This window comes from Burkholderia sp. Bp9099, assembly GCF_003857805.1.
Classification (GTDB): Bacteria; Pseudomonadota; Gammaproteobacteria; order Burkholderiales; family Burkholderiaceae; genus Burkholderia.
In genome coordinates, this window is record NZ_QTPU01000028.1 from 56,884 (window position 1) to 102,669 (window position 45,786).

The window sequence follows — 45,786 nt, forward strand, 5'->3', positions numbered from 1 at the left end:
CGTGTGGCCGGTGCAGGTCAGCGACAGGCCGGCCTGCCGGGCCGGGTCGACGAGCCCCTGGACCAGGTCGCGCCCCCAGATCAGCCGCTCGCGCACGTCGGGCGAATAGCTGCCCGCGTCGAGTTCGGCGTCCGGACCGAGGAATTCCGCATGCAGCACGTTGAAGCGCGCGGGGCCGTCGCCGATCACGCGTACGAGCGGCAGCGCGTCGACGCGCGCCGCGTGCGCGTGCAGCCGTTCCGGCGGGAGGTCGGCGCCCCAGTCGCCGCCGATCCCGCGCCACGCATCGTGCGACAGCTTGCCGCGCGCGACGAGGCTCAGCACTTCTTCGTGATTGCCGCGCACCACGTGGCACCACGGGCGGTCGAGCAGCTCGAGCGCGGTTTCGGACGCGGGGCCGCGGTCGACGAGATCGCCGACCGAGAACAGCCGGTCGCGAGCCGGATCGAAGCTGATGTCGTGCAGCAGCGCGCGCAGCACATCCACGCAGCCGTGCAGATCGCCGACGACGAAGTCGCGGCCGGCCGCGTTCGCGGGATGGTGGCAGAGGACGGGAGTCATCCCGATATCTTAGGCGCTCACGCCAGTCGCAACGTCATGCAGGAATGGCGATAATCGGGGCGGTACCCGCCGGCGCTGCCCGGCGGGCAGTTCGCACGCGGGCCGAACCCTTTCCATCCGCTTTCGGAATCACACGATGACGCTTTATCCGCAGGTATTACGCAACCGGCCGCGCATGGTCGCCGCCTTCGCCGCGGGCGTGCTGTGCGCGTTGCTGCTGCCGTTGCAGTTGAGACCGACCGCGCGTGCGCTGATCGGCTGGGATTGCACGGTCTGGCTGTATCTCGTGCTGATGTGGGGGCGCATGGTCACCGCACATCACCACCAGGTGCGCGAGATCGCGATCCGCGAGGACGAGAACGCGACGACCGTGCTGACGGTCATCTGCATCGCGACGGTCGCGAGCGTCGCCGCGATCGCGATCGAGCTCGCCACCGCGAAGAACGTCGGCTTTCGTGCCGGGCTCGGCCACTATGCGGTCACGGGCGCGACGCTGTTCGGCGCATGGTTCCTGATCCCGACGATCTTCACGCTGCACTATGCGCGGCTCTATTACGGCTCGCCGAGCAGCGATCGCGCGCTGCGGTTTCCCGACCGCAACCCCGAGCCCGACTACTGGGATTTCCTGTATTTCGCCTTTACGCTCGCGGTCGCGTCGCAGACGGCCGACGTGTCGCTCGCGAATCGCTCCGCGCGCCGCGCGGTGCTCGCGCAGTCGATCCTGTCGTTCTACTTCAACATGGCCGTGCTCGGGCTGTCGATCAACGTCGCGGCAGGGTTGCTGAGCTGACGCGGATGACTTGAGCCGTTCTTACCGATCGCCGCGCTCGAGCTCGGTGGTCGGCGGCCCGCGCGTGGCTCGCTATCGAGACAGCGAGCGATCTGCGGATGCGTGCCGCCGTCGCCACGCGCCATCGCGGCTTCGAGCGGAAAGCTCGTCCGGATGGTGGCCGCGCTGACGCTGCGGCTCGCCGCCTCGCCCCGACTCACGCCGACTCACGCCGACTTACGCCGTCACGCGCCGCGCCGCGCCGCACCGCGATCCACGCGCCCCAGAACAGGCTCGAGAAAAAGCGCAGCGGCGCATCGAAGCCCGCATCGTGCAGCAACGCGAAGACGGCTTCCTCGGCAGCGGGCGGATCGGCGCCCTGCAGGATTTTCGCCAGCTGCGCACGCACGGCGTCGGGCGTCGCGCCCTTCATCCGCCAGCGCTGCTGCCAAGCGTCGAGCAGGCGAGGGTGCTCCGCATAGCGGCGATAGTTGGCCGCGATCACGAGCGGTGCGCCGGGCTTCAGGCGGCGCGCGATCGCATCCAGCAGCGCGGCCTTCGCCGCATCGCCGGGGACGTGATGCAGCACGCCGATCAGCGTCGCGCCGTCGAACGCCGGCGCATCGGGCAGTGCGTCGACGCCGGCCTCGACGAATTGCGTGCGGGCGGCGAACCCCGCCGCTTCGACGTTGGCACGCGCGAGCGCGAGCATCGGCGCGGACGGATCGACGGCCGTGAACTGCCAGCCCGGTTCGAGCGCCGCGGGCACGCAGATTTCCTGCCCCGTGCCGCCTGCGCCCACGACGAGGAGCCGCGCATCGCGTACACCGATCGCCGACGCGAGCATGCACGCGGCGAGTTCGTGGCACGCGTCGTAGCCGGCGAGCGCGATGCGGGATTGTTCGGCGTATTCGTGCGCGCGTGCCGGATCGAACTTCGCGGCGCTGGCGGGGAGCGACATGGAGATTCCTCGAATTCGGGCGCGGGCGGGGTGCTCACGCGCATCGCACCGAGCGTAAGCGCGGGGCTGCGGCGCAACAAGGCGAGCAGCCATTCCGGTATGCGAACTACCCGATTCTGCGCGCATCGCGACGCAATCGATGCCGGGGTCGATTCGCATTTAAAAATGTGAGGATTCGATGCGTCGCGATCGTGAAAGCGGCGCATACTTTTCTTCCCCCCTGCCTGGCCGTCGCATGCCGGGCCCGATGCGCCGCGCGAATCGCGCGGCCATGCCGCTCGGCACGCACGAGGAGCGCATCATGTCAGATTGTCCGCACGATCCGTATGCGCAGCACTTCATACACTGCCTGCCGTCCGGCGCGCAGCCCTGCGGTGCGCTCGGCACGTCGCCGCGCACGCATTTCCGCGTGTGGGCGCCGGGCAGCACGCATGTTCAGCTCGAACTCGATACCGGCTCCGGCCCGACGCTCGTCCCGATGATGGCGGCCGGTCCGCACTGGTTCGAAGTGTTCGTCGAATGCGGTGCGGGCGCGCGTTACCGTTACCGGCTCGACGATGTCGTGTCGATTCCCGATCCCGCGTCGCGTTCGCAACCGGACGGGCTCAACGGCCCGAGCGAGGTCGTCGATCCGCGCGCGTTCACATGGCGCAACACGTTCTGGCGCGGCCGCCCGTGGGAAGACATCGCGCTGTACGCGATTCGTCCGCACGCGGTGGGCGGCTTCGACGGCGTGCGCCGCCGGTTGCCGCAGCTCGCGCGCCTCGGCGTGACCGCGCTGGAGTTGCTCGCGTCGCCGCACGACAGCCTGCCGTTCGCGCCGCTCGCGTCCGAGGGCGGCCCCGACGCGCTGAAGGCATTGATCGACGCCGCGCACGGCTACGGTCTCGCGGTGCTGCTGGAACTCGATTACGCGCGCTTCGGCAGCGGCACCGACGCGCTGCGCCATTACGCGGTGCCGTTCTTCCATACGCGCGACGATCCGCTGCAGGCGGCGCCGCTTGCGCTCGACCATCCGGAAGTCTGCGACTTCTTCTGCGACAACGCGCTGTACTGGATCGACGAATACCGTTGCGACGGCCTGCGGCTGCGCGAGGCCGACCGGATCGGCACGTCGTGGCTGCGCGAGATCGCCGACCGCGTGCGCGCGGCCGTGCCGGCCGACCGGATGATCCACCTCGTGCTCGGCAGCGAGCGTCATCCGGTGCACCTGGCCGATACGCATTTCGATGCGCAGTGGAACGGTTGCGGAGAACGCGCATTGCACCGGCTGACGGGGCGCGACACGTCGGCGCACGAAGGGATTTCGCCCCACCAGTCGATCCACACGCTCGCGCGCGCACTGACCGCGGCAGGCGCGGCGTTCCAGCCGGCCACGGCGGGCGACGGCCCGTGCGCCGAAGGGCTGTCGCTCACGTCGCTGGTGCTGTCCGACGGCGCGTGGCGCGAGAGCGAACAACGCGACAGCGAACAGCGCGACAGCGAGCAGGCGGCGGGCCTCGCGGCGCTTGCGTTGTCGCTGCTCACGCCGCAGATCCCGCTGATCTTCGACGAAACCGCGCGCGACGTCGATCGTGCGCATTTCGTGCAGTCGGCGCTCGCGGTGCGCGCGAAGCTGATCGCGCCGCGGCTGTCCGATTGCCGGCCGCAGGACGCGCATGCGCTGAAGGCGAGCGGTGACGGCGATGCCGACGCGCTGCTCGCGTCATGGCGGCTCGCCGACGACGAGACGCTGACCATCGCGTTGAACCTGTCGCCCGACGCGGTGCCGTTCGATGCGCCGCGCGGGCAGGTCGTGTTCGAGACGCCGGCGCGCGCACGCGACCGGGTCGACGAAGGGGAGTTGCCGCCGTATTCGCTCGTTGCGTGGCTGACGGGCGACGTCAACCAGTACGCGCTGACGCACGACGTGCGTCGGATCGACGACCGCGCATGGCGCGCGATGCGTCCCGCTCCGCACGCGTGATGCCTGGCATGCCGGGCGCTGGCGCGCCCGGCCGCGCTTACCAGAAGCTGCGAATGCCCGCGACGCCGTACGCGCCGTGGCGGCGCGCGTCGTCGAGATGCGCGCGCGTCATGCCGCCGAGCGCATAGACCGGCATCGCGGCCTGCGCGGCCAACGCAGCGAACTGCGTCCAGCCGAGCGTCGGCGCGCCGGGATGGCTGAGCGTCGGCAGCACGGGCGACAACGTAACGAAATCCACGCCCGCGCGCGCGGCCAGCACGAGATCGTCGGCCGCATGGCAGGCGGCCGACATGCGGCGAGCGGCCGGCAGCGGCCGTTGCGCGACGGCGCGCAGCGCGGCGCCGTCGAGATGCCAGCCCGCGCCGTCGAGCCGCATCACGCCGGCCGCGTCGATCGGCCCGTTGAGCATCAGTTGCGCGCCGGCCGCGTCGCAGCGCGCGAGCGCATCGGCGGCCAGCCGCGCGAACGCGGCCGCGTCGAACGACTTCACGCGCAGCTGCACGAGCGTCTCGCCGCGCGCGAGCACGGCCGACAGCGTGTCGAGGAATGCGTGGCAATCGGCGGCCGACGCGGACGCCGGCTCCGGCGTGATCACGCAGCAGCGCGGCAGCGTCGGCGTCATCGCGCGCGGCCCGCGGCGGCCGTCATTCGTCGGCCTCCTTCGCGATCTTCGGATAGACGCGCACCAGCACGATGCGCGGACCGTTCATCTTCTTCACGACGACGTCGAAGCGATCGAACGACACGCGCTGCCCTTCGGTCGGCAGATCGCTGAGCGCCTGGATCACCAGGCCGCCGACCGATTCCGCACGCCCTTCGTCGATGTCGATGCCGAGCGCCTGCTCGAGCGACACGACGGGCAGGCTGCCTTTGCCCATCAGCGTGCCGTCGTCGAGGCGGCTCCAGTCCGCGTCGCCCTGGCGGAACTCGTCGTGGATCTGGCCGACCAGCGCACCGAGCAGGTTGTCGAGCGTCAGGAAGCCGATCGGCTTCTCGCCCTTGTTGCCGACCAGCGCGAAGTGCGGCGCGCCCTTGCGGAAGCGGCGGAACAGTTCCAGCGCCGGCGTGTCGGGCTTCACGTACTGCACCGGGCGCACGTAGTCGGACAGGTCTTCGAGCGCCGCCCCGGCGTGACGCGCGAGCAGCAGGTCCTTCAGGTGGATCAGCCCGCTCACCTGCTCGCGCGACGCATCCTCGAACAGCGGATAGCGGCTGAAGCGGTGCCGCGCGACGATTTCCATGTTGTCGGGCAGCGGCAGGTCGCGGCGCAGGCCGATCATTTCATGCGCCGGCCGCATCAGGTCCGACACCGTCATCGACGAGAAATCGAGCGAGTGCGCAAGCGTGTTCCACTCGTCGTTGGTGTACGTGCCGCGCGCCGGCTGGGCCGCGTTGCCCGCGCTGCGGCGGCTGCGCAGGATCAGCTTCAGCTCGTCGGTCGAGTAGTGCGCATCGCCGCCATGGTCGGCCGACAGGCCCGCGAGCTTCAGCACCGCGTTCGCGCTGGTATTGAGCACCCAGATCGCCGGATACATCGCCCAGTAGAACGCGTAGAGCGGCAGCGCGACCCACAGGCCGACCTTCTCCGACTGGCGGATCGCCATCGATTTCGGTGCGAGCTCGCCGACCACGATGTGCAGGAACGAGATCAGCGAGAACGCGAACACGAGCGAAATCAGGTGCACGATGCGTTCGGACTGCACGCCGATCAGGTCGAGCAGCGGCCCGATCAGTTCCGCGAACGCCGGTTCGCCGACCCAGCCGAGGCCGAGCGACGCGAGCGTGATGCCGAGCTGGCAGGCGGACAGATACGCGTCGAGCCGGCCGTGCACGATCGCGAGGATGCGCCCGCGCAGGCCGTGCTTGCGGGCAAGTGTCTTGACGCGCGTCGCGCGCAGTTTGACGAGGCCGAATTCGGCTGCGACGAAAAACCCGTTGAGGGCCACCAGGAACAACGCGCCGATGAGCGCGAAGATCTGTAACAAAGAATCGCTCCAGTCATGACAGGCCCAACAGTATAGGGCCGGAAAGGGAAATGTAATGTGTCGGGCGGCCGATGGCTTACACCGGCGCCTCGCTGGGGACGGTGAGCGACAGGGTGACGGCGGCGCCGTCGGCGAACGGGGCGTGGGTGAAGGAGCCGCCGTGCGCGAGCGCGACACGCTGGCACAGCGCGAGCGCCGCTGCGACGCGCTTCGCGTCGCGCGGGTGCAGCATCTCGCGGCGCGCGAACGGTTCGAATGCATGCGGCAGCGCCGGATCGGCGAGGGCGGCGGCGTTCACGTCGCAGGCGACGTGCGCGACGTACTGCGCGCCGTCACGCGCGCACGTGAACGTCACGCGGCTGCCGGCGGCGCTGGCTTCGACGGCCGTCGTCAGCATCGTCCAGAGCGCCTGCGCGATGCGCTCGCGGTCGGCGGTCAGCGACGGCTCGCCGTCGGGCAGCGTCGCGTCGACGCTCACCTGTCGTGCGTCGGCGAGTGCGCAGCGCACCAGTGCGAGCGTGTCGTCGAGCAGCGGGCGCAGCGCGAACGGCTGTGCGGCGATCGCCAGGGTGCGCGTTGCCGCGCGCGGTGCGTCGAGCACGTCGTCGATCAGCGCGACCTGCTGGTCGATCCCCGCGCGGATGCCCGCGAGCGCGCGTTGCAGGTTCGGGTCGGCGCTGGCGAGCTGGCGCTCGAGCACGTACGCCCAGCTGTGCATCGCGTTCAGCGGGCTGCGCAGGTCGTGCGAAGCGATGGACAGCGCCTGGTCGCGCTGGAACAGCGCGGCCTCGGCGGCATAGTGCGCTGCGCGTTCGCGCAGCAGGTCGGCGGCGGGATCGACGGGAGTGGACGTCACGGGGCTGGCCTGTCGGAAGCGGTTGGCATGAAAAGCACGCGAACCGCCATTATAGGGATCGTGCGTGTCACGCCGGCAGCGCGTCCTCGTCCTTTTTCCGTGCGTCGCCGTTCGGCAGCAACTGGCAGGCGAGCAGGCCGGCGAGCATCAGCGCGCAGCCGACCAGCGCGCGCAGCGTCAGCGTCTCGCCGAGCGCGGCCCAGCCGGCGATGGCTGCGAACACCCCCTCCATGCTGAAGATCACGGCCGCGTGCGCGGGCGCCGCATCGCGCTGCGCGACGACCTGCAGCGTATAGCCGACGCCGACCGACAGCAGCCCGCCGTACAGCAGCGTCGGCAGCGCGCGCTTCAGCATCGCGAGGTTGACCGGCTCGATCGCGAGGCCGGCCGCGAGGCACAGCACGCCGCACGCGACGAATTGCAGGAACGCGAGCACGAGCGGATCGTGCCGCTTCGCGAAATGGCCGACGGTCATCACGTGCGCGGCGATGACCACGGCGCCCGCGAGCTGGAACCAGTCGCCGTAGAGCACCGAGAAATGCTCGTCGATGCTGAGGAAGTACAGGCCGAGCGCCGCGAGCAGCGCGCCGAACCACGTGCCGGCGCCGATCCGGTGGCGGACGAACACGCCCATCAGCGGCACGATCACGACGTACAGCGAGCTGATGAAGCCCGCGTTCGCGACCCGCGTGTACTGCAGGCCGACCTGCTGCAGCGAGATCGATACGGCGAGCAGCACGCCGAGCGCGAGGCCCGGCGCGAGCAGGGCCGGCTCGCGGCGAATCGCCGCGAACTGCGCGCGCGAGCCCGCGTTGACCATCAGCAGCGGGAGCAGCACCAGCGCGCCGAGCAGGAAGCGCAGCCCCGTGAACAGGAACGGCCCGATCACGTCGAGGCTCAGTCGTTGCGCGACGAACGCCGAGCCCCAGATCGCGGCGGCGGCGAGCATCAGCAGGTTGGCACGGAGGTGCTTTCGGGCGTCGGGTTTCATCGGAATTCGTCAGGGGATTGCGGGCAGCGGAATCGCGTAGTTTACGCCGAGATTGCAAGGCTGTCGGAAAACCTGCGAAGTGCGGCCGCCGCGCGGGCGTCGCGCACGCGTGAATACAGCACGACCTGCGAATGCGGCAGCGGCGGCAGCCCGAATTTCGTGCCGACGTCGACCAGCGTGCGCGGCGCGACCCGCCGGGCCAGCGGGCAGACCGCGAGCCCGGCCGCGGCGGCGGCCGTGACCGCCGCGACGCCGCCGCCCGTAAAGCGCTCGCGCCACGGCCGCCCCGCATGCTCGAGCGCACGCAGCGCGGCGGCCCGCACGCCGCACGGCCCGGCCAGCACCGCGAGCGGCAGCGGCTCGCCCGCGCGCGGCGCCCAGTCGGGCGCAGCGAGCCATGCGAGCGGTTCGGTGAACAGCAGCGTGCCGTCGTCGCGCGGCGGATCCTCGCCCGGTTCGTGCCGCACGATCGCCGCGTCGAGCCGCCGTTCGTCGTATTGCGCGAGCAGGCTCGCCGACATGCCCAGGTGCATCTCCAGCGACAGCCCGGGATCCTGCCGGTGCAGGCTCGTCAGTACGGCCGGCAGGTCGGGCACCGCGACGTGCTCGCTGACACCGAGCGACAGGCGGTGCGTGCCGGCCGAAATCGCGCCGAGCGCCTGGTCGTGCGCGTCGAGCAGCGCGCGGGCGGCCGGCAGGAAGTTCTCGCCGTCCGCCGCCAGCTTGACGACGCGCGGCGTGCGTGCGAGCAGCGGCTTGCCGAGGTGCGCTTCGAGCCGCTTCAGCTTCAGGCTGACGGCCGATTGCGTGGTGCCGAGCGCGTCGGCGGCGCGCGTGAAACTCGCGAGATCGGCGACCAGCACGAATGCGCGCACAGCATCGAGGTCGAGGACTTTCATTGCAAATGTAAATGAATGAAATATCGGATGATGACTGTTCATTATAGTTCTGCGCGCCTAACCTGACCTTGCGTTTCCGATTCTCAACGTCACCGAAAGGAGCAGCACCATGCCATTCACCCGTATCGCAGTGCGCGAAGGCAAACCGGCCGCCTACCGTGCGGCGCTCGTCGACGGCGTGCACCGCGCGCTGATGCACACGTTCAACGTGCCCGAAGACGACATCTTCATGGTCGTGACCGAGCATTCGGCCGAGAACTTCTTCTTCGGCCGCCACTACCTCGACATCGAACGCAGCGACGATCTGGTGATGGTCCAGATCACGGCGAACAATACGCGCACGCTCGAGCAGAAGCAGGCGCTGTACCGGACCATCGCCGAGAATCTCGCGCGGCAGCCGGGCGTGCGGCCGCAGGACGTCTTCATCAGTCTCGTCGAAGTGCTGAAGGAGGACTGGTCGTTCGGCAACGGCATCGCGCAATACGCCGTCTGATACGTCGTTTGATGCGTGACAGGGGCGACAGGGCCAGATCGTCGCCAGCGCATGTTGGCCGCGTGTACTATGGAAGCTGCTTCACGGACGACGCCGGCACGGAGGACGTGCCGGCGATTCTTCATGTGCAGGAGCCTCCATGTCGCGTGTGCTGGAAATCGTGTTGTGCCTGTCGCTGGAAGGTTGGCCGGTCAGGGCGGGAAGCCGGGCCCGTGGTGAGCAGCGCGACTTCGGCGCCGAACTCGTCCGTGCGTGGCGGATCTGTCCGCAGGTGCGGATGCGGCGCGGCCAGGAACGCGTGACGATCGAGCCATGCCAGGTCGAGGAAGCCGAGCCGAGCCCCGGCGAGTGCTGGTGGACGTGGATCGAGTCGAACGCGCACGGGCGGCGGGTCGTCGCGTCGCGCACGAAGGCATTCGCGCCCGGCGTCGTGGAGCGCGAACTGTTCGATGCCGAACACGCGGGCATCGCGGTGGCCACGCCCGCATCGGCGCCGATCGCCGATGCGGATGCGCCGCAGGCGACCGGCGAGGGCGACCGCGTGACGCCCGACGCCGTTGCCGAAGCGGCGAGCGCCGCATCGTCCGGGCCGGCGCCGTTGCGGCTCGTCAGCGAGCGGCGGCGCGGGCGCTGGGCGGACGACAGCGGCGTGGTGGTCGAGATGACGCTCGACGACATCATTCTGCACCGTGGCACCGAACCACCGCGCCGCCAGGTCGAGTTGCGCCTCGCGGCGCCCGACTGGGAAACCGTCGCCGCGCGCACGGCCGCGCTGCGCGCCCTGTTCGCCGCCGCGCGCGAGCTAAGCGGCGCATGGCCCGCGTTCGTGCAGCTCACCAGCGTGATCGATCGCGCGTGCGCGGGCGAGCCCGCCGTCGCCCGGCCGGTCAAGGCGCAACTCGTCGACCTGACCGGCATCCGCACGCAGCGGGCCGCGCTGTTCGCGCTGTCCGGCGACATTGCCGCGCAATGGCTCGGCAACGAGGGCGGTGTGCTCGATCGCGACGATCCCGAGTTCGTGCACCAGATGCGCGTCGCGCTGCGCCGGCTGCGCACGCTGATGCGCTTCTTTCCACGCTTCGCGGACGAGCAATGGAAGGACACGTTCGGCGCCGACTTGCGCTGGGTCGCGTCGCTGCTCGGCACGGTGCGCGACTGGGACGTGTTCTCGACCGAAAGCCTGCCCGCGCTGATCGCGGCCGACGGCGGCAGCGCCGACTGGGACGGCACGCTCGACGCCGCACGCGTCCAGGCGACGGCGGCGCGCGTCGAATTGCGCCAGGCGTTGCATTCGGCGCGCTATGCGCGCCTGACGCTCGGCTGGCTCGAATGGCTGAGCGCGCTCGCGCTGCCGCCGGCCGCCGGCGACGACGACACGCCGTCGCTGCGGCGCCACGCGACCAAGCGCGTGCGGCGGCTGTTCGGTCACCTGTATGCATCGCCGTCGCTCACGTCGCTCGACACGGCCGCGCGGCACCAGGTGCGGATCGACGCGAAGCGGCTGCGCTACGCGCTCGAGTTCTTCGCGTCGCTGGCCTCGCGCCGCACGCGCAACGAAACGGTCAAGACGCTCGCGCGCGTGCAGAGCGTGCTCGGCGAGGCGAACGACACGATCGTCGCGCTGCATCATCTCGAGCAACTGGCGGCGCCCGCGTACCAGCTCGGTTTCGTGCGCGGCTACGGTGCGGCGCTCGAGCAACGCGCCGCGCGCGACGCCGAGGCGCTGCTCGCGAGCCTGCGCCCGCCGAAGCTCGACGGCAAGCCGCGTTGAGCGGCGCGCGCTCACTATAATGGCCACCCGTTTTCCTCCGACAGACCGATGAGCGACGCATCGCCTCCTTCCTCTTCCGCCGGGCCGCTCGAACTGGGCGGCGAACTGTGGCTGCGCGCGGGCGAGCAGACGCTCGGCGGCGCCACCCGCATCGCGCTGCTCGCGGCGATCGGCGACACCGGGTCGATCACGCGCGCGGCAAAGGCCGTCGGGCTCAGCTACAAGGCCGCGTGGGAGGCGATCGATACGATGAACAACCTGGCCGGCGAGCCGCTCGTGACGCGCTCGACGGGCGGCAAGGGCGGCGGCGGCACGACGCTGACGCCGCGCGCGACGTCGCTGATCGCCGCGTTCCGCACGATCGAGCGCGAGCATCGCCGCTTCATCGACGCCGCGAGCGCGGCGGTGTCCGGCTTCGACGTCGACTGGGCGCTGATTGGCCGGATCGGGATGAAGACGAGCGCGCGCAACCAGTGGTTCGGCAAGGTCGAGTCGATCGTGCGCGGCACGGTGAACGACGAGGTGACGCTCGTGCTGCCGGGCGGGCAGGCGATCGTCGCGGTGCTGACGCACGAAAGCGCCGACGCGCTCGGCCTGCAGCCGGGCGCGGATGCGTGCGCGCTCGTGAAGGCGTCGTGGGTCGTGCTGGCGGTCGACGACGACGGCGGAGCCGACGCGACCTTGAAGGTGTCCGCACGCAACCAGTTGCACGGGACGGTCGAAACGGTCACGGCGGGCGCGGTGAACAGCGAGGTGACGCTGGCGCTCGACGGTGGCGGGACGCTCACGGCCGTGGTCACGAACGACAGTGTCGGCGCGTTGCAACTCGACGCCGGCCGGCGGGCGATCGCGCTGTTCAAGGCATCGAGCGTGATTCTCGCGGTGACGGGCTGATCGCACGACGGCGGCGCGCGCCGTCCCTGTCGACGACCGTGGGCGGACGCGGCGAAACCGGCGCCGCCCGACATGCACGAGGCGCCGGCTTCGATCCCGTTTTCAGCTCGTTCCAGCTTCTGCCGCCCGTGCGGCTTCTCTCAGGCTCAAACGTGGCCGCGTGGGCCACCGCCTTCGCGCGATCACGTGACGCGCGTCGGCCACTCGGCGTGCGGCGTTGCGGCCTGCACGCGTCCTTCGCTCAATTGCACGACCTGGTCGCCGAACGCGGCGACGTCGTCGGGATCGTGCGAGATGAGCACCATCGGGATATCGAGCCGCGCCTGCAGTTCGGCGAGCTCGTGGCGCATGCGCTGGCGCAGCGCGCCGTCGAGCGCCGCGAACGGCTCGTCGAGCAGCAGGATGTGCGGCTGCGCGACCAGCGCGCGGGCAAGCGCGACGCGCTGTTTCTGCCCGCCCGACAACTGCGACGGGAATTGCCCGGCGAGCGTGTCGAGCTCGAACGCCTGCAGCCAGTACGCGACTTCGGGCGGCACCGCCTTCGCACGCGGGTTGCGCAGGCCCGGCGTGAGCCCGAACGCGATGTTCTGGCGCACGTTCAGGTGCGGAAACAGCGCATAGTCCTGGAACAGATACGCGACGCGGCGTGCACGGGTCGGCACGTCGATGCCGCGCGCGGAATCGAACAGCGTTTCGCCGTTCAGCGTGATCGTGCCTTCGTCGGGTGACAGCAAGCCGGCGATCGCCTGCAGCGTCATGCTCTTGCCGGCGCCGGACGGCCCGAACAGCACGACGCGCTGCGTGCCGGCCGTGAACGACACGTCGAGCGTGAAGCGGCGCTCGGCGTTCGCGTAGGTCTTGCGGATATCGACGGCGACGCTCATGCGGGCCTCCGTCGTGCCGCGCCGTGCGTGCGCGAAACCGCCCGCCCGACGGGACGGCGTGTTGCCGCGACCGGTGCGGCGCAGCGGTGCGGATGCGGCCGGCGCGTCATGTCGGCTGGCTCCGTCCGGCACGCGACGGCACGAGCCAGCCGGTCGCGAGCAGCACGAGCACGCAGGTGATCGACGTCACCAGCACGAGGAAGTTGGCCGTGCTGTCGTCGCCGGCCTGCACCGCCGCATAGATCGCGACCGACAGCGTCTGCGTGCGGCCGGGCAGGTTGCCCGCGATCATCAGCGTCGCGCCGAATTCGCCGAGCGCGCGCGCGAAGGCAAGCAGCGCGCCGGCCAGGATGCCGCGCGTGGCGAGCGGCAGCGTCACGCGGAAGAACACCGCGGCTTCGCCGAGCCCGAGCGTGCGCGCCGCGCGCTCGAGATGCGGATCGACGCTTTCGAACGCGGCGCGCGCCGACTTCAGGATCAGCGGAAACGCGACGACCATCGACGCGATCACCGCGCCCTGCCACGTGAAGACGAGTTCGATGCCGAGCGTGTCGAGCCACGCGCCGAACACGCCGTGCCGGCCGAGCAGCACGAGCAGGTAATAGCCGAGCACCGTCGGCGGCAACACGAGCGGCAGCGTCAGCAGCGAATCGACCACGTCGCGCAGCGGCGAGCGCCAGCGCGCGAGCACGAAGGCGGCGGCGACGCCGAGCACGATGTCGAGCGCGGTCGCCCAGCCGGCGACCTTCAGCGACAACAGCAGCGGTACCCAGGCGTCCTGCATCATGCTGCGCTCACTTGCCCGCGGGCTTGAAACCGAAGGTCGCCAGCACGGCCTGGCCCTGCGGCGACGCGACGAAGTCGATGAACGACTGCGCCTGCGCGGCATGGCGGCTGTCCTTGACCACCGCGATCGGATAGGTGATGGCCGTCTGCGTCGGCACGGTCAGCGCGACCTTCACGCGGCCCGGCATGATCGCCGCGTCGGTGCCGAACACGAAGCCCGCGTCGACTTCGCCGCGCGCGACGTAATCGAGGCTCTGGCGCACGTTGGCGGCCAGTACGCCCTTCGCGCTGACGGCGTCCCACACGCCTGCCGCGCGCAGCGCGCCTTCGGTGTAGCGGCCGACCGGCACCGACGCCGGGTCGCCGTACGCGATGCGCTTCACGCCGGGCGCTGCCAGGTCGTTCAGCGACGTCGGCGCGGCCGCACGGCTGTCCGCCGGCACGATCAGCACGAGCGAGTTCGCCGCGAAATCGCGGCGCGTGCCCGGCACGATGACCTTTTCGCTGACCGCGCGATCCATCGCCTTCTGGTCCGCCGAGGCGAACACGTCGGCCGGTGCACCCTTGGCGATCTGCTGCATCAACACGTCCGACGCGCCGAAGTTGAACAGCACCTTGGTGTCCGGATGTTGCTTCTGGAACGCATCGCCGACGGCCTTGAACGCGTTCGTCAGGCTCGCGGCCGCCGACACGACCAGTTCGTCGGCAGCGCAAGCCGGCGCGCTGAACGCGATGCCCGCGGCAAGCGCGGCGAGCGGCAGCAGGCGGAGCAGGGTGCGGCGAAGCGGGCGAACGGTCGAGCGCATGGTCGGGGCGTTTGAATGGTTGGAAACCGTAATCGTAATATAGGGTGGGTTATAACGCTCGACATACCGTTCATGCGATGGCGCGCATGAGGATCTTCAGACTTGAACGGCGACCGGATGACGTGCGTGCGGCCCGTCACGCGTGCAGCAGCGGCTGCGACGAATCGGTGCGCTGCAGCGACGACGGCTGCGATGCCGGCCGGTAGTTCGGATTCGCTTTCCAGCGGGCGCGGACGAACGGCCGCTCGTGCCCCGACAGCTCCAGCGCGACCTTGGTGACCCAGCGGTGCGACGGCACCGTGATGCCGTGCAGCGCGACGGTGACGAGCGCGAGGCTCGCGACGACCGCCGCCACCGACCAGCGGTGCGGTACCGCGTGCCACGAGCCGGCGATGAACGCCAGCGCGGCGATCGCGCCGACGATGCAGCCGGTGATCGATTCGGACGGCGAATGCGCGTCGAGCGCGACGCGCGACACGCCGACCGCGATGCCGGCCGCGAGCCCGAGCGCGATGCCGGCGATCCGCACCGGCGTGCGCGTGCGGATCAGCGCGAGGAAGATCGCGACGGGATAGACCGACGTCGACAGCATCGCGTGGCCGCTGAATCCCGTGAAATCCCACGCGCGGATGCCGATTCCCCAGCCGAGGAAGGCGATCTTCGTGAGCGCGACGACCCCGATCGCGGCCGCGAGCACGCCGAGCCACGCGGCCGCGCGCCGCCACGAGTAGCCGAGCGCGAGCCATACGGCGATCGTGATCGCGAGCGGCAAGGTCAGGCCGGCGCCACCGAACGCGGTGATCGTGATCCACAGGTGAGAGGGCAGGTCGAACATCGGGAGGGGAACGAGCAGGGGCGGAACGAATGCTTAAATCAACGCGCGAGCCGGGAAGAACGACTACAACGGATACAAGCGGCCAAACCCCAGTATAGCGCCGCGTGTGTTCGAGGCCCGTTTTTTGCGCCGAGGGGAACTCTCCGCGCGCAGGAAAAATCCCAGAAACAATGTTATGGTGCATTGCACAAAGTCGAATGATGCACCCCGTGTCGTATCCCTATTTTTCCTGACTGCGAGCCCGATTGATGACCAAAAGTCTGACGAAGGTATGGCTAGGCGGCATGAAACGAATGCTGTCTCCGGCCGCCAAACGCGCGGCGCGCGAGGCCCAGCGGATCGCGCGCGATACGCTCGAGGCCGCCGCATCGCCCGCCGCAACCGACCTGTCCCCGCCACGTGAGTCGCGCGTGCGTCCGCGCGCGGCCGCCTGGGCGGCCGGCGAGTGGACGCGCGGCGAGCATCCGATGGCGCCCGCGCTGGGCCGCCTGGTCCAGCAGCTCGCCTATGGCCTGTACGTCCCGCCTGGCCGCCGGCGCGGCGCGATACCGCTGGTCGTGATGCTGCACGGCTGCCAGCAATCGGTCGACGAGTTCGCGCAGGGCACCCGGATGAACCTGCTGGCCGACAAGTACGGTTTCGCGGTGTTGTATCCGGAGCAGTCGCTGCGTGCGCATGCGCACGGCTGCTGGCACTGGTATGAAGACACCGACCGCGCGGGCCGCGGCGAGGCGGATGCGGTCGCGTCGCTCGTCGATGCGCTCGTCGACGAGCACGGCTTCGATGCATCGCGCGTCTACGTCGCCGGGCTGTCTGCCGGCGCGGGCCTGGCGGCGCTGCTCGCGCTGCATCACCCGGACCGCTTCGCGGCGGTCGCGCTGCATTCGGGCCCCGCGCTCGGCGAGGCGAATTCCGGGATCAGCGCGATGGACGTGATGCGGCGCGGCCTGCGGCAGAACCCGGCTGCGGTGGTCGACACGCTGGTCGACACCGGGGCCTATCCGGGCATGCCGGTGCTGATCGTGCAGGGCGACGGCGACCATGTCGTCGCACCGAAGAATGCGGACCAGCTGACGGTGCAGTTCATGCGCCTGAACGGGCTCGCGGACAGCCGCGGCGCACTGCGCGGCGGCGAGCGGGTGGAGACGCGCGAGGCCGGCGCGCAGATCACCGACGTGCGTCGCGACGGTGAGTCGATCGTGCGGCTCTGTCACGTGAAAGGGCTCGATCATGCATGGTCGGGCGGCGACGAGGCGGTGCCGTTCCACGCGGCGGTAGGCCCCGATGCGAGCGCAATGATCTGGACCTTTTTCGAAGAGAATCGCCGCACTGTGGCGACCTGACGACGCACCTTCCGATCGACGCTGGCCAAAGGCTAGGGTTTTCCCTATAATTCGGGAAAACCCTAGTCAAAGAACCTTTGGATTGCGAGATCGACCATGTACCTGCTGAGCCACCTCTTCCTGATGCTGACCAAGAACGCTGAAAAGGCCGCGAAAGAGCGCGCCGACGCGTACCTTTCCGAAGCAACCGACATCTACGATCTCGAATTCCGCATGCGCAAGATCGATCGCGAAGCGGCGATGAACCGTCCGTTCTCGTTCGGCTCGCGTTAAGCAGCGCAGCGCGGGCCGGCATGTCAGCCGGTCCGGCGAATCACGCAAAAGGGCGTGTGCGGCAAGCAGCCGCACACGCCCTTTTTGCATTTGCCGTCGTGCGTCGCGTCAGACGACCGTCAGGCGCACCGGCACGTTGTTGCGGGTCGCGTTCGAGTACGGGCACACGTGGTGCGCCTTGTCGACCAGCGCCTGCGCATCGGCCTTGTCGAGCCCCGGCAGCGACACGCGCAGTTCGATGTCGAGCCCGAAGCCGCCTGCGTCGTTCGGGCCGATGCCCACTTCCGCGGTCACTCGCGTGTCGGCCGGCAGCGTCTGCTTGTTCTGGCCCGCGACGAATTTCATCGCGCTGAGGAAACAGGCCGAGTAACCTGCGGCAAACAGCTGTTCCGGGTTCGTGCCCTCCGCGCCCGTGCCGCCGAGTTCGCGCGGCGCGGCCAGCTTCACTTCCAGCCTGTTGTCGGCGGATACCGCGCGGCCGTCGCGGCCGCCCGTGCTCGTGGCGCTGGTCTTGTACAGAATGTTCATGGTGCAGCTCCTGTCGGAAGAATGGGAGGAAGCGGTCCGGTCGGACGGGTGTCGCCGGCCACGAGGAAAATATAGAACACAAATGATTTGTGTGCAAATGAAATTTTGAAGAAAAGGCCCGGCAGTGCCGAGCCGTTTGCGACCGCGGGTTCGTCAGCCTTCGTTGGCGGCCGACAGCGCGTGGCGCAACTGCTGGAGATCCGCGCGCAGCCTGACCAGGAACTCGGGCGTTTGCTGCATCGCGCAAAAGAGATCGGCGGGCACCGAGCGCGCCTTGTCCTTCAGCGCGCGGCCTTCCGTCGTCAAGCGCACGTTGACGATGCGCTCGTCGGTGACGCTGCGCACGCGTTCGACGTAGCCGAGCGCCTCGAGCCGCTTCAGCAGCGGCGTGACGGTGGCCGGATCGAGGTCGAGCCGGGCGGCGATGTCCTTTACGGCGATGTCGTCGCGCTCCCACAGCACGAGCATCGCCAGATATTGGGGATAGGTCAGCGACAGCTTGTCGAGCAGCGGCTTGTACGCCTTCGTCATCGCATGCGATGTCGAGTAGAGCGCGAAGCACAGTTGCTCGTCGAGCGTCTGGGGCAGCGGGGGCAGGCGGTCCATGATTCGGGCGGCGCGGCGGACGCGCTAACGATTTGTACGCAAATTATTTTGCGCGCAAAAGATTCGGTTGAACAGGGGTGGGGCGTGGCGCCGGGGATCCGCGCCGGGCCGGCCGGGAGGAGGGATGGACGGCCGGCGGCGGGCGCCGGCCGAACGGCGTCAGCGGCCGGTGGTGGGCGTCGCGGCGCCCGGTTCCTGCACGCCGAAGCAGCCGCGATAGGTCGCGTAGAACGAGCAGTACATCATCGTGACGATGAGGATCGTCACCGGCATCATGATCGTCAGCACATAGGCGCCGGCGCCGAGCGCCTGCAGCAGCAGCGACAGGCCGAACGACGTGCCGAGCGCGACGCCGAACCACAGCAGCCCGTACACGACGAATGCGCCGCGATTGCGCCAGCAGCTGACGATGCTGAAGAACAGCGCCTTGGCGGGCGGAATGTCGTGCCACGCGGTGAGCACCGGCGCGAACCAGAACAGCATCGCGACCGGCGCGTAGAGCAGCGTCGCCAGCAGCAGCGCGCCGAGCGTGCCTTGCGCGGCGAGCGTTTCCGGCGTCGGACTCGCGTCGTTCGTGGCGCCGAGCATCATCTGGAGCAGCCCGCCGCCGTCCACGAGGGACGACGCGGCGAACACCAGCACCATCAGCGCGACATAGACCACGCCGAGCACGAGCAGCCGCTGCGTCGTCGCGGTGCCGTACGAGCGGAAGCCGTCGATGAGGATCGTCGGCATCACCGGCTTGCCGGCCACCGTGTCGCGGCATGCCGCCATGAAGCCGACCGCGATGCCGGGGATGAACAGCAGCGGCAGCGCCGCGCCGATCACCGGCACCATCGACACCAGCGTGATCGCCAGCAGGTACGTGAAAAACAGCGTGATGAACGCGAGCGGGTTCCGGCGGAACAGCCAGATGCCTTGTCGGAACCAGACATAGCCCGCTTTCGCGGGCACTTCGATCAGTTGCATGCGGTATGGGTCTCGGGAAGCGCGGGCGTGTGGACGATACGCTCACGCAGGATGCGTTCGAAATGACCGGGATCGTGCGGTTTGAGCATTTCGGCCGCGCGCGGCAGGTAGAAGTCGTACAGGCGCGACACCCAGAAGCGGTACGCGCCCGCGCGCAGCATGTCGCTCCAGTGGCGGCGCTCCTCGGCCGTGAACGGCCGGACCGTCTGGTAGGCGCGCACCAGCGCATCGGCGCGCGCGACGTCGAGCACGCCCGTCGCGAGGTCGACGCACCAGTCGTTGACGGTGACCGCGACGTCGAACAGCCATTTGTCGCAGCCCGCGAAATAGAAATCGAAGAAGCCGCCGAGCCGTACCTCATGACCGGTGCCGGGCGCCGCGTGCGCGAACAGCACGTTGTCGCGGAACAGGTCGCAGTGGCACGGGCCGCCCGGCAGCGCCGCGTAGTCATCCGACGCGAAGAACGCGGCCTGGTGCGCGAGTTCGTCCTCGAGCAGCATGCGCTGCGCGTCGGAAACGAACGGGACGATCGCCGGCACGTTCTCCTGCCACCACGGCAGGCTGCGCAGGTTCGGCTGGTGACGCGCATAGTCGCGCCCCGCGAGGTGCAGGCGCGCGAGCATCTGCCCGACCTCGATGCAGTGTTCGACCCCCGGCGCGAGTTCGGCGGCGCCGTCGAGCTTCGTGACGATCGCCGCCGGCTTGCCGTGCAGCTCGCCGAAGAGTGCGCCGTCGTCGCGCGGGACCGGATCCGGCACCGGCACGCCGTGGCTCGCCAGATGGCGCATCAGGTCGAGGTAGAACGGCAGCTGTTCCGCCGTCAGCTTTTCGAAGATCGTCAGGACGTACTCGCCGCGCGTCGTCGTCAGGAAGAAGTTGCTGTTTTCGATGCCGGACGGAATGCCGCGGAACGCCAGCACGTCGCCCAGTTCGTAGTGGCGCATCCATTGCGCGAGATCGGAGTCGGAAACAGCGGTGAAAACGGCCATGCGAGATGCGTCTGGTCAGTTGTCGGCACGCGCGCGGCGTGCGGCGCGACAGGAGGTGAAGGGAATGCCGGCGCGCCGCGTCGGGACCGACGCGGCGCGGCAGGAAATCAGTAGCGCAGGTTGACCGACGGCAGGCGCGTGATCGGGACGCCCGCGTCGTGCGGCTTCGGCGACGTGTCGAGCGTCGAGCTCATCTGGTAGCGCGTGCCGAAGTTCGACTTCACGTCGATTTCGACCGGCTTGCCGCGATCGCGATACTCGGTGACCTCGGTGCCGCTCTTGCTCTTTGCGTGGAAGCTCGGCGTGCGGCGGATGTCGGCGAAGTCGACTTTCGACGTGACTTCGGCGCCCGGCCGGTTGATCTTGCGGAGATCGGGCAGGCCGGCGGCCTCGTTGGCCTCGGCCCGGGCCTGCGCGTCGGCGTCGGGCGTGCCGCCGGCGGCGTAAGCGGCGCCGGCAGCGGCAAACGTGCCCGCGAACACGGCGGCAGCGGCGACGAGAATGAGCGGCTTCATGATGAGTCTCCAGTGAACCTTCCGATTTTAGCAAATACTGCGCGCGGCCCGGCCCTCGCGTGCAAGCGGCGTGCAAGCGAGTGGCCATGAGCATGACCGGGTTCCGTGGTAATGTCGTTCGATCAGACGAGGTGATGAAAATGAAGAACGATTTGAGCCGCCGGCATCGGGTGCTGACGCCCGAGAGCCCGCCCGTCGAAGCATTCGACGATTCCGTCGCCGCCGTCGCGCGGCTGTCGGCCATCTACGACACCAACACGGGCTTCCTGCGCGATGCCTTCGCGCGTTATCGCCGCCACGAACCGATCACCGAGCACGTGCGTGCGTGCTATCCGTTCGTGCGGATTCGTACAGACGTCAACACGCACGTCGATTCGCGCCGTTCGTACGGTTTCGTCGCGGGTCCCGGCGTGTTCGAGACGACCGTCACGCGCCCCGACCTGTTCGCGAACTACTATCGCGAGCAACTGCGCCTGCTGTCGAAGAATCACCATGTGAAGATCGAGATCGGCGTGTCGTCGCAGCCTATTCCAGTTCACTTCGCGTTTCCCGAAGGCATCCACCTCGAAGGCGAGCTCGACCGCGACCGCCTGCTCGCGATGCGCGACATCTTCGACACGCCCGACCTGTCGTACCTCGACGACCGCATCGTCAACGGCACGTTCGAGCCGGCGCCCGGCGAGCCGCATCCGCTCGCGCTGTTCACCGCCGCGCGCGTCGACTTCTCGCTGCACCGGCTGCGTCACTACACGGCGACGTCGCCCACGCATTTCCAGAACTACGTGCTCTACACGAACTACCAGTTCTACATCGACGAATTCGTGAAGCTCGGCCGCACGATGATGACGGAGAGCGACGATCCCGAGGTGCGCGAGTACCGCAGCCAGTACAGCGCGTTCGTCGAGCCGGGCGACGTCATCACGTACAACGCGAACCTCGGCAGCGAGCCGGCCGAGGGCGCCGCGCCGCCGCGGCTGCCGCAGATGCCCGCGTATCACCTGAAGCGCGCGGACGGCAGCGGGATCACGATGGTCAACATCGGTGTCGGCCCGTCGAACGCGAAGACGATCACCGATCACATCGCGGTGCTGCGTCCGCACGCGTGGGTGATGCTCGGCCACTGCGCGGGCCTGCGCAACACGCAGCGCCTCGGCGACTACGTGCTCGCGCACGGTTACGTGCGCGAGGATCACGTGCTGGATGCGGACCTGCCGCTGTGGGTGCCGATCCCGGCGCTCGCCGAAGTGCAGCTCGCGCTCGAGCGCGGCGTGGCCGAGGTCACCCGTCTCGAAGGCGCCGAACTGAAGCGCGTGATGCGCACGGGCACGGTCGCGAGCGTCGACAACCGCAACTGGGAGCTGCGCGATCACCGTGAACCCGTGCAGCGGCTGTCGCAGAGCCGCGCGATCGCGCTCGACATGGAAAGCGCGACGATCGCCGCGAACGGGTTCCGGTTCCGCGTGCCGTACGGCACGCTGCTGTGCGTGTCCGACAAGCCGCTGCACGGCGAGCTGAAGCTGCCGGGCATGGCCGACACGTTCTATCGCGGGCAGGTCGACCAGCATCTGCAGATCGGCGTGAAGGCGATGGAGATCCTGCGCACGAACGGGCTCGACAAGCTGCATAGCCGGAAGCTGAGGAGCTTCGCGGAAGTGGCGTTTCAGTGATGTGAACGCCGCGCAAGCCGCGGGCGTAACGACAAAGGCCGCACGCGAACTTTCGTTCACGTGCGGCCTTGTTCTTTGTCCTGCAGTGCGCGAGCCCGATCGAACCCGCACTCGGATGCTCAGCACTCACCCTTCTTCGCGTGTCCCGGCGGGCAGTGGTAGCCGCCGTGACCATGATGGCGCTCGTGATCTTCCCACTCGCGGCGTTCCCAGTAGCGGCGGCCGTCCCAGTAACGATCGCCGTGCCAGCCGACGATGACCGCGGGAGCCGGTGCGACCACGACAGGCGCGGGCGCGACGACGACCGGCGCGGGCGTGCCGATGTTGACGTCGACGTTGACGGCGTGGGCGAGGCCGGACAGCGAAACACCGAGGCCGGCGAAGGCGAGGGCGATCAGCGAACGTTTCATGTTGTTTTCCGTGATGTCGTTGTCAAAAGGCCGGCGCGACGCGATGGACGCGAGGGGGGATCGTTCCACCGGGGGGACGCCACGCCGACAAGAGGCAGTGTGCGGGCGCCGCACGGAAAAGGCGAGCGGCATTTGTTACGGCAGATTGACGTCAGGCCGGCCGGCTGGACCGATGGACGGCAGCGTGATTTGACAATGGTCGGTCCCGGGCGTGGCACGCGTCGAAGGCGTTGTGCGGCGCCGGCCGCCCGAATTTGACATTCGACGGTGCGTCGCCGCGTTGCGGGATTAACGCGGCGTTACAAAATGACGCGCGGCAGGTGGCGGAATCGCCATGCCTGCCGCGCGGGAAGCGGGATGCCGGCCGCGACGGCCGGCCATCGAGCCGATCGAATTACAGATAGAACATGCGGTCTTCTTCGGGCCGCGGCGGATGATCGTCGCCGTCCGCGCCTTCTTCCTCGCCGCTGTCCTCGTAGAACGCGAGCACGGCGTCGAGCACCTGGTCGGGATCGTCGATCACCTGCATCAGGTCCATGTCTTCCGGATTGATGAGGCCGTTCGGGATCAACTGGTCGCGGAACCATTGCAGCAGCCCCTGCCAGAACGTGCTGCCGACGAGAATGATCGGCACGAGGCGCGACTTCTTCGTCTGGATCAGCGTGAGCACTTCGGACAGTTCGTCGAGCGTGCCGAAGCCGCCCGGCATCACGATCACCGCGTCGGAGTTCTTCACGAACGTGACCTTGCGCGTGAAGAAGTGGCGGAAGCGCAGCGAGATGTCCTGGTAGTGGTTGCCGGCCTGTTCGTGCGGCAGCTCGATGTTCAGGCCGACCGACGGCGCCTTGCCGGCGTGCGCGCCCTTGTTCGCGGCTTCCATGATGCCGGGGCCGCCGCCGGAGATCACCGCGAAGCCGGCGTCGGACAGCTTGCGCGCGATCTGCACGGCCAACTTGTAGTGCGGCGTATCGGGCTTCAGACGGGCAGAACCGTAGATGCTGACGGCCGGGCGGATCTCCGACAGGTACTCGGTCGCCTCGATAAACTCTGCCATAATCGTGAACATCTGCCACGATGCGCGCGCCTTCTTGGCCGTCGCGCGTTCTTGATCTGCGAGCGAACGCAGACTCGGAATCACTTTTCTCTTGTTCATAATGCCTGAAGAACGAAATCTGGAAGGTAAGACCCTGCTATTGGTTGACGGTTCGAGCTATCTGTATCGGGCTTACCATGCGATGCCTGATTTGCGTGGCCCTGGCGGGGAGCCGACCGGAGCGCTCTACGGAATCATCAACATGCTGCGTCGTATGCGCAAGGAAGTCAGTGCAGAGTATAGCGCTTGCGTGTTCGATGCAAAGGGCAAGACGTTCCGCGACGACCTTTATGCCGACTATAAGGCAAACCGTCCGTCGATGCCGCCCGATCTTGCATTGCAGGTCGAACCGATTCACGGCGCCGTGCGCGCGCTCGGCTGGCCGCTGCTGATGGTCGAGGGCGTCGAGGCCGACGACGTGATCGGCACGCTCGCGCGCGAAGCCGAACGGCACGGGATGAACGTGATCGTGTCGACCGGCGACAAGGACCTCGCGCAACTTGTCACCGATCACGTCACGCTCGTCAACACGATGACCAACGAGACGCTCGATCGCGACGGCGTGGTCGCGAAGTTCGGCGTGCCGCCCGAGCGGATCATCGACTACCTCGCGCTGATCGGCGACACCGTCGACAACGTGCCCGGCGTCGAGAAGTGCGGGCCGAAGACGGCCGTGAAGTGGCTGTCGCAATACGACAGCCTCGACGGCGTGATCGAACACGCAGGCGAGATCAAGGGGGTGGTCGGCGACAACCTGCGCCGCGCGCTCGACTTCCTGCCGCTCGGCCGCAAGCTCGTGACCGTCGACACGGCCTGCGATCTCGCGCCGCATCTCGAATCGATCGAAGCGTCGCTGAAGAGCGACGGCGAAGCACGCGACCTGCTGCGCGACATCTTCGCGCGCTACGGCTTCAAGACGTGGCTGCGCGAAGTCGACAGCGCGCCCGCCGAAGGCGGCGGCGCCGATGCGCCGGAAGGTGACCCCGCCCCGGTGGTGGCCGCAGACATCGTCCGCGAGTACGACACGATCCAGACCTGGGAGCAGTTCGACGCATGGTTCGCGAAGATCGACGCGGCCGCGCTGACCGCGTTCGACACCGAAACCACGTCGCTCGACCCGATGACCGCGCGGCTCGTCGGCCTGTCGTTCTCGGTCGAGCCGGGCAAGGCCGCATATCTTCCGGTCGCGCATCGCGGTCCCGACCTGCCCGAGCAGCTGCCGATCGACGACGTGCTCGCGCGCCTGAAGCCGTGGCTCGAATCGGCCGACCGCAAGAAGGTCGGCCAGCACCTGAAGTACGACGCGCAGGTGCTCGCGAACTACGACATCGCGCTGAACGGCATCGAGCACGACACGCTGCTCGAATCGTACGTGCTCGAATCGCACCGCACGCACGACATGGACAGCCTCGCGCTGCGTCATCTGGGCGTCAAGACGATCAAGTATGAAGACGTGGCCGGCAAGGGCGCGAAGCAGATCGGCTTCGACGAAGTGGCGCTCGAGCAGGCCGCGGCGTATGCGGCCGAGGATGCGGACATCACGCTGCAGCTGCATCAGGCGCTGTATCCGCAGGTCGCGCGCGAGGCGGGCCTCGAGCGCGTGTATCGCGAGATCGAGATGCCGGTGTCGCTCGTGCTGCGCAAGATGGAGCGCACCGGCGTGCTGATCGACGACGCACGCCTGCAGGCGCAAAGCAGCGAGATCGCGACGCGGCTCATCGAGCTCGAGGGCCAGGCGTACGAACTGGCGGGCGGCGAGTTCAATCTCGGCTCGCCGAAGCAGATCGGGCAGATCTTCTTCGAGAAGCTGCAGTTGCCGGTCGTGAAGAAGACGCCGAGCGGCGCACCGTCGACCGACGAGGAAGTGCTGCAGAAGCTCGCCGAGGATTACCCGCTGCCGAAGCTGCTGCTCGAGCATCGCGGGCTGTCGAAGCTGAAGTCGACCTACACCGACAAGCTGCCGCGCATGGTGAATCCCGCAACGGGCCGCGTGCACACGAACTATGCGCAGGCGGTCGCGGTCACGGGCCGTCTCGCGTCGAACGATCCCAATCTTCAGAACATTCCGGTGCGCACGGCCGAAGGCCGGCGGATCCGCGAGGCGTTCATCGCATCGCCGGGGCACCGCATCGTGTCGGCCGACTATTCGCAGATCGAGCTGCGGATCATGGCGCACATTTCCGGCGACGCGTCGCTGCTGCGCGCGTTCTCGCAGGGCGAGGACATCCACCGCGCAACCGCCGCCGAAGTGTTCGGCGTGACGCCGCTGGAGGTCAATTCCGACCAGCGCCGGATCGCGAAGGTGATCAACTTCGGGCTCATCTACGGGATGAGCGCGTTCGGCCTCGCGTCGAACCTCGGCATCACGCGCGATGCGGCGAAGCTCTACATCGACCGCTATTTCGCGCGCTACCCGGGCGTCGCGCAGTACATGGAAAACACGCGCACGGTGGCGAAGGAGAAGGGCTACGTCGAAACCGTTTTCGGCCGCCGCCTGTGGCTGCCGGAGATCAACGGCGGCAACGGCCCGCGCCGTCAGGCCGCCGAGCGCGCCGCCATCAACGCACCGATGCAGGGCACGGCGGCCGACCTGATCAAGCTGTCGATGATCGCGGTGGACGACTGGCTCACGCGCGACCGGCTCGCGTCACGGATGATCATGCAGGTGCACGACGAACTGGTGCTCGAGGTGCCCGACGCAGAACTGTCGCTCGTGCGCGAGAAGCTGCCGGAAATGATGTGCGGCGTGGCGAAGCTGAAGGTGCCGCTGGTCGCCGAAGTGGGCGCCGGCGCGAACTGGGAAGAGGCACACTGACGCACCCCCGTGCGATTCCCGTTTCCCGCGGCATATTGTTGCAGGGATGCTGAATATCGAGATGGTTTGCTTGTGGTCAACGCGCAAGCTCCCGGACAATGCAAGTCAGTCAGGTCATTGTCGCGGGGGCAGCGCGCCCCGTGTTCCGGCATCGGACGCATCGAAGTGTTTCGAACTGCACATCGATGATGTCCGAACCGGTTAATCCAACGGGCGGCGCGAACGCATCGCGTCTGCCTCGTGCGGCGGCAGCAGTTTCGAATCGCAAAGGGGGAATCAGATGCATCGGATCATCATCGTAGGCGGCGGCGCAGGCGGCCTGGAACTGGCGACGCGGCTCGGCGACCGTTACGGCGCGCGCGGCAATCGTCCCGCACGTGCGCTCGTCACGCTCGTCGACCGCAATCCGACCCACATCTGGAAGCCGTTGCTGCACGAGGTCGCGGCCGGCAGCATGGACCCGTTCACGCAGGAGCTCGAATACGCGGCGCAGGCGCGCTGGCATGGCTTCGAGTTTCAGCAGGGCGAACTGACCGCGCTCGACCGCACGGCGAAGCGCATCACGCTGTCGCCCGTCAACGACAGCGACGGCGCGGAGCTGCTGCCGGCGCGCAACCTGGAATACGACACGCTCGTGATCGCGATCGGCAGCACGACGCACTTCTTCGGCGTGCAGGGCGCGGCCGAAAACGCGATCGCGCTCGATACGGTCGGCGAGGCCGAGCGCTTCCGCAAGCGCCTGATCGCCGCGTGCATGCGCGCCGAGCATCAGGCGCCGGCGCAGCCCGCGCCCGGGGCGGCGGCCGAACCGCGCATCCAGGTCGTGATCGTCGGTGGCGGCGCGACGGGCGTCGAGTTGTCCGCCGAGCTGCGCAATACCGCGCAGGTGCTGTCCGTCTACGGGCTGCACAAGCTCGACCCGCAGCACGACGTCGGCATCGTGCTGATCGAATCGGGGCCGCGGATTCTGCCCGCGCTGCAGGAGCGCGTATCGACGGCAACGGCCGAGCTGCTCGAAAAGCTCGGCGTGCGCTTGATGCTCGCCGAGCGCGTGACCGAAGTCGCGCCGGGTTTCGTGCACACCGCGAGCGGCAAGACGGTGCGTGCGGATCTCACGGTCTGGGCGGCCGGCATCAAGGCGCCGTCCGTGCTGTCGAATCTCGACGGCCTGCAGGTCAACAAGCTCGGCCAGCTCGACGTGCGCCGCACGCTGCAGACCTTCACCGATGACAACGTATTCGCGCTCGGCGATTGCGCGGCCTGCGTATGGCCCGGCAACGAGCGCAACGTGCCGCCGCGCGCGCAGGCGGCGCACCAGCAGGCGAGCTTCCTGCTGAAGGCGATCGGTTGCCGGCTCGACGGGCGTTCGCTGCCGGAATTCACGTATCGCGATTTCGGATCGCTCGTGTCGCTCGGTCATTTCAGCGCGGTCGGCAACCTGATGGGCGGGCTGATCGGCGGCAACATGCTGATCGAAGGGTTGTTCGCGCGCTTCATGTACATGTCGCTGTACCGGCTGCACATCGCGGCGCTGCACGGCTATCCGCGCATGATGCTCGATACGGTCGCGCATTGGCTGCGCCGCACGACGCTGCCGCGCGTCAAGCTGCACTGACGCGGCCGCACGTTCGTGCGCCGGGCGGGCAGGAAATGCGCATCGCGCGCATTTCCTGCCCGTTGTCGTTTCAAGTGCAGGGTGGTCGTGCGTTCGCGTGCCGGGCCTGTTTATTGCGCATCTCTATTGCGCGTCGTTTCGTGCCGACCCGCAAGCATTCGAGCGCGTGAAGGCGCTTGCCGCATGTGCGCCGCGGATGAACTTGCCGGGCCGGATCGCGGTTGTCGATACCGTTACGGACGCCGCCGGATTACGCCTTCGTAATCGAGTCTTACACATCTGACAGTTGACGTGACAACGGATTATTGGGCATCTTGTGCGGGTTTCCGCTTGCGGCGGAGTGTCAACCGCCGCGACATCCGCGCCGTCCGCCGGCGCGATGCCCCGTCAGGTCCAAGCCATGACCGTGACGGCGGCGCCCAATCGAGGAGTGCATTCATGTTGAAACCCGAAGTCGACAGCCTGGTTCCCCGTGTTCCGTTCTCGCGCCGCAAGTTCATGCAGGCCGCGCTGGGCGGCACCTTCGCGGCGGCCGTGCTGCCCGTGTCGGCGCAGACGATCACGACCGACAGCGCCGGGCTGGACGTCGACACCATCGAGATCCGCTCGGGCGACGCGAGCATCCCCGCGTATCGCGCGCAGCCGGTCGGCAAGACGAACCTGCCGGTCGTCATCGTGATCCACGAGGTCTTCGGCGTGCATGCGCATATCGCCGACGTCTGCCGTCGCTTCGCGAAGCTCGGCTATCTCGCGATCGCGCCCGACCTGTTCGCGCGCCAGGGCGACGTGTCGAAGTATCCGACCATCCAGGCGCTCGTCGACAACATCGTCAACAAGGTGCCGGACCGTCAGGTCACCGAGGATCTCGATGCGACCGTCGCGTGGGCCGGCAAGAACGGCGGCGACCTGTCGCGTCTCGGCGTGACGGGGTTCTGCTGGGGCGGCCGCCAGGCGTGGCTGTATGCGGAGCACAATCCGCACGTGCTGGCGGCCGTCGCGTGGTACGGGTTCGTCGAAGGCAAGACCGACGAGATGACACCGTTCAATCCGGTCGATCATGCGTCGTTGCTGAAGGTGCCGGTGCTCGGGCTGTACGGCGAGAAGGATACGAACATCACGCAGGCGGCGCTCGCGAACATGCGCAAGGCGATCCAGGCGAGCGATTCGAAGCTCGCGCGCCAATCGGAGATCGTCGTCTATCCGGATGCCGGTCATGCGTTCTTCGCCGATTACCGGCCGAGTTACGTGAGGGGCGATGCCGAGGACGGCTGGAAGCGCGCGATCGAGTGGTTCCACAAGTACGGCGTGATGTAAGCGACAAGGCGGCAGATGCCGCCGCCTCGTCGACGTGTCGCGCCGGTGCTTACGGGTTCGGGCCGGTCGCGATCGGCCGCGACGGATCGGCGCTCCATTCGCTCCACGAGCCCGGATACAGCGACGCACCGTGAAGCCCGGCGATCTCGAGCGCGAGTGCGTTGTGGCACGCGGTCACGCCGGATCCACATTGCAGGATCGCGTTGTTCGGTTCGGTGCCGGCCAGCAGCGCGGTGAACGTCTCGCGCAGTTCGTGGCCGGTCTTGAAGCGGCCGTCGGCAGCCAGGTTGTCCTTGAAGAACCGGTTGCGTGCGCCGGGAATATGGCCGCCGACACGATCGATCGTTTCGTTTTCGCCGCGATAGCGATCCGGCGCGCGCGCATCGATCACGACGCGCTGGGCCGACGTCACGTTCGCGAGCACGGCCGCCGCGTCGACCGTCGATTCGAGCGGGGCTGCCGCGCGGAAGTCGCCGGCGGCCGGGTGCGGCACGTCGGCGGTCAGCGGCTGGCCGGCTGCTTCCCATGCCTGCAGGCCGCCGTCGAGCACCGCGACGGAATCGTGCCCGAGCCAGCGCAGCAGCCACCACAGGCGCGCCGCATAGGCGCCGCCGTGTGCGTCATAGGCGACGACCTGCTGGCCCTGCTTGACACCGCGGCTGGCGAGCAGCGTGGCGAGCGCGTCGCGGGTCGGCAGCGGATGGCGGCCGTTCGTGCCGGTCTTGCGGCCGGACAGGTCGCGGTCGAGATGGAGATACTGTGCGCCCGCGATATGGCCGGCTGCGTAGGCGGCTTCGCCTGCGCCCGGATCGGCGAGATCGAAGCGGCAGTCGAACACGGCAACGCTGCCCGGCGCCGCGGCCAGGCGCTCGGCGAGATTGGTTGCTGAGATGAGCGTGGTGTAGTGGGTATGTGGCATGACGGCTCCCTGGAGTGCAAACGGCCTGATACTCCAAGTCTAAACAAAAAAAGACGGGCCGGAACCCGTCTTTTCATATGCCGAATGCCGTGCGGCGCGCAAGCACCGCGCGCAGGTCAGAGATCGCCGAGATGGCGGCGCAGGAACTCGTGGAAGTGCTGCATGCCGTCTTCCATCGGGCTCTGGTACGGGCCGACCTGCGATTCGCCGCGCGCCATCAGTGCACGGCGGCCTGCGTCCATCCGCATCGCGATTTCGTCGTCCTCGATGGCCGTTTCCATATAGGCGGCGCGCTCGGCCTCGACGAACTCGCGCTCGAACAGCGCGATTTCCTCGGGGTAGTAGAACTCGACGATGTTGGTCGTCTTCTGCGGGCCGCGCGGAATCAGCCACGACACGACGAGCACGTGCGGATACCACTCGATCATCAGGCCCGGGTAGTAGACCATCCAGATCGCGCCGAACTCCGGCGGCACGCCGTTGCGGAACTTGAGCACCTGCTCGTGCCAAGTCTTGTACGTCGCGCTGCCCGGTTTCGCGAGCGCGTTGTGCACGCCGACCGTCTGCACGCTGTACCAGTCGCCGAACTCCCATTTGAGATCGTCGCACGACACGAAGCTGCCGAGGCCCGGGTGGAACGGGACGACGTGGTAATCCTCGAGGTAGACCTCGATGAACGTCTTCCAGTTGTAATCGCACTCGTGCACTTCGACGTGATCGAAGTGATACTCGGAGAAGTCGAAGTGATGCTTCGTGCCGAGGTTCGCGAGATCGCGCGCGACGTTGCGGCCTTCGGCCTCGAACAGCAGCCCCTGCCAGTTCTGCAGCGGGCTCTTGCCGAGGTTCAGGCACGGCTTGTCGGGGAAGTGCGGCGCGCCGAGCAGCTGGCCTTCCAGATCGTACGTCCAGCGGTGCAGCGGACACACGATGTTCTGCGTGTGGCCGCGCCCGTTCAGCATGATCGCCTGCCGGTGGCGGCACACGTTCGACAGCAGTTCGATCTGGTTCGCCGGGTTGCGGACCAGCACGCGGCCTTCCTTCTCGGACGGCAGCGCAAAATAATCCCCCGCCTCGGGCACCATCAACTCGTGCCCGACGTAACGAGGTCCTTTCTTGAAGAGGGTTTCGATCTCGCGCTCGAGCAGCGCCTCATCGAAGTATGCAGTGACTGGAAGCTGGCTGTGAGCCGACTTCAACTGAAGCGCATCGCTCAGATTGGACATTCCCACTCCCGGTGTTAGCGTGAAAGCAGTGAACAACCCAACCATCGAAAAATCGATTTAGGGAAACGCGGAATTATACCCGGTTCGCCTCGCAAGGCTAGGATTAAGTGCCTGATTTGTGTCAATTTTTTGTCCGGCGGCGATCGGGTGGCGCACAATGTGTGTCGAAGAAGGGGCCCGAATGCGTGCCCGGGTGCCAAGTCGGCAGGTCGGAAAATTCTCTTTTGCCGTAGAATGTCCGACTTGTTTTGAAATTTGACACCCTCGTCCATGGCGAAAACCGCATCCCAAGGCGCCACCCCGCCCGGCAATGGCACCGAACCGTTGCCGGACAACTATGAAACGGCGCTCGCGGAACTCGAGACGCTGGTTGCCCGGATGGAAGGCGGCACGTTGAGCCTCGAGGATTCGCTCGCTGCGTATCGCCGCGGTGCGACTCTCGTTGCGTTTTGCCAACAGCAGCTCGAGAAGGTGGAACAGCAGGTTCGCGTGCTCGACGGCGCGACGCTGAAGCCGCTTTCGTCCGGAACGGCCGCCACGGACGGCGAAGACGACGATCTATGACATTCGAACAATGGATGCGGTCCGTGCTCGACCGTGTCGAGGACGCACTCGGCCACTATTTGCCGGCTGACAACGTGGTGCCCACGCAACTCCACGAAGCGATGCGCTACGCGGTCCTCGGCGGCGGCAAACGCGTTCGCCCGCTGCTGTGCCATGCAGCAGGCGAACTGACCGGCGCGACCGAAGCGGCGCGCAACGCGGCAGCGGCGGCGCTGGAGATGATCCACGTCTACTCGCTCGTGCACGACGACATGCCGTGCATGGACGACGACGCGCTGCGACGCGGCAAGCCGACCGTGCACGTGCAGTACGACGAGCCGACGGCGCTGCTGGTCGGCGATGCGCTGCAGTCGCAGGCTTTCGTCGCGCTGACCGACGCCGCCGCGCTGTCGCCGGTGCAGCAGGCCGCGCTCGTGCGCGAGCTGGCGCTGGCGAGCGGCTCGATCGGCATGGCCGGCGGGCAGGCGATCGACCTGGCGAGCGTCGGCCTCAAGCTGACGCGCGAGCAGCTCGAGACGATGCACCGGATGAAGACGGGCGCGCTGTTGCGCGCGGCCGTGCGGATGGGCGCGCTGGCGGGCGACACGCCGTCGGCGGAGGCGATGGCCGCGCTCGACGTCTACGCGGGGGCCGTGGGTCTGGCCTTCCAGGTCGTCGACGACATTCTCGACGTCACGACCGATTCGGCGACGCTCGGCAAGACGGCCGGCAAGGATGCGGCGAACGACAAGCCGACCTACGTATCGATCCTCGGCCTCGACGCGTCGCGTGAGCTCGCAGCCCAGCTGCGCGCCGAAGCGCATGATGCGCTGAAACCGTTCGGCGCACGCGCACAGCGTCTCGCCGAACTTGCCGACCTGGTGGTGAACCGGGTCAGCTGACGCGAAGCCCGCCGCTGCGCACACGCTACGGTGCGTGCAATAGAATGCGGGCGCGTTTGATTTCCTACAATGGAACGACGATGTACGACTTGCTGAAAACCATCGACGACCCGGCGGATCTGCGCCGCCTCGATCGTCGCCAACTCCAACCGCTCGCGGATGAACTGCGCGCGTTCGTGCTCGACAGCGTGTCGAAGACGGGCGGCCATCTGTCGTCCAACCTCGGGACGGTCGAGCTGACGATCGCGTTGCACTACGTGTTCAACACGCCGAACGACCGGATCGTCTGGGACGTGGGTCACCAGACCTACCCGCACAAGATCCTGACGGGCCGCCGCGACCAGATGCATTCGCTGCGCCAGTACGACGGCATCTCGGGTTTCCCGCGCCGCAGCGAGTCGGAATACGACACGTTCGGCACCGCGCACTCGAGCACGTCGATCTCGGCGGCGCTCGGGATGGCGATCGGCAGCCAGCTGAACGGCGACGACCGCTTCTCGATCGCGGTGATCGGCGACGGCGCAATGACGGCCGGCATGGCGTTCGAGGCGATGAACAACGCGGGCGTGTCGGAGGATGCGAAGCTGCTCGTGATCCTCAACGACAACGACATGTCGATTTCGCCGCCGGTCGGCGCGCTGAACCGCCATCTCGCGCGCCTGATGTCGGGCCGCTTCTACGCGGCCGCGCGTGCGGGCGTCGAGCGCGTGCTGAGCGTGGCGCCGCCGGTGCTCGAACTCGCGCGCAAGCTCGAGGAGCACGCGAAGGGCATGGTCGTGCCGGCCACGCTGTTCGAGGAGTTCGGCTTCAACTACATCGGCCCGATCGACGGTCACGATCTCGATTCGCTGATCCCGACGCTGCAGAACATCCGCGAACTGCGCGGCCCGCAATTCCTGCACGTGGTGACGAAGAAAGGCCAGGGCTACAAGCTCGCCGAAGCGGATCCCGTGCTCTATCACGGCCCCGGCAAGTTCAACCCGGCGGAAGGCATCAAGCCGTCGGCCACGCCTGCGAAAAAGACTTATACGCAAGTATTCGGCGAATGGCTGTGCGATGAAGCCGAGCGCGATACGCGCGTCGTCGGCATCACGCCCGCGATGCGCGAAGGCTCGGGCATGGTCGAGTTCGAGAAGCGTTTCAAGGATCGCTACTACGACGTCGGCATCGCCGAGCAGCACGCGGTGACGTTCGCGGGCGGCCTCGCGACCGAAGGGCTGAAGCCCGTCGTCGCGATCTACTCGACGTTCCTGCAACGTGCGTACGACCAGCTGATCCACGACGTCGCGCTGCAGAACCTGCCGGTCGTGTTCGCGATCGACCGCGCGGGCCTCGTCGGCGCCGACGGCGCGACGCACGCGGGCGCATACGATCTCGCGTTCATGCGCTGCATCCCGAACATGACGATCATGGCCGCGTCCGACGAGGACGAGTGCCGCCAGATGCTGCACACGGCGCTGCAGCAGCCGAACCCGACCGCGGTGCGCTATCCGCGCGGCGCGGGCACCGGCGTGCCGACGGTCAAGGAATTCACCGAGATCCCGCTCGGCAAGGGTGAGGTGCGTCGCCGTACGTCGCAGCCGGAAGGCAAGCGCGTCGCGATCCTCGCGTTCGGCACGATGGTCGCGCCGTCGCTCGCGGCGGGCGAGGAGCTCGACGCCACGGTCGCGAACATGCGTTTCGTGAAGCCGGTCGATGCGGCGCTCGTGCGTGAACTCGCCGAGACGCACGACTACCTCGTCACGGTCGAGGAAGGCTGCGTGATGGGCGGTGCGGGCTCGGCCTGCGTCGAAGCCCTGATGGAGAGTGGGGTTATCCGACCCGTAATACAATTGGGCCTCCCTGACCAGTTCATCGATCACGGTGATCCCGCGAAGCTGCTGTCGCAATGCGGCCTCGACGGCGCGGGCATCGCGAAATCGATTCGCGAACGCTTCCTGAGCCCGGCGGCCGATGTCGCCGATCAGGCGAAGCGCGTCGCATAAGCTGGCGCCGCCTGCGGGCGGCGTCGGTGCGACTGGCGCAACCGGTCTACATTGATGCGGAAAACATGGGCCTGCGGGCCCATGTTGCTTTTCCGGCTGCCGCGTGACGCGGCGTGCGCGTCGTCGAACGCGCGGCTTACAAGGATTGAACAAGATGAACCAGATGAATCCCGCCTTCGTGATGCCCGACGTGCAGAGCACGGTGGATACCCGCCAGATTCCGATTCAGCGCGTGGGCGTGAAGGCGGTCCGGCATCCGTTGACGGTGTGCACCGAGAGCGGCGACGTGCAGCCGAGCGTCGGCGTCTGGAATCTCGACGTGCGCCTGCCTGCCGATCAGAAGGGCACGCACATGTCGCGCTTCGTCGCGCTGCTCGAAGAGAACCGTGCGCCGCTGACGGTCGAGCGCTTCCGCTCGATGCTCGCGTCGATGCTGGAGAAGCTGGAAGCCGAGGCCGGCCGCATCGAGGTCACGTTCCCGTACTTCGTGAACAAGACGGCGCCGGTGTCGGGCGTGCAGAGCCTGCTCGACTACGAAGTGACGCTCGCGGGCGAATGCCGCAATGGCGAAACGCGCCTGTTCCTGAAGGTGCTCGTGCCGGTGACGAGCCTGTGCCCGTGTTCGAAGAAGATTTCGCAGTACGGCGCGCACAACCAGCGCTCGCACGTGACGATCGATGCCGAACTCGCAGCCGACCTGCCGGTCGAGGCGCTGATCCGCATCGCGGAAGAAGAGGCGTCGTGCGAGCTGTGGGGCTTGCTGAAGCGTCCGGACGAGAAGTTCGTGACGGAGCGCGCGTACGAAAACCCGAAGTTCGTCGAGGATCTGGTGCGCGACGTCGCGCAGCGTCTCGACGCGGACGAGCGCGTGATCGCCTACGTGCTCGAAGCCGAGAACTTCGAATCGATCCACAATCACAGCGCGTATGCGCTGATCGAGCGCGACAAGCGACACGCTGCGTAACGTCGGGGCACTGCGGCGCTGCGGCGCTGCGTCGACTTGCCGCTGCAATGAAGAAGGCCGCTCGAATCGAGCGGCCTTCTTGTTTTCCGTCCGGCGCGTGCGGGTGTGCGAGCGACGTTGCGCAGCGCCGCGCGACTCAGCGTGCGAGCGACGCGAGATCCCAGCGTGGCTTCACCGTGAACGCGTAGTCCGCATTCGCCTGCTCGGGCCAGCGGCCGAGCCGCAGTGCGCCGGCAAGCGCGATCATTGCGCCGTTGTCGGTGCAGAGCGCGAGATCGGGGTAGTGCACGTCGAAGCCGCGCTTGGCCGCGGCGGCCGACAGCGCCGAGCGCAACTGGCGGTTCGCACCGACGCCGCCCGCGACCACGAGGCGCTTGAGCTTCGTCTTCTTGAGCGCGGCGAGCGATTTCGCGACGAGCACGTCGACGGCTGCGTCGACGAAGCCGCGCGCGAGATCGGCCTTCGCGCGCTCGAGCGCAACGCCCTCCAGCTTCGCCGCTTCGAACTTCTTCATCTGCGTGAGCACGGCCGTCTTCAGGCCGCTGAAGCTGAAGTCGAGATCGCCCGAATGCAGCATCGGGCGCGGCAGCACGACCGCGCCCGGCGTACCCGTTTCCGCGAGCTTCGACACTTCCGGGCCGCCCGGATAGCCGAGGCCGATCAGCTTCGCCGTCTTGTCGAACGCTTCGCCGGCCGCGTCGTCGAGCGTCTCGCCGAGCGTCTCGTACACGCCGACGTCGGTCACGCGCATCAGTTGCGTGTGGCCGCCCGACACCAGCAGCGCGATGAACGGGAACGGCGGCGGTTCGTCGACGAGCAGCGGCGACAGCAGGTGGCCTTCGAGGTGATGGATGCCGACGGTCGGCTTGTTCCATGCGAGCGCGAGCGCGTTCGCGATGCTCGCGCCGACCAGCAGCGCGCCGGCGAGGCCGGGGCCTTGCGTGAATGCGATCGCGTCGATGTCGTCGCGGCGCGTGCCGCTTTGCGCCATGACTTCCTCGAGCAGCGGCAGCGCGCGGCGGATGTGGTCGCGCGACGCGAGCTCGGGCACAACGCCGCCGTATTCGCGGTGCATCGCGATCTGCGAATGGAGCGCGTGCGCGAGCAGGCCGCGCTGCGTGTCGTAGAGCGCGAGGCCGGTTTCGTCGCAGGAGCTTTCGATGCCGAGAACGAGCATGGGTCAGGGCGGGGCGCGCTGCATCGAGCGCGCCGCAGGAAGGTAAACGTAACCGCAAATTATAGCAGGGGATGGCCGGCCGCCGCCGGGTGCGGCCCGGGCGCGCTAGCTGAAGACGAGCCGAATCTCTGCCGCGCTGGGCGTGTAGACTGTTCCAGTTCTGCCCCTTCCAGCCCGTCAGGGAGTCTCGGGTACGCCGGTTCATGAATCTGAGTCATCGATACTGTTTTGGTCCTGGCAGGCTCCACAGACTGGTTAGTTTGATCAGCGCTTAGGTGGATCGAGATGCCCTGACAGCCCAGATGCGGCGAGGTCGGCATGGCTCGTGCGCATGATCTGGCAGATGGCGCTGTGGCGATGCGTTGGTCAGCGTCAGGATATGATCCTACGGCGCTGATCTGGATGCCTGCGCGAACACGCGCCGAAAACGGAGCCAATCATATCGACCAGGCGCCTGCTGCCCAGTTTGCAGGAAAACCCGCCGCACATATGGCAGGTTCGCAGCAGTGAGCATCGAACGTGGCCAGCCCGTGAATATGGAATGGGTCTTCGGCAATCATTTTCTCGATATCCCGTGGTTGGCCCGCATACGCGAGCACGAATCCGCCGTTTTCTTCATGCAGCGGGCCCGCGGCAAGGATATTTCCCGCCTGTGCGTATCTGACGAGCCATGCCTTGTGAGCATCGAGATGCGCCTGGATTTCTTCGATGGGACGGACGTAGCCGAGCTTGATGGCGAACAGCATAAGCGACCCCTGTTACTGGATGGTTTGCTCACCGGACGTGCGCACGTTGACGAGTACCTCGGTCAGGGACGCCATGGCGAGTGCGATGCCCTCGTCCCGGGCAGCTTGACCTTTCGACGCCCCCTCTGCTCGTACGAACCGGACGTCGGTGATGCCCAGGAAACCGAAGAACGCCTGCAGGTAGCTTTCCTGGAAATCCATGTGTGCGAGCGGCGCTTCCGCGTAAAACCCACCGCGCGCCGAGGCTACGATCACCTGCTTGCCGCCCGCCAGGCCGACCGGGCCGTTTTCGGTATACCGGAACGTGCGCCCGGCCTGGGCCACACGATCAAGCCATGCTTTCAACTGACTCGGTACCGAAAAGTTGTACATCGGCGCACCGATGACAATGACGTCGCTCGCTAGAAACTCCTTGACGAGTGCTTCGGACAGCTCATGTTCGTGCGCGGTGGCGTCGTCGAGAGCACCGACGTCGATCTGGCGAAATCCTGCTGCGATTGGGCCGCTGAGATGCCGGATTTCGTCACGGACGAGATCACGATACGTCACATGCGCCGATGGATGCTGCGCCCGGAGAACAGCTGCCACGGCCGCGGACAGCTCTCGCGTGATGGAACTGTTGCCGAGCATGCTCGAATCGAGATGAAGGATATTCATTGAAGCCTGCCTGTCAGGGGAGGAGTGAAGCGCGTCGAAACGCGCCGGAATTCATTGCGATGCCTTCCGGGCGGCCAGATCGATCAGCCTCGCGACCTCGTCCGGGTGAGATAGCATCGACATGTGGCTGGAGCGAATCGACCTGACCGTTGCCCCGATGTGCTGCGCAATGGCTTGCTGCACGGCGGGCTTCAGCGCATTGTCGTTGGTGGTTCGCAGATACCAGACAGGCTTGTCGTGCCAGGCCGCGTGCTGGATCTTCCCGGTGAAGCAGGCCGCCGCGACAGGCTGTTGAACCGATGCCAGGACGCGAGCCTGTTCGAGCGGAATGTCCGCCGCCATGACGTGCTGAAACGCTCGCGCATCGTCGAGCCAGATCAGCCCGTGGGCGTCCGGTGCGAGGCCGGTCATCGGCGCGTGGAGGCGTTGCAGAAGGTCGGCGACGGACTCGCCGTCGTCCGGTACCAGCGCGGACAGATAGACCAGGCCTTTCACATTGGCGGCATTGCCGGCCTGCGTGACGACCGCGCCGGCCCAGGAGTGGCCCACCAGCAGTACGTCGCCGGTTTGCCGATGCAGGACGCTTTCGGTGGCGGCAACGTCGTCTGCGAGCGAAGTGAGAGGGTTTTGCACAGCAGTGACGCGGTAACCCATGCGCTGTAGCCTGACGATCACGGGGCTCCAACTTGATCCGTCCGCAAAGGCGCCATGCACGAGGACAATGTTGCGCACAGCCGGCGCCGCAGTCGCTGCCGCATGAGCCGTCGTCAGCGTCGCCGTGAAGGTTACGGCAGCAACCAGTCGGCTGAACCATGCGGACCGACGGCGCGCGCGTCTCTGAAAGAGTGAGACCGGACAGTCGTGAAGGAATGGGAATTTCATGTGAAAGCGAATCGTTGAGGGGACGTGCCAAATTTATCCGGCTTCAGTGAACCGTTGCAGGTGGCAAACTCGCCAACATTCATGCAAAATTCGCCACCCCCCTGAGACACGGAGCGCGCCGTGCGCATAGGAATCGTTGCAGTCGAAGGCAGCCTGCTCTCCGCCATCAGCGGCCTTGCCGACCTGTTCTGGATGACGGAGCAAGCGTTACGCGCACCGCCTGCCGACGCGTCATATGACCTGCCCGGCCGAGCCCTCCCAACCTTCGAGACCGTCATCGCAAGCGCGGATGGGAAGGGCCTGCGCGATCCGCAGGGCCGGCTGATTCCGATCGATGCCTCGTTTCGGGAATTAACGCAATGCGACGTGGCGCTTGTCACCGGTATGGCACTGGGGCCGGACCGGCTACCCCCTGTATCCGCATCGATCGGCCACGCGGCAACGTGGCTGCAAGAGCGTCATCAGGCCGGTGCGCTGGTGGGCGCTGCGTGTGCAGGTACCTTCGTGCTCGGAGAGGCCGGCTTGCTGAACGGCAGGCGCTGTACGACCACGTGGTGGCTCCACCATGCGTTCAGGCAGCGGTTTCCCAAGGCACGCGCGGTGTGGGGCACGGCAGTGGAAGAGCAGGATCGGATCGTGACGACAGGCGGTCCGCTCTCATGGGTCGATCTGGCCTTGCACGTGATCAGGCGCGAGGCAGGGCCCGATGTGGCCCGTCTCGCCGCAGATATCTCCGTGGCCGACAGCTTGCCGCTGCCGCAACTGGTTTATGCGCCCCGCGGGTTCGTCAACGCTACTGACCCGCTGCTTCTGCAAGCAGAGCAGATCGTTCGCCATGCCAGCCCTGGATTGACCGCTGAAGCGCTGGCGAGCGCGCTGAGTCTCAGTGAACGGACACTGCACCGGCGGCTGAAGCGCTTGACCGACGAGTCACCCAAAGGGTTCATTACCCGCGTGCGGATCGAAATGGCTTGCGTGTTGCTCGAGCGGCCTGGAGCAAGCATTAAGCAGGTAGCACTGCAATGCGGCTACAGTGAGGAAACGTCGTTTCGGCGTGCCTTCAGCCAACTCACCGGCATGACGCCAGCCGACTACAGGCGCTGGTCAGATGGGCGGAACGTCAGGCGTCTACCCAGTCCCCACGCACTCGAGGCCAGCGGCGATTGAGGCCGCGGCTGTCGTGCCTGCAACGATGGCGGCGCTATTCGACTGGAGCCTCGCTGACGTTGCGCATCCCTGTCCTCAAGTAAGCCATTACGTCGGCGACCGCTGCGTCGCGCGCGTGCGCGCTCCTTAGCCAATAGGAATCAATCGATAGCCGTCCTGTTCTCGCGCCAAGTGGCCCAAAGCCGGAAATGGAAAGTGGAATCCTTGAATGAGCATCCCTTCCGCTACGGCCCGGTCATACAGTTTGATTCGTGCTTGCTGTGCCATCTCAGGATCCATGTCCGTGGCTCCGTGCCAGTGCGGATGGCGGATGAATAGCGCTGGATGTGTGGTCACGTCGCCTTGAATGACCACCTTATCGGCGCCAGATTCGACGACGAAGGACGTATGTCCCGGCGTGTGACCGTGTGTGGCCATGGACGTGACGCCCGGTGCAACCTCTGTGTCCGGCTCGAATGTTCTGACTGAGTCGCCGAGAATTCCGAATATGCGGCGTGCACGCTGGAAATTCGCCATTGTGGCTTCCGATTCCGCTCGAGCCATGTTTGCGTCGTTCAGCCAAAACGCGTATTCGGCAGCAGGTACCCAGATTTCGGAATTCGGAAATGCCGCGCGGCCATCTGCTGTCACCAGTCCACCAATGTGATCGGCATGGAAATGCGAGATCAATACCCTGTCGACTGCGGCCGCATCGTAGCCGGCCGCTTCAAGGTTGGTATGGAACTGTCCGCCGACGCCGTTGCTCTGTCTGAAGGCCGCTTCCCCGAGCCCGGTATCAATTACGATCACGCGCCCATTAGTCTTGAGGACGACGGGGGTGAACGTTAGCGTAATGGTGTCTGTCGGCAAACGAGCCGCCTGCAGTGCGCGGACGACGTCCGCTGGCGGAACATTCGAGACGAAGTTTTCTCGACGCGGAAAGCTGTTGGCGCCATCGGAGACGGAGAGCATCTCGATCTTCCCGACAGTCCGCTGGAATACTCCGGGTATGGGTGCGGTCATGGCCGGCGACGAAGCCTCGCGAGCCGTTGCGTATTTCCCCGGCGCCAGCGTCGCGACTGCGGCTGCTGCGGTTCCTGCGAGGAAAGTTCGACGCGAATGATTTGTCATGGCTGTTACGTCCGTGGTGGTTGGAGACCAGACGATGTGCGGGGAATATCGCTCGTCATCTGTTAAGTCTTGAACACCCTCATTTTGCGGGTTTACACCATTGAATTGCAGATATAAATAAGTAAAACAGTTATATTGGCAAATCATGAAACCGGGGCGGGAAACACATGAACCGAGATGACCTAATCGACCTGAATGCCTTCGTCGCTGTTGCAGAGGAAAGGAGTTTCACGCGCGCCGCAGCGCGCCTGCTGACGTCGCAGTCCGCTCTAAGCCACACTTTGCGGCGGCTTGAAACGCGGCTCGGTGTTCGTCTTCTGACGCGCACGACACGGAGCGTCGCGTTGACTCCGGCAGGCGAAACCTTCTTGCAGGGACTGAAGCCGGCTTTCGAAGCCATTGACCTGACACTTGGTACTGTCGGCTCTCTACGGGAAAGCCCCCGGGGCACTCTCCGCATCACTACTCCGCGGCATGCCGCGGTTAGCGTGTTATGGCCTGTGCTGCAGAAATTCGTCAGAGACTACCCGGACATACAAGTCGAGGTGAACATTGACGCGGCTTTCCGAGACCTCGCGGACGATCGATTCGATGCCGGTATCAGGCTTGGGGAACTGGTGGCGCCAAACATGGTTGCGGTAAAAATCGGACCTGACCTCCGCCTGGCGATCGTGGCCACGCCCGGCTACGTTGCCCAACGCGGCATACCTACCCATCCCCATCAGTTGGCCCAGCACGCCTGCATCAATTTTCGCCTGCCCGGCTCAGGGGCGCTTTATGCCTGGCAATTCAAAAAAGGCCGACAGGAAATGAAAGTGCGCGTTGAAGGACCTTTGACTTTCGATGACCCGGACATGATCCTGGCGGCTGCGGTGGACGGGCAGGGTGTTGCCTGCCTCGTCGAAGACCATGCTGCCCCGATGATTCGCGATGGTCGTCTCGTCCGTCTTCTGGAGGATTGGTGTTCACCCTTTTCCGGCTACCATCTCTATTACCCAACCAGAAAGAACAATTCTGCAGCGTTCCGCTTGCTGGTTGACCGACTGCGCACTCAGCCCTGACATTCTTCAGTGGCCGGCAGTCTTCCGCGCGTTGTGAATTCCGTGCTTGCCAGAATGACAAATTCGTTTGCCCGACAGGCCAGTTGTCAAACTGGCGGAACGTAAGAAGCCTGACGCCCCCAAAGCATGCGAGGTGGCCGCCATTGACGCTGCGGCGAGCCTGATTGCCGCGACGACGGGCTAGTTGCCCGGCGCGTCGCCGCCGCTACCCAGCACTGTCTTGAGATACGCCATCACGTCTACGATTGCCGCGTCGCGCGCCTGCGCATTGCCTCCAACGTGGGGGTCGGTCTGAACGCAATCGTCGTGAAAGGAAAAGGGTGAACCGGTGGCCTCGTTCATCAGTTCGCCGCTTTCGTTTTCGACGATACGGCACGCCCGTACCGTTTGCGCGCCCTTTACGACGACAGTGGGCATCGCGTACGGCATGTCGAACGCATGCGATGCGTGCGGAAAAACCGTCATGGTGGCGTCTTTGCCGGCCTGTTGCAGCCGCTCGAAGTATGCGGCACAGGCCGGCGCAGGGTCGTAATCGTCGTCTGCCCCATGGAATTCGCGGATTGGCCCGTTGACGTCGGTGTCCTCGCGATAACGGGTCATGCAGTCGGGATAGAAAGGCATATAGGCGCGAAAGCGAACACCAGACGTATTCCACAGGCGATTGAGTCGCGTCATGGCGGCGTAGAGCGTTGCCTGTCCACCTCTCGAAAAGCCCATCAGCATGATCTTGTCCGGATCGACGCGGGAATCATGCGAGAGCAGGTCCAGCGCCCGATATGCGTCGAGAACGAGGTTCAGCCGACCAAGCTGCGATTGATCCTGGCTGGTGGACCTGATCCCGCGGCCGGTGAATCCATCGATTGCGAATGTCCCGATACCGTTCTCGTTGAACGTGCGCTCCCACATTTCGATGTTCGCGCCCATTCCGCTCGAACCATGAATCAGCACCACTACCGGCTGTCTTCCCGTGTGCTTCGCGAGGCGCAGGATGCCGGCTACCGTCACGGCCTTTCCATTCTTGTTGCCGGTCAGCATCTGACTGTCGGTGAGGGTGAGTGAGGAAATCTGGTGGACCTCGACGTGTGCGGCCATGTCGGAACTGCTTCGCGCGTGTGCACACTGCGCGGCAATCCATAGCGCGGCGACGAGCAGCGCTTTGATGAGCTTCATTGATGCGTCTCCAGGATGACGGGCTGACGGCTGCGCTGCCTCAAGCGCCCGATTCTTTTGATTACTCCGTGGCGGTCGCGTATCGCCGGCCGGGCAGCCCGAGACAAACGCTCGGCGCCGCCCGCGCTCGATGTCGTCAATGTCCGGTTTGCAGCGTGCCCCGCGCGATTTGATCGCGTTCGAGTGACTGGAACAAAGCCTTGAAGTTGCCTTCGCCGAAACCGTCGTCGCCTTGTCGCTGAATGAACTCGAAAAACACGGGCCCCAGCAGCGTTTGAGAGAAGATCTGCAGCAACAGGCGTGGCTTTTCATCTGCCGTGCTGCCGTCCAGCAGGATGCCGCGCGTCTTCAACTGATCGACCGGCTGGCCATGCCCCGGCAATCGTGCTTCCAGCGCGTCATAGTAGAAATCGTTGGGCGCGGTCATCAACGGCACACCGGCGAACTGCAACCGGTCGATCGTGTCCACGAGGTTATCCGTAGCGAGGGCGATATGCTGTATTCCTTCGCCGTTGAACTGCATCAAGAATTCCTCGATCTGTCCGCTGCCGCGCGACGACTCCTCGTTGAGCGGGATGCGAATTTTGCCGTCAGGCGCTGTCATCGCCCGCGAAGCGAGGCCCGTGTACTCGCCCTGTATATCGAAGTAGCGAATCTCGCGGAAGTTGAAGAGCTTCTCGTAGAATCCGGCCCAGTGCGCCATTCGGCCGCGGTAGACGTTGTGCGTCAGATGATCGATGCGCGTCAAACCGTGCCCGACCGGATGTCGGTCAACACCTTCGATGAACGAAAAGTCGATGTCGTAGATGGACTGGCCATCTTCGAACCGGTCGATCAGGTAGATCGGTGCGCCGCCGATGCCGCGAATCGCGGGGAGCCGCAGTTCCATCGGCCCAGTCGGAATGTCGACGGGCTGGGCGCCCATTGCAAGGGCGCGATCGTAGGCACGGTGGGCATCGCGGACGCGGAACGCCATCCCGCAGGCGCTCGGACCGTGCTCAGCAGCGAAGTACGCAGCCTGGCTTTGTGGCTGACGGTTGACGATGAAATTGATATCGCCTTGTCGGTACAGCAACACGTCTTTCGAACGATGGTGCGCAACCAGCGTGAAACCGAGTTTTTCGAACACGGTTTCGAGGATGCCGGGAATAGGGGACGCGAATTCGACGAACTCGAATCCCGTCAGCCCCATTGGGTTCTCAAAAAGATCAGTCATTTTGCTTCTCCGCGAAATGTACAGGGTCAGGCCGCGTTACTGCAGAGTTCGCCGACGAGCTCCGGCACCAGAGAGAACAGATCGCCGACGAGGCCGTAGTCGGCCACGCTGAAGATCGGCGCTTCCGGATCCTTGTTGATCGCGACGATCACCTTCGAATCCTTCATGCCGGCCAGATGCTGGATCGCACCCGAGATGCCGACCGCGATGTACAGCTGCGGTGCGACGATCTTGCCGGTCTGGCCGACTTGATAGTCGTTCGGCACGTAGCCGGCATCGACTGCCGCGCGCGATGCGCCGAGTGCCGCCGACAGCTTGTCGGCCAGCGGCTCGAGAACCTTCGTGTAGTTCTCGCCGCTGCCCAGGCCGCGGCCACCCGACACGATGATGCTTGCCGACGTCAGTTCCGGACGGTCCAGCTTCGTCACTTCACGGCTCACGAACTGCGACTTGCCTGCGTCCGCCGCGGC

General features: G+C 66.7%; 45 protein-coding genes (1 of these 45 only partly in view). 17 read left to right on the forward strand and 28 right to left on the reverse strand.

Features of this window, described 5'->3' with window-relative positions:
• A protein-coding gene (locus tag DIE17_RS28550) for a metallophosphoesterase (RefSeq protein WP_124522646.1) crosses the window boundary here: on the reverse strand, positions 1-561 show its 5' portion. It extends 165 nt beyond the left edge of the window; only the first 561 of its 726 coding nucleotides appear in the window; its start codon is at positions 559-561; its stop codon lies beyond the left edge, outside the window.
• Between the two features lie 136 nt (positions 562-697).
• Between DIE17_RS28550 and DIE17_RS28555 the strand changes: the two genes are divergently transcribed.
• Entirely contained in the window at positions 698-1,351 is a 654-nt protein-coding gene (locus DIE17_RS28555) for a DUF1345 domain-containing protein (protein WP_124486449.1), read from the forward strand.
• A gap of 196 nt (positions 1,352-1,547) precedes the next feature.
• On the opposite strand, the gene DIE17_RS28565 is transcribed toward DIE17_RS28555, so the two are convergent.
• A complete protein-coding gene (locus DIE17_RS28565) occupies positions 1,548-2,291 on the reverse strand; it encodes a class I SAM-dependent methyltransferase (protein WP_124921414.1) in 744 nt (247 codons plus the stop codon).
• A gap of 301 nt (positions 2,292-2,592) precedes the next feature.
• On the opposite strand from DIE17_RS28565, the gene DIE17_RS28570 reads away from it, so the two are divergent.
• Positions 2,593-4,257 carry a DUF3459 domain-containing protein gene (locus DIE17_RS28570; RefSeq protein WP_124921415.1) on the forward strand — a complete coding sequence of 555 codons (1,665 nt, stop codon included), beginning with the start codon at positions 2,593-2,595 and terminating at the stop codon, positions 4,255-4,257.
• A 37-nt stretch (positions 4,258-4,294) separates the two neighbouring features.
• Here the strand turns inward: DIE17_RS28570 and DIE17_RS28575 are convergent, their stop codons facing one another.
• The 5 genes from DIE17_RS28575 to DIE17_RS28595 all read right to left on the reverse strand — a co-directional run bounded on the left by DIE17_RS28575 (position 4,295) and on the right by DIE17_RS28595 (position 8,988).
• Entirely contained in the window at positions 4,295-4,879 is a 585-nt protein-coding gene (locus tag DIE17_RS28575; protein WP_124921416.1) for a thiamine phosphate synthase, read from the reverse strand.
• Positions 4,880-4,901: 22 nt separating this feature from the next.
• Complete coding sequence (locus DIE17_RS28580) at positions 4,902-6,242, reverse strand: hemolysin family protein (RefSeq protein WP_124486445.1); 1,341 nt, start codon at positions 6,240-6,242, stop codon at positions 4,902-4,904.
• A 76-nt stretch (positions 6,243-6,318) separates the two neighbouring features.
• Positions 6,319-7,098, reverse strand: coding sequence for a sensor histidine kinase (locus DIE17_RS28585; RefSeq protein WP_124921417.1), 780 nt, complete (start codon positions 7,096-7,098; stop codon positions 6,319-6,321).
• A 67-nt stretch (positions 7,099-7,165) separates the two neighbouring features.
• Entirely contained in the window at positions 7,166-8,089 is a 924-nt protein-coding gene (locus tag DIE17_RS28590; RefSeq protein WP_124921418.1) for a DMT family transporter, read from the reverse strand.
• A 41-nt stretch (positions 8,090-8,130) separates the two neighbouring features.
• Positions 8,131-8,988, reverse strand: coding sequence for a LysR family transcriptional regulator (locus DIE17_RS28595; RefSeq protein ID WP_124486442.1), 858 nt, complete (start codon positions 8,986-8,988; stop codon positions 8,131-8,133).
• Positions 8,989-9,097: 109 nt separating this feature from the next.
• Here DIE17_RS28595 and DIE17_RS28600 point away from each other — a divergent pair, with 109 nt between their 5' ends.
• The 3 genes from DIE17_RS28600 (at position 9,098) to DIE17_RS28610 (ending at position 12,146) form a co-directional block, all read left to right on the forward strand.
• On the forward strand, positions 9,098-9,481 hold the full coding sequence (locus DIE17_RS28600; protein ID WP_124486441.1) for a tautomerase family protein: 384 nt from the start codon (positions 9,098-9,100) through the stop codon (positions 9,479-9,481).
• A gap of 139 nt (positions 9,482-9,620) precedes the next feature.
• Positions 9,621-11,252 carry a CHAD domain-containing protein gene (locus tag DIE17_RS28605; RefSeq protein ID WP_124921419.1) on the forward strand — a complete coding sequence of 544 codons (1,632 nt, stop codon included), beginning with the start codon at positions 9,621-9,623 and terminating at the stop codon, positions 11,250-11,252.
• A 48-nt stretch (positions 11,253-11,300) separates the two neighbouring features.
• On the forward strand, positions 11,301-12,146 hold the full coding sequence (locus DIE17_RS28610) for a TOBE domain-containing protein (RefSeq protein WP_124486439.1): 846 nt from the start codon (positions 11,301-11,303) through the stop codon (positions 12,144-12,146).
• 182 nt (positions 12,147-12,328) lie between these two features.
• Here the strand turns inward: DIE17_RS28610 and DIE17_RS28615 are convergent, their stop codons facing one another.
• From DIE17_RS28615 to DIE17_RS28630, 4 genes are all read right to left on the reverse strand, one after another.
• Complete coding sequence (locus tag DIE17_RS28615; RefSeq protein WP_124486438.1) at positions 12,329-13,030, reverse strand: sulfate/molybdate ABC transporter ATP-binding protein; 702 nt, start codon at positions 13,028-13,030, stop codon at positions 12,329-12,331.
• Positions 13,031-13,136: 106 nt separating this feature from the next.
• Positions 13,137-13,814, reverse strand: coding sequence for a molybdate ABC transporter permease subunit (gene modB / locus DIE17_RS28620; protein ID WP_124921428.1), 678 nt, complete (start codon positions 13,812-13,814; stop codon positions 13,137-13,139).
• A 10-nt stretch (positions 13,815-13,824) separates the two neighbouring features.
• Entirely contained in the window at positions 13,825-14,622 is a 798-nt protein-coding gene (modA, locus tag DIE17_RS28625) for a molybdate ABC transporter substrate-binding protein (RefSeq protein ID WP_124486437.1), read from the reverse strand.
• A 136-nt stretch (positions 14,623-14,758) separates the two neighbouring features.
• Positions 14,759-15,457 carry a phosphatase PAP2 family protein gene (locus DIE17_RS28630; RefSeq protein WP_124522656.1) on the reverse strand — a complete coding sequence of 233 codons (699 nt, stop codon included), beginning with the start codon at positions 15,455-15,457 and terminating at the stop codon, positions 14,759-14,761.
• A gap of 248 nt (positions 15,458-15,705) precedes the next feature.
• On the opposite strand from DIE17_RS28630, the gene DIE17_RS28635 reads away from it, so the two are divergent.
• On the forward strand, positions 15,706-16,800 hold the full coding sequence (locus DIE17_RS28635; protein ID WP_124486435.1) for a PHB depolymerase family esterase: 1,095 nt from the start codon (positions 15,706-15,708) through the stop codon (positions 16,798-16,800).
• 96 nt (positions 16,801-16,896) lie between these two features.
• Entirely contained in the window at positions 16,897-17,073 is a 177-nt protein-coding gene (locus DIE17_RS28640; protein WP_006753395.1) for a DUF3563 family protein, read from the forward strand.
• A gap of 108 nt (positions 17,074-17,181) precedes the next feature.
• Here DIE17_RS28640 and DIE17_RS28645 read toward each other — a convergent pair whose 3' ends face one another.
• The 5 genes from DIE17_RS28645 to DIE17_RS28665 form a co-directional block, all read right to left on the reverse strand.
• Positions 17,182-17,601: an organic hydroperoxide resistance protein gene (locus DIE17_RS28645; RefSeq protein WP_069242733.1), complete on the reverse strand. Its 420-nt coding sequence runs from the start codon at positions 17,599-17,601 to the stop codon at positions 17,182-17,184.
• A 153-nt stretch (positions 17,602-17,754) separates the two neighbouring features.
• A complete protein-coding gene (locus DIE17_RS28650) occupies positions 17,755-18,207 on the reverse strand; it encodes a MarR family winged helix-turn-helix transcriptional regulator (RefSeq protein WP_044845259.1) in 453 nt (150 codons plus the stop codon).
• 159 nt (positions 18,208-18,366) lie between these two features.
• On the reverse strand, positions 18,367-19,176 hold the full coding sequence (locus tag DIE17_RS28655; protein ID WP_124522658.1) for a BPSS1780 family membrane protein: 810 nt from the start codon (positions 19,174-19,176) through the stop codon (positions 18,367-18,369).
• Positions 19,167-20,165 (reverse strand): homoserine kinase, encoded by a 999-nt coding sequence (locus DIE17_RS28660; protein ID WP_124522660.1) that lies wholly within the window; start codon positions 20,163-20,165, stop codon positions 19,167-19,169. The genes DIE17_RS28655 and DIE17_RS28660 overlap by 10 nt, the downstream gene beginning before the upstream one ends.
• A gap of 107 nt (positions 20,166-20,272) precedes the next feature.
• Entirely contained in the window at positions 20,273-20,680 is a 408-nt protein-coding gene (locus DIE17_RS28665; protein ID WP_044845262.1) for a hypothetical protein, read from the reverse strand.
• Between the two features lie 140 nt (positions 20,681-20,820).
• On the opposite strand from DIE17_RS28665, the gene DIE17_RS28670 reads away from it, so the two are divergent.
• The gene (locus DIE17_RS28670) at positions 20,821-22,347 is read left to right on the forward strand and encodes an AMP nucleosidase (RefSeq protein ID WP_124646476.1); all 1,527 of its coding nucleotides are present in this window, start codon (positions 20,821-20,823) and stop codon (positions 22,345-22,347) included.
• Between the two features lie 119 nt (positions 22,348-22,466).
• Here DIE17_RS28670 and DIE17_RS28675 read toward each other — a convergent pair whose 3' ends face one another.
• Positions 22,467-22,757 (reverse strand): hypothetical protein, encoded by a 291-nt coding sequence (locus tag DIE17_RS28675; protein ID WP_044845263.1) that lies wholly within the window; start codon positions 22,755-22,757, stop codon positions 22,467-22,469.
• A gap of 394 nt (positions 22,758-23,151) precedes the next feature.
• On the reverse strand, positions 23,152-23,910 hold the full coding sequence (locus DIE17_RS28680; RefSeq protein ID WP_044845264.1) for a TIGR00730 family Rossman fold protein: 759 nt from the start codon (positions 23,908-23,910) through the stop codon (positions 23,152-23,154).
• Between the two features lies 1 nt (position 23,911).
• Between DIE17_RS28680 and polA the strand changes: the two genes are divergently transcribed.
• The 3 genes from polA (at position 23,912) to DIE17_RS28695 (ending at position 29,594) form a co-directional block, all read left to right on the forward strand.
• Positions 23,912-26,665 carry a DNA polymerase I gene (gene polA, locus DIE17_RS28685; protein WP_124522662.1) on the forward strand — a complete coding sequence of 918 codons (2,754 nt, stop codon included), beginning with the start codon at positions 23,912-23,914 and terminating at the stop codon, positions 26,663-26,665.
• Between the two features lie 280 nt (positions 26,666-26,945).
• Positions 26,946-28,280 carry an NAD(P)/FAD-dependent oxidoreductase gene (locus DIE17_RS28690; protein WP_124522664.1) on the forward strand — a complete coding sequence of 445 codons (1,335 nt, stop codon included), beginning with the start codon at positions 26,946-26,948 and terminating at the stop codon, positions 28,278-28,280.
• Positions 28,281-28,718: 438 nt separating this feature from the next.
• Positions 28,719-29,594, forward strand: a complete 876-nt coding sequence (locus tag DIE17_RS28695; protein ID WP_124921420.1) for a dienelactone hydrolase family protein — start codon at positions 28,719-28,721, stop codon at positions 29,592-29,594.
• A gap of 49 nt (positions 29,595-29,643) precedes the next feature.
• Here DIE17_RS28695 and DIE17_RS28700 read toward each other — a convergent pair whose 3' ends face one another.
• Both DIE17_RS28700 and DIE17_RS28705 read right to left on the reverse strand, forming a co-directional pair.
• Positions 29,644-30,513 carry a sulfurtransferase gene (locus DIE17_RS28700; protein ID WP_124486430.1) on the reverse strand — a complete coding sequence of 290 codons (870 nt, stop codon included), beginning with the start codon at positions 30,511-30,513 and terminating at the stop codon, positions 29,644-29,646.
• A gap of 116 nt (positions 30,514-30,629) precedes the next feature.
• A complete protein-coding gene (locus DIE17_RS28705) occupies positions 30,630-31,736 on the reverse strand; it encodes an aromatic ring-hydroxylating oxygenase subunit alpha (RefSeq protein WP_044845269.1) in 1,107 nt (368 codons plus the stop codon).
• A gap of 270 nt (positions 31,737-32,006) precedes the next feature.
• Between DIE17_RS28705 and DIE17_RS28710 the strand changes: the two genes are divergently transcribed.
• From DIE17_RS28710 to folE2, 4 genes are all read left to right on the forward strand, one after another.
• Positions 32,007-32,300, forward strand: coding sequence for an exodeoxyribonuclease VII small subunit (locus DIE17_RS28710; RefSeq protein ID WP_044845270.1), 294 nt, complete (start codon positions 32,007-32,009; stop codon positions 32,298-32,300).
• On the forward strand, positions 32,297-33,181 hold the full coding sequence (locus DIE17_RS28715) for a polyprenyl synthetase family protein (protein WP_044845271.1): 885 nt from the start codon (positions 32,297-32,299) through the stop codon (positions 33,179-33,181). Before DIE17_RS28710 ends, DIE17_RS28715 begins: the two co-directional genes overlap by 4 nt.
• A gap of 80 nt (positions 33,182-33,261) precedes the next feature.
• Positions 33,262-35,166 carry a 1-deoxy-D-xylulose-5-phosphate synthase gene (gene dxs, locus DIE17_RS28720; RefSeq protein ID WP_044845272.1) on the forward strand — a complete coding sequence of 635 codons (1,905 nt, stop codon included), beginning with the start codon at positions 33,262-33,264 and terminating at the stop codon, positions 35,164-35,166.
• A gap of 154 nt (positions 35,167-35,320) precedes the next feature.
• Complete coding sequence (gene folE2, locus DIE17_RS28725; RefSeq protein WP_124921421.1) at positions 35,321-36,130, forward strand: GTP cyclohydrolase FolE2; 810 nt, start codon at positions 35,321-35,323, stop codon at positions 36,128-36,130.
• 136 nt (positions 36,131-36,266) lie between these two features.
• Here the strand turns inward: folE2 and tsaD are convergent, their stop codons facing one another.
• From tsaD to DIE17_RS28745, 4 genes are all read right to left on the reverse strand, one after another.
• Positions 36,267-37,307: a tRNA (adenosine(37)-N6)-threonylcarbamoyltransferase complex transferase subunit TsaD gene (tsaD, locus tag DIE17_RS28730; protein WP_124486427.1), complete on the reverse strand. Its 1,041-nt coding sequence runs from the start codon at positions 37,305-37,307 to the stop codon at positions 36,267-36,269.
• Between the two features lie 437 nt (positions 37,308-37,744).
• Entirely contained in the window at positions 37,745-38,053 is a 309-nt protein-coding gene (locus DIE17_RS28735; protein WP_124522667.1) for a YciI family protein, read from the reverse strand.
• A 12-nt stretch (positions 38,054-38,065) separates the two neighbouring features.
• Positions 38,066-38,710: an FMN-dependent NADH-azoreductase gene (locus DIE17_RS28740; protein WP_124921422.1), complete on the reverse strand. Its 645-nt coding sequence runs from the start codon at positions 38,708-38,710 to the stop codon at positions 38,066-38,068.
• 51 nt (positions 38,711-38,761) lie between these two features.
• Positions 38,762-39,592 carry an alpha/beta fold hydrolase gene (locus DIE17_RS28745; RefSeq protein WP_124921423.1) on the reverse strand — a complete coding sequence of 277 codons (831 nt, stop codon included), beginning with the start codon at positions 39,590-39,592 and terminating at the stop codon, positions 38,762-38,764.
• Positions 39,593-39,712: 120 nt separating this feature from the next.
• Between DIE17_RS28745 and DIE17_RS28750 the strand changes: the two genes are divergently transcribed.
• A complete protein-coding gene (locus tag DIE17_RS28750) occupies positions 39,713-40,759 on the forward strand; it encodes a GlxA family transcriptional regulator (RefSeq protein WP_124921424.1) in 1,047 nt (348 codons plus the stop codon).
• A gap of 126 nt (positions 40,760-40,885) precedes the next feature.
• Here DIE17_RS28750 and DIE17_RS28755 read toward each other — a convergent pair whose 3' ends face one another.
• Positions 40,886-42,016, reverse strand: a complete 1,131-nt coding sequence (locus tag DIE17_RS28755; RefSeq protein ID WP_260439269.1) for an MBL fold metallo-hydrolase — start codon at positions 42,014-42,016, stop codon at positions 40,886-40,888.
• Positions 42,017-42,036: 20 nt separating this feature from the next.
• Here DIE17_RS28755 and DIE17_RS28760 point away from each other — a divergent pair, with 20 nt between their 5' ends.
• A complete protein-coding gene (locus tag DIE17_RS28760) occupies positions 42,037-42,930 on the forward strand; it encodes a LysR family transcriptional regulator (RefSeq protein ID WP_124921425.1) in 894 nt (297 codons plus the stop codon).
• A 180-nt stretch (positions 42,931-43,110) separates the two neighbouring features.
• Here the strand turns inward: DIE17_RS28760 and DIE17_RS28765 are convergent, their stop codons facing one another.
• The 3 genes from DIE17_RS28765 to DIE17_RS28775 form a co-directional block, all read right to left on the reverse strand.
• Positions 43,111-44,100 carry a dienelactone hydrolase family protein gene (locus DIE17_RS28765; RefSeq protein WP_124921426.1) on the reverse strand — a complete coding sequence of 330 codons (990 nt, stop codon included), beginning with the start codon at positions 44,098-44,100 and terminating at the stop codon, positions 43,111-43,113.
• A 136-nt stretch (positions 44,101-44,236) separates the two neighbouring features.
• Positions 44,237-45,316, reverse strand: a complete 1,080-nt coding sequence (gene hppD, locus DIE17_RS28770; RefSeq protein WP_124921427.1) for a 4-hydroxyphenylpyruvate dioxygenase — start codon at positions 45,314-45,316, stop codon at positions 44,237-44,239.
• A 26-nt stretch (positions 45,317-45,342) separates the two neighbouring features.
• Positions 45,343-45,786 (reverse strand): electron transfer flavoprotein subunit alpha/FixB family protein (locus tag DIE17_RS28775; protein ID WP_221624898.1); only part of this gene is annotated, 444 nt, incomplete at its 5' end.

Coding starts and splice junctions, on each gene's coding strand:
- DIE17_RS28555 (WP_124486449.1), top strand. CDS start 698: ATGACGCTTTATCCGCAGGTATTACGCAACCGGCCGCGCATGGTCGCC.
- DIE17_RS28565 (WP_124921414.1), bottom strand. CDS start 2,291: ATGTCGCTCCCCGCCAGCGCCGCGAAGTTCGATCCGGCACGCGCGCAC.
- DIE17_RS28570 (WP_124921415.1), top strand. CDS start 2,593: ATGTCAGATTGTCCGCACGATCCGTATGCGCAGCACTTCATACACTGC.
- DIE17_RS28575 (WP_124921416.1), bottom strand. CDS start 4,879: ATGACGCCGACGCTGCCGCGCTGCTGCGTGATCACGCCGGAGCCGGCG.
- DIE17_RS28590 (WP_124921418.1), bottom strand. CDS start 8,089: ATGAAACCCGACGCCCGAAAGCACCTCCGTGCCAACCTGCTGATGCTC.
- DIE17_RS28595 (WP_124486442.1), bottom strand. CDS start 8,988: ATGAAAGTCCTCGACCTCGATGCTGTGCGCGCATTCGTGCTGGTCGCC.
- DIE17_RS28600 (WP_124486441.1), top strand. CDS start 9,098: ATGCCATTCACCCGTATCGCAGTGCGCGAAGGCAAACCGGCCGCCTAC.
- DIE17_RS28605 (WP_124921419.1), top strand. CDS start 9,621: ATGTCGCGTGTGCTGGAAATCGTGTTGTGCCTGTCGCTGGAAGGTTGG.
- DIE17_RS28610 (WP_124486439.1), top strand. CDS start 11,301: ATGAGCGACGCATCGCCTCCTTCCTCTTCCGCCGGGCCGCTCGAACTG.
- DIE17_RS28615 (WP_124486438.1), bottom strand. CDS start 13,030: ATGAGCGTCGCCGTCGATATCCGCAAGACCTACGCGAACGCCGAGCGC.
- modB (WP_124921428.1), bottom strand. CDS start 13,814: ATGCAGGACGCCTGGGTACCGCTGCTGTTGTCGCTGAAGGTCGCCGGC.
- modA (WP_124486437.1), bottom strand. CDS start 14,622: ATGCGCTCGACCGTTCGCCCGCTTCGCCGCACCCTGCTCCGCCTGCTG.
- DIE17_RS28630 (WP_124522656.1), bottom strand. CDS start 15,457: ATGTTCGACCTGCCCTCTCACCTGTGGATCACGATCACCGCGTTCGGT.
- DIE17_RS28635 (WP_124486435.1), top strand. CDS start 15,706: ATGACCAAAAGTCTGACGAAGGTATGGCTAGGCGGCATGAAACGAATG.
- DIE17_RS28640 (WP_006753395.1), top strand. CDS start 16,897: ATGTACCTGCTGAGCCACCTCTTCCTGATGCTGACCAAGAACGCTGAA.
- DIE17_RS28645 (WP_069242733.1), bottom strand. CDS start 17,601: ATGAACATTCTGTACAAGACCAGCGCCACGAGCACGGGCGGCCGCGAC.
- DIE17_RS28650 (WP_044845259.1), bottom strand. CDS start 18,207: ATGGACCGCCTGCCCCCGCTGCCCCAGACGCTCGACGAGCAACTGTGC.
- DIE17_RS28655 (WP_124522658.1), bottom strand. CDS start 19,176: ATGCAACTGATCGAAGTGCCCGCGAAAGCGGGCTATGTCTGGTTCCGA.
- DIE17_RS28660 (WP_124522660.1), bottom strand. CDS start 20,165: ATGGCCGTTTTCACCGCTGTTTCCGACTCCGATCTCGCGCAATGGATG.
- DIE17_RS28665 (WP_044845262.1), bottom strand. CDS start 20,680: ATGAAGCCGCTCATTCTCGTCGCCGCTGCCGCCGTGTTCGCGGGCACG.
- DIE17_RS28670 (WP_124646476.1), top strand. CDS start 20,821: ATGAAGAACGATTTGAGCCGCCGGCATCGGGTGCTGACGCCCGAGAGC.
- DIE17_RS28675 (WP_044845263.1), bottom strand. CDS start 22,757: ATGAAACGTTCGCTGATCGCCCTCGCCTTCGCCGGCCTCGGTGTTTCG.
- DIE17_RS28680 (WP_044845264.1), bottom strand. CDS start 23,910: ATGAACAAGAGAAAAGTGATTCCGAGTCTGCGTTCGCTCGCAGATCAA.
- polA (WP_124522662.1), top strand. CDS start 23,912: ATGCCTGAAGAACGAAATCTGGAAGGTAAGACCCTGCTATTGGTTGAC.
- DIE17_RS28690 (WP_124522664.1), top strand. CDS start 26,946: ATGCATCGGATCATCATCGTAGGCGGCGGCGCAGGCGGCCTGGAACTG.
- DIE17_RS28695 (WP_124921420.1), top strand. CDS start 28,719: ATGTTGAAACCCGAAGTCGACAGCCTGGTTCCCCGTGTTCCGTTCTCG.
- DIE17_RS28700 (WP_124486430.1), bottom strand. CDS start 30,513: ATGCCACATACCCACTACACCACGCTCATCTCAGCAACCAATCTCGCC.
- DIE17_RS28705 (WP_044845269.1), bottom strand. CDS start 31,736: ATGTCCAATCTGAGCGATGCGCTTCAGTTGAAGTCGGCTCACAGCCAG.
- DIE17_RS28710 (WP_044845270.1), top strand. CDS start 32,007: ATGGCGAAAACCGCATCCCAAGGCGCCACCCCGCCCGGCAATGGCACC.
- DIE17_RS28715 (WP_044845271.1), top strand. CDS start 32,297: ATGACATTCGAACAATGGATGCGGTCCGTGCTCGACCGTGTCGAGGAC.
- dxs (WP_044845272.1), top strand. CDS start 33,262: ATGTACGACTTGCTGAAAACCATCGACGACCCGGCGGATCTGCGCCGC.
- folE2 (WP_124921421.1), top strand. CDS start 35,321: ATGAACCAGATGAATCCCGCCTTCGTGATGCCCGACGTGCAGAGCACG.
- tsaD (WP_124486427.1), bottom strand. CDS start 37,307: ATGCTCGTTCTCGGCATCGAAAGCTCCTGCGACGAAACCGGCCTCGCG.
- DIE17_RS28735 (WP_124522667.1), bottom strand. CDS start 38,053: ATGCTGTTCGCCATCAAGCTCGGCTACGTCCGTCCCATCGAAGAAATC.
- DIE17_RS28740 (WP_124921422.1), bottom strand. CDS start 38,710: ATGAATATCCTTCATCTCGATTCGAGCATGCTCGGCAACAGTTCCATC.
- DIE17_RS28745 (WP_124921423.1), bottom strand. CDS start 39,592: ATGAAATTCCCATTCCTTCACGACTGTCCGGTCTCACTCTTTCAGAGA.
- DIE17_RS28755 (WP_260439269.1), bottom strand. CDS start 42,016: ATGATTTGCCAATATAACTGTTTTACTTATTTATATCTGCAATTCAAT.
- DIE17_RS28760 (WP_124921425.1), top strand. CDS start 42,037: ATGAACCGAGATGACCTAATCGACCTGAATGCCTTCGTCGCTGTTGCA.
- DIE17_RS28765 (WP_124921426.1), bottom strand. CDS start 44,100: ATGAAGCTCATCAAAGCGCTGCTCGTCGCCGCGCTATGGATTGCCGCG.
- hppD (WP_124921427.1), bottom strand. CDS start 45,316: ATGACTGATCTTTTTGAGAACCCAATGGGGCTGACGGGATTCGAGTTC.